The organism is Actinoplanes xinjiangensis (assembly GCF_003148685.1).
GTDB classification, from domain to species: domain Bacteria; phylum Actinomycetota; class Actinomycetes; order Mycobacteriales; family Micromonosporaceae; genus Actinoplanes; species Actinoplanes xinjiangensis.
Genome location: NZ_QGGR01000018.1, coordinates 115,344 through 172,823, shown reverse-complemented (window position 1 = coordinate 172,823; position 57,480 = coordinate 115,344). Strand labels below are relative to the sequence as shown.

Sequence of the window (57,480 nt, the reverse complement as noted above, 5' to 3'; positions counted from 1 at the left end):
CCGATATCGCCGCCGACGCCAGGAACAAGCTCGAGCCTGTCACTACCGCAAACGACTCGAACCGCCGTAAGCAACGACATCGGGTTGCAGTACTAGCAGGAGGAACGGGACGGCGGAAGAGACGGCGGCGAGAGGCCGCGGCCGAACCGGGACGGGCCAACGCCACGGTCACTGCCTGCCAAGACAGCTCGCACCCGAAAGCAGCGCCACGGCCGCGACCAGTCAAGACGGCTGGACCGGGAAAGCAGCGCCACAGCCACGGCCAGCCAAGACCAGTCGGACCGAAAGCAGTGCTGCAGCCGTGACCGGTCCGGACCGGCCGGACCAGAAAGCAACGCCACAGCCGCGACCAGCCAAGACCGGCCGGACCAGAAAGCAACGCCACAGCCGCGACCAGCCAAGACCGGCCGGACCAGAAAGCAACGCCACAGCCACGGCCAGCCAAGACCGGCCCAACGTGAGACGGCGGCACGGCCGCGGCCCGGCAGGAATGGCAGGCCGCGGCCGCGGCACAGCCGGGGACAGCGACGCGGTAGGCGGAGCGGTAAGCGGAACTCAGCCGGGGACGGCGGCCACGAAGAGGCGTCCGGTGCCGGCCACCTTGATGGCGCCGGCCGAGGCCGGGACGTAGGCCGCGGTTCCGGGGCCGAGTTCGACCGGGGTGCCGTCGTCGCTCTGGCCGGCGAATACGGTGCCCTCCGTGCACAGGACGATGCGCGGCCCGTTCGCGGGCACCTCGACGGGCGGGCGGGTGCCGTCCAGGGCGATGCGGTAGAGGACGAAGTCGCCCACCGGCACGGTCCAGGTTTCCACGCCCGGCTCGACCGTGGTGGCGGGCAGCAGCGGGTCGTCGAGGATCTCGAACCGCAGCACCCGCATCAGCTCGTCCACGTCGACACGTTTGGGGGTGAGGCCGCCGCGGAGCACGTTGTCGCTGGCGGCCATCAGTTCGACGCCCAGGCCCCGGAGGTAGGCGTGCAGGTTGCCGGCCGGCATCCAGATGGCCTCGCCGGGCGCCAGGCGCACCAGGTTGAGCAGGAGGGCGACCAGCACCCCGGGGTCGCCGGGGTAGTGGCCGGCCAGATCGCCGGCGAGCGTGAACGAGTCGGCGTGCTCGTGATCGGCCGGCATCGCACGGGCGGCGGCGACCACCTCGTCGATCAGGGCGTCCCGGTCGTCGGCCGGCCAGGTGAGCAGCAGCCGGACCGCCTCGGCCAGGTCGCCGGCGCGCAGGGCGGTCACCACCGGCTCCAGCCGGGGCAGACCGAATGCGCCGATCACCGCGGCGGCCACGGCCGGGTCACGGAAGCCGCAGAGCGCCTCGAACGGTGTGAGCGCCACCAGCATCTCAGGCTTGTGGTGGGCGTCGGTGTAGTTCTTCGGGGCGGCCGGATCGGCCTCCTGCCGGGCGAACGCCACCTTGGCGTACTCGGCGTCGGGATGGGCCTGCAGGGACAGCGGGGCGCCGGCCGCGAGGACCTTCAGCAGGTACGGCAGACGGGCGCCGAAGGTCCGCACGACGTCGTCGCCGAGCTGCCCGGCCGGATCGGCGCCGATCAGCTGGATCAGGTCGACCGGCCCGTCCGGGCCCGGCACGGTGGAAGGGTCGCCGGGGTGCGCGCCGAGCCACAGTTCCGCCTCGGGACCGTCACTGGCGGGACGGCCCTGCAGGTCGGCGATCGCGGTCCGGGACCCCCAGGCATACGGCCGGATGACTCCGGTCAAGGGATACACGGTCATACCCGGCAAAGTAGCAGCTAACCGGCGCGATGTGGGGTCTCGCCGGTTACCGCCCGTACGTCAGAGCTCTTCGGGAAGTGGGTTGGCGAGTTCTTTCATCTCGCTGATCGCCGGGACCGCCATCGGGTCCAGGCCGTGCGCCAGGGCCAGATAGAGCGAGGCGTAGTCGGGCACCGCGACCAGCGAGGCCAGGCGCTCCAGGGTCGAGCCACCCTCGGCGGTGAGCACGTCACAGCGCACCCCGCGCCGGTCGGCGATGGTCTGGATGGCGTCGGCCCGCCGCTCCTCCACGGCCACCGGCTCGTCCGCGTCGTCCTCCGGGTTGAGGCCGCCGTCACGGAAGACCACGAGCCGCAGCCGGGTCAGCGTCTCGTCACGTTCGTCCGGGTCGGCGAAGATGTCCCGCGTCGTCTCGGCGAGACCACCGAAGACGCCGTCGAGCAGGCCCACCCGGCCCCGGCCGGCCTCGCCGAGCGCACCGGCCATCACCGGGTAGCGGGCGTTGGCGGCCAGCGTGTCGGCGAACCGGCGGGCCGCGACCGTGGCCAGCGGCGAGGAGCCCCAGACGATCGGCACCGAGCCGGCCAGCCCGAGAGCGAGTTCCTTGGCCGGGTTGACGAACGAGTCGGCACCGGGACGGCACCGCTCGGCGTCGGCGTCGAGCCGGGTGGCGGTCTCGGCGATGTCGGCCTCGGCGAGCTTGGCGATGCCCAGCGCCCGGCCGGCGAAGAGCACCGGGATGGTCAGGCCCCAGAGCGTCGCCCGGGCCGGGGCCCGGCGTGGCACGCCGATGAACGGGGCGCGGGCCCGCTCGGCCAGCGCCTCCAGGTCGGAGCCGGGATTGCCGATGGCGACCAGACGGGCGCCGCGACGGGCGGCGGCCTCGGCCGCGGCGAGTGCCTCCGGGCTACGGCCGGAGGCGGAGACCGCGATCACCACGTCGGCCGCGCCGACCCAGCCGGGCACGCCGGCGCTGCGGTGGCCGATGATCGGCACCGGGCAGCGTGGCCCGGCGACGGTGGACAGGATGCTGCCGGTCAGGCCGGCGGTGCCGATGCCGGCGACCACGACGGCGCGTGGCCGGCCCTCGTCGGCGAGCATCGTCAGGTCGACCTCGGCGGCCAGCGCGGCCGCCTCACGGACCTGCGCGCCCGCTGAGGCGGTGGCCCGCAGCATGCCGCCCGGGTCGTTGGCGAGCATCGACTTCTCGTCGTTGAGCAGCGATTCGTCGGCGACCCGGTGCCCGTTGACCCCGGCGGATCCACCCCGTGGGCCGGCCATCACTCCGACTCCTTGTCTGCCGAGTCCGAAGAGCCGACCCCAGCCGAAGAGCCGACCCCAGCCGAGGAACCAGCCGCGGCCGAGGATCCGGCCGCGGCAGGCGATCCGGCCCCAGCAGGCGAACCGCCCGCGGCAGGCGAACCGGCCGCAGCAGGCTGACCGGCCGCAGCAGGCGAACCGGGCGCAGCAGGCGAACCAGCGGCACCAGCCGCGGCGGCGGAGGCCGAGGCGACGGGAGCGGCCGGGGCCGGGTCGACGACGGCGGCCGGGGCCACCGACCCCGGCTCCCGCGCCTCGTCGAGGAGCAGGATCGGGATGTCGTCACGAATCTCGAAGATCCGGCCGCACTCGGTGCACGTCAGCGTCTGCGCGCCCGCGTCGTACTCGAGGGGCGCGTGATGGGTGTCCGGGCAGGCCAGAATCTCCAGCAACTGCTGATCGAGCGCCACCGAGCTACTCCTAATCGCCGCGAAAGAACTAGGTCGTGGCGATCCTATCCACGAACGATGGCCAGAACCTCGTCACGGAGCTTTGCCATCCGGTCCGCGTCGGGAGCCTCCACGTTGAGCCGCAGCAGCGGTTCCGTGTTGGACGCCCGCAGATTGAACCAGGCACCGTCGCCGACCTGGAACGTCATGCCGTCGAGATCGTCCACCGAGGCGTCCGGGAAGGCTGCCCGCACCTCGGCGATCTTGGCAGCCGAGTCGGCCACCGTGGAGTTGATCTCACCGGAGGCGACGTACCGCTCGTACTCGGCGGCGAACTCGGAGAGCGGCAGATCCTGGCCGCCGAGGGCCGCGAGCACGTGCATGGCGGCGAGCATGCCGGTGTCGGCGAACCAGAAGTCGCGGAAGTAGTAGTGCGCCGAGTGCTCGCCACCGAAGATCGCGTTGGTGGAGGCCATCTCGGCCTTGATGAACGAGTGGCCGACCCGGCTGCGGACCGGCTTCCCGCCGTTCTCCACGATGATCTCCGGCACCGCGGCCGAGGTGATCAGGTTGTGGATGATGGTGCTGCCCGGGAACTTGGCCAGCTCCCGGGACGCGACCAGACCGGTGATCGCGGACGGGGAGACCGGGTCGCCGTTCTCGTCGATGACGAAGCAGCGGTCGGCGTCGCCGTCGAAGGCCAGGCCGATGTCGGCGCCCTGCTCCCGGACCGCCTTCTGGAGGTCGACCAGGTTCTTCGGGTCGAGCGGGTTGGCCTCGTGGTTGGGGAACGACCCGTCCAGCTCGAAGAAGAGCGGCGCGATGGTCAGCGGCAGGGCGGGCAGCACCTGGTCGCCGAGGACGGCCGGGACGGTGTAGCCGCCCATGCCGTTGCCGGCGTCCACGATGACCTTGAGCGGCCGGATGCCGGAGAGGTCGACGAGCGACCGCAGGTGGGCCGCGTAGTCCTTGAGGACGTCGCGCTGCTCGACCCGGGCCGGGCCGTCGGCCTCCGCGTTCAGGTCGGCGAGCAGCTGCTGGGCGCGCTGCCGGACGACGACGAGGCCGCTGTCCTGGCCGACCGGGCGGGCGCCGGCGCGGCACAGCTTGATCCCGTTGTACTGCGCGGGGTTGTGGCTCGCGGTGAACATCGCGCCCGGCAGGTTCAGCGAACCGGAGGCGTAGTAGAGCTGGTCGGTCGAGGCCAGGCCGATGTTGATCACGGCGGCGCCGGCCGCGTTGGCCCCGTTGGCGAAGGCGGCGGCCAGGCTGGGACCGGACTCCCGCATGTCGTGGCCGATCACGATCTGGTCCGGCTCGTCGCCGGACTCGCGCAACATCTCGACGAACGCCGTGCCGATCGCCCGGGCCACCGTCTCGTTGAACTGGTCCGGGACGGTACCCCGCACGTCGTACGCCTTGATGATCTGCGACAGATCAGACACTGCTCACCCCTCAGGAAAGTCCCCTTTGGCCCCGAGGGTAGCGGAGTGCCTGGTACCCCCATGTTTTAACCGCACTGCCGGGCGATTAACTCAGAAGATCCCTGCAGGCACGGTCCGCAACCCTCGTGGTCTCCGGAAGCCGATAGTGCGGGGTCAGGCGGAGCGTCAGCTCACAGGCCCGGTCCAGGTCGATCCGGTGCCCGACGGAGACGAAGACCGGTTTCACCCCGGTCCGGGTGCGCAGCACGGCCCCGACCGTCTCCCCCGCGTCGACGAGCGCGGATCGCGCGCCCCGTGGTTCGCCGACCGGCTCCCAGTCTCCCACCAGCCGGGTCTTCCCGACGCCGAACGACGGGAGATCGGTGAGTACGCCGAGGTGGGCGGCGAGACCGAAGCGGCGCGGGTGGGCCAGACCGTGCCCGTCGCAGATCAGCACGTCGGGGCGGACGGTGAGCCGTTCGAGCGCGTCGAGCAGCGCCGGCACCTCCCGGAAGGCGAACAGGCCCGGGACGTACGGGAAGGCCGGCACCCCACGCACCACGGCGGTGTCGGCGATCGACAGGTCGGCGGTGTTGAGCACGACCACCGCGGCGGCGAGCCGGGAGTCGTCGTCGGAGTAGGCGACGTCCAGGCCGGCGACGGTGGCCGGCGTTTGCGGCCCCTCGGCGGGCACCACGCGGGAACGCAGGGCGTCCTGCACGGCAAAGGCTTCTTCTTCGGTACGGGGCCACGGCTGCACGGCCCGCAGCATAGGGACTGTTGTCACCAGCCGTGACGCCGGTCACGATGGGGGCTGGAGGTGCTGCCGGTGAACCCGTGGCTCGCGCTGTCCCCCGGAGACGACCCCGCCGAGCGGATCCGGCTGATCGGCCGCGCCCATGAGAGGTTCCTGGCCGGCGAGATGCGCCCGGATCGGATGCGGCAGGTGGTGGCCGACTCGTGGGCCCGCTCGGCCGCGTTCATCGGGGCGGACAGCACGGCGCCGATCGACCTGGCCGATGACGACCTGGAGGCGTACCGGTCGGCGCACCCGCTGGCCCGGGTGATGCCACTCTTCCGGGACCTGCTGGGCGGCCTGGCCGAGGACGGTGACCACATGATGGCGGTCTGCGACGCGCACGGCCGCCTGCTCTGGGTGGAGGGGCATCCGGCCACGCTGCGCAGTGCCGCGGCGATGAACTTCGTGCCGGGCGCCCGCTGGGACGAGGCGCACGCCGGGACGAACGCGCCGGGCACCGCGCTCGCCGTCGACCACGCACTGCAGATCTTCGCGACCGAGCACTTCAGCCATCCGGTGCAGCAGTGGACGTGCGCCGCGGCCCCGGTCCACGATCCGGGCTCCGGCCGGCTGCTCGGGGCGATCGACGTGACCGGCGGGGACCATCTGGCCAATCCGCACAGTCTCGCCCTGATCCGGGCCACGGCGCTCGCCGCCGAGGCGTACCTCCGTGATTTCGTGAAGGTGCCCCGGAGCCCGCAGGTCGCGGCACTCGGCCGGGACGAGGCCCTGCTCGCGGCCGGCAGCGGACGGTTGCGGATCAAACGGCGGCACTCGGAACTGCTGGTGCTGCTCACCGTGCACCCGGAGGGGCGCACCGGCGAGCAGCTGGCCGTCGATCTGTACGGCGACGACGTGAACCCGGTGACGGTCCGCGCCGAGTTGTCCCGCCTGCGCCGCATCCTGGGCCCGGAGCTGCTCGACTCCCGGCCGTACCGGCTGCGCGCCGACCTGACGACGGACTTCGGGGTGGTGGCGCGGCTGCTGGACGCGGGGCGGACGGCCGAGGCCGTGGACGCGTACCCCGGCCCGTTGTTGCCCGCCTCGGACGCGCCGGGGATCGTGCGCCTGCGCCGGCTGCTGGACGACCGGCTGCGCGCCGCGATCCTGGAGGCCGGTGACCGGCGGCTGCTCCAGACCTGGCTGAACAGCTCGTGGGGCAGTGACGACCTGGACCTCTGGGAGGCCTACGTGGCCCTGGCGCCGGCCGACCCGGTCGCCGCCCGCCGGGTCGCCGCTCTGACCCGTGAATACGCGTGCAACGTTGCTGCAACGTAGCCGTAACTAAGGTCCGCCTCGAATGAGGAGGTGCGAGACCGTGACCATCTACACCCCGCCCGGTTCCGAAGGCTCGATCGTCAGCTACCAGTCCCGTTACGACCACTACATCGGTGGCGAGTACGTCCCGCCGGCCAAGGGGCAGTACTTCACCAACCCGTCCCCGGTGACCGGTCAGATCTTCACCGAGGTCGCCCGCGGCACCGCCGAGGACGTGGAGAAGGCCCTGGATGCGGCGCACGCCGCCGCTCCCGGCTGGGGCCGCACGTCGCCCACCGAGCGGGCCAACATCCTCAACCGGATCGCCGACCGGATGGAACAGAATCTCGAGAAGCTGGCCGTCGCCGAGGCCTGGGAGAACGGCAAGGCGGTACGGGAGACGCTGGCGGCCGACATCCCGCTCGCCATCGACCACTTCCGCTACTTCGCCGGCGCCATCCGCGCGCAGGAGGGCAGCGCGGGCGAGCTGGACTCCGACACCGTCGCCTACCACTTCCACGAGCCGCTCGGCGTGGTCGCGCAGATCATCCCGTGGAACTTCCCGATCCTGATGGCGGTCTGGAAGCTGGCGCCGGCCCTGGCCGCCGGCAACGCGGTCGTGCTGAAGCCGGCCGAACAGACCCCGGCCTCGATCCACTACCTGTTCTCGCTGATCGGCGACCTGATCCCGGCCGGCGTGGTGAACATCGTCAACGGCTTCGGCGTGGAGGCGGGCAAGCCGCTGGCCAGCTCCAGCCGGGTGGCCAAGGTCGCCTTCACCGGTGAGACCACCACCGGCCGCCTGATCATGCAGTACGCCTCGGAGAACCTGATCCCGGTCACCCTGGAACTCGGCGGCAAGAGCCCGAACATCTTCTTCGACGACGTCAGCCGGGCCGACGACGACTTCCTGGACAAGGCGCTCGAGGGTTTCGCGATGTTCGCGCTCAACCAGGGCGAGGTGTGCACCTGCCCGTCCCGCGCGCTGATCCAGCAGGGCCACTACTCGGACTTCCTGGCCGCCGGCGTGAAGCGGGTGGAGAACCTCAAGCAGGGCAACCCGCTGGACACCGACACCCAGGTCGGCGCGCAGGCCTCCAACGACCAGCTCGAGAAGATCCTCTCCTACCTGGACATCGGTCGGCAGGAGGGCGCCCGCACCCTGGTCGGCGGGGCGAAGGCGGAGATGCCGGGCGACCTGGCCGGCGGCTACTACGTGCAGCCGACGATCTTCGAGGGCCGCAACAACATGCGGATCTTCCAGGAGGAGATCTTCGGGCCGGTGGTCTCGGTCACGCCGTTCGGCGACTTCGACGACGCCATCAAAATCGCCAACGACACGCTGTACGGGCTGGGCGCCGGCGTCTGGACGCGGGACGGCAACCAGGCGTACCGGGCCGGACGGGCGATCAAGGCGGGCCGGGTGTGGACGAACTGCTACCACCTCTACCCGGCGCACGCGGCGTTCGGCGGCTACAAGCAGTCCGGCATCGGGCGGGAGAACCACCGGATGATGCTCGACCACTATCAGCAGACCAAGAATCTGCTGGTCAGCTACTCCCCCAAGGCCATGGGTTTCTTCTAGGTCATGAGGGTGACGAGGGTTGACGTGACTCCCGCGGCCGCCGACATGATGCGGCAGCTGCGGGAGCAGCACGGCCCGTTGATGTTCCACCAGTCCGGCGGCTGCTGCGACGGCAGTTCGCCGATGTGTTATCTGGAGGGCGAGTTCCGTACCGGCGGCTCGGACGTGCTCCTGGAATCTCTGGCGATCGAGGGGGTGCCGGAGCCCATCACGTTCTGGATGTCGGCGAGTCAGTTCGAACTCTGGAAGCACACACATCTCACGGTGGACGTGGTCCCCGGCCGTGGCTCCGGCTTCTCGCTGGAGGCGCCCGAGGGCGTCCGGTTCCTCATCCGCTCCCGTCTGCTCACCACTCAGGAGCTGGCGGAACTGGGCTAATCCGTTCGTGGGCGGGCGCCCTCGGGCCCCGCCCACCAGTCGGGTAGACAATCGAGACATTTACCACCCTGACCAACCCCATCGGTGATCCGCGATAGATCTGCGGCGAAAATCGACGCATTACCGGATTCGCGCCAAAGGACCACACGTACTTGGCGGCCGGCGGCGATTCGAGGCATCGTCGGCTGTCGCACATCGACCTGGGGAGGTCTTCTTGATTCGGCTGTCGCACACCCGAAAAGCCTTCGCGATCAGCGTTGCGCTGATCATGACCGGGCTCGTCGGCCAGGCGACCGCGGCGACCACGACCGCCCAGCCGTCGCCCAGCATCACCGCGCCCAGCCCGTCACCGTCACCCTCCGCGGAGACACCGGCAGCGGCGGACGAACCGGCGCCGAAGCCCTCGAAGAAACGCACCGAGAGCGTCCCGATCGTCAAGCCGAAGGGTAAGACCGGGCCCGCCGGCAGCCTTCTGACGACCGGGTCCAAGGGTGTCGCCCTCACCTTCGACGACGGGCCCGACCCGGACCTCACGCCGAAACTGCTGAAGCTCCTCGCCAGGGAGAAGGTGAAGGCCACCTTCTGCCTGGTCGGCACCCAGGCACGCCGCCACCCGGACCTGGTGCGCGCGATCGCCAAGGGCGGCCACAGCTTCTGCAACCACTCGTGGAACCACGATCTGAAACTCGGCAAGCGCGCACACCACGCCATCCGCGCGGACCTGGAGCGCGCCAACGCCGCGATCCGCGCCGCCGTCCCGGACGCCAAGATCCGCTACATGCGCGCGCCCGGTGGCAACTTCACTCCGGCGCTGGTCAAGATCTCCGCCGAGATGGGCATGCACTCGATCTACTGGAAGGTCGACCCGCGCGACTGGGAGCAGCAGGAGACCGAGTCGCAGAACTCCCACCGCGACAAGATCATCAGGTCGGTGAAGAGGCACACCCGGCCGGGCTCGATCGTGCTCTCCCACGACTACGCACAGCCCGCCACCATCGACGCGTACCGCACCCTGCTCCCCTGGCTCCGCAAGCGTTTCCACCTGGTCGCCCTGACCTGACACGCCACCGCCCCGGCCGCCAGGCCCGGCGCTGGGCAGGCCGCCGCGCCGGGCAGGTGCGGCTGGCCGTCACCGCTGTCTCACCGCGGCTGAGACAGCGGTGGGAACCAGCCGGGCGGCGGGCAGGTGTGGCTGGTCGTCACCGCTGTCTCACGGCTGTTGAGACAGCGGTGGGAGCCAGCCGGAGTTTCGGCGAGGGGACGCTTCGCCCGTGCGGCGCGCTGGCGGGCGGGAGGGGGCGGCTACGTCGCGGGGTAGTTCGGGACGGGCCGGATGCGGTTGAGGGCGGGGTGACCCGTACCACATCGGGGTGACGTCAGTGGGAGGGCGGGATCACCCGGAGATGCCCGCGGCGGCCGGTCTGGTGGCCCGGGGTGTGGTCGTTGTCGTCCGGGCGCGCAGTGAGCGGACGAGCGGCCTCACGGACGGCCTCGGCGAGGGCCACCAGGTCGTCGGTGGTGGGGGGCGGGGGCGCGAAATCGCCGTCGTGCCGGACGAGTTCCCAGCCTCGGGGGGCGGTGAGGCTTCGGGCGTGCGGCTCGCACAGGTCGTACGTGTGGGGTTCGGCGAAGGCCGCGAGAGGGCCCACGACGGCCGTGGAATCGCCGTAGACGTAGGTCAGGGTGGCGACCGCCTGTCGGGGACAGCCGTTCCGGGAGCAGCGCCGTGGTGACCTCACGGCGGCAACTTATCTCCCCGTTCGCGATTCTGGGTCGTGTTGCCGCGCGACACGCCGACCGGGGCGCATCACGATTCGGCGATGGTCGTTGTACACGCCGACCCGATGGGGCGAATTAACGGCGCGGACACACGATGCGAACGGGCTGACCACGTACCTCGCCCGAGTGGGGATACGCTGGCCGCGTGACCACCAGCCCCGAACGCCGCCGGACGGACGGTAAGGCGACGCGCAGCACCGGTCCGGGCCACCCCGCACGACGGGACCGGCACGGACGAGGCCTGCGTGGCCGCCTGGTGCCGGCGACCGTGCCGCTGGCCCGCACGAAGGCGGAGATCTTCGACGACCTGGTGCTGGACACCGTGGAGAGCCTGGAGCGCCGCTACGCCAAGGAGCTGGCCGGCGTGGAGTTCGCGGTCGAGGACGTGCCCCCGGAGCTGAACGTCTACGACTCCGACGTGCTCGAGGACGGCGAGGTGCCCCTGGCCCGGCTGCTGCCGGGCCGTCCGGGGCGGCATGAGCTGCCACCACGGATCGTGCTCTACCGGCGCCCGCTGGAGTTCCGGGCGATGGACCGGGAAGACCTCGCCGACCTCGTCCACGATGTGATCATCGAGCAGGTTGCCAACCTGCTCGGGGTGGATCCCGACGAGTTGGCTTAGGCCACGCGCCGTTTCAACTTGCGACGTTCACGTTCGGACAGTCCACCCCAGATCCCGAAACGCTCGTCGTGACCGAGCGCGTACTCCAAGCACTCGGCTTTCACATCACAGCGGCCGCAGATGCGCTTGGCCTCGCGCGTCGAGCCGCCCTTCTCAGGGAAGAAAGCCTCGGGATCGGTCTGTGAACACAGCGCCCGCTCCTGCCACTCGGGCGCGTCCCCGAGCAGGTCTACCCCTTCAACCTGCGTCGCTTCCATCGGCGTGCCTCCAAATTCCGCGCCGGCATGAAGCCAGCGCTGACCCCCCACGCACGCGGCGTGTTTTTGTGGGTACGACGCCTTTGTGCCACATCGTCCCCACAACCCCACCAAAATTACACGCGTGTAAGACGTGCGTCGTCAAGCCGAACCTGCTAAATAGGCCCGTTTCCGCACCGCTGGTGAGCGGATCACAGGCCTGTTCCAGCCCTATCGCTCCAAGCCGCCGGAAGGTAACGCGGAGCTAGGCCGTCGCGTCCAATTTAACCCGTTTTGTGACTTAGGTGCAGCGGGTCCCCCGACCCGGGTCCGCCGAATGGATCATGCCCCCGGAAACATCCCCCCAACCCGGCGCCGGCCCGGAGGCCCGCGCCGGGTCGAGAACATTCACCTGCGTCCGTACACCGTGGTGCGTTCCACCGCCGGACGGCCCGCGGCGGCCGCCAGCTCCTTCAGCTCGGCGACCGTCCTGGCAGAACCGTGCTCGGAACCGGCCATCCTCGAGATCGTCTCCTCCATGAGAGTGCCCCCCAGGTCATTACAACCGCCGTTGAGCATCACGCGGGTACCCTCATCGCCGAGTTTCACCCAGGAGCACTGAATATTGTTGATCCGGCCGTGCAGCAGCACCCGGGCCATCGCGTGCACGACCCGGTTCTCCCTCCAGGTCGGACCGGGACGGGCGATGCCGGCCAGATAGATCGGCGCGTTCGTGTGAATGAACGGGAGCGCCACGAACTCGGTGAAGCCGCCGGTGACATCCTGGATACCGGCGAGCACCCGGAAGTGGCCCAGCCACTGGCGCGGGTGGTCGACGTGGCCGTACATCATGGTCGAGCTGGAACGGATACCCACCTGGTGTGCGGTGGTCACCACGTCGACCCAGGCCGACGTGGGCAGCTTGCCCTTGGTCAGCACCCAGCGCACGTCGTCGTCGAGGATCTCGGCGGCCGTACCCGGGATGGTGCCGAGACCGGCCTCCTTCAGCTCGGTCAGCCACTCCCGCAGCGACACCCCGGCCTTCGCCGAGGCGGTCACGATCTCCATCGGGGAGTACGCGTGCACGTGCATCCCCGGCACCCGCTGCTTGACCGCGCGAACCAGGTCGGCGTACGCGGTGACCGGCATCTTGGGGTCGATGCCGCCCTGCATGCACACCTCGGACGCGCCGTCCCGCCACGCCTCCTCGGCCCGGTCGGCGACCTGCTCCACGGACAGCCGGTACGCGTCGGCGTCCTTCTCACGCTGGGCGAACGCACAGAACCGGCAGCCGACGTAACAGACGTTGGAGAAGTTGATGTTGCGGTTCACCACGTACGTGATGTCGTCGCCGTTGACCGATCTCCGCAGATCGTCGGCGATCCGGGCCAGCTCGTCGAGAGCTGTGCCGTCGGCGTTGAACAACGCCATCGCCTTGTCCTCGTTCTTCTCCAGGAGCAGGGCCCCCGGGTCCTCCGAGGCCAGCTTGAGAGCCGCCAGCACGTCGGTCGGCATGCTCACCGGGGCGCTCTTGAGGTGCGCGGCCACCTCGTCCCAGTCGCCGTAGACGTGGTCGAAGTCGGAGCGACGGTCCTCGGAGCGGCCGTCGGTGTCGATGCTCTTGAAGAGGTCGGTGCGGCCCCCGCCGAACGCGTCGTCGGGCTCCTGCCACGGCAGACCCGCCGGCTTCACGTCCGCCCCGAGCCCGTCCTCGGTGGCGAGCGCGGCGACGTGCGACTTCAGCCGCGGATCCAGCCAGCCCTCGTCGCCCCGGCGGACATACTCCGGGTAGATGGTGAGCCGCTCCCGCAACGTGAAGCCGGACTTCTCCGTCTTCTCGGCGAGAAGGTCGATCTGCGGCCACGGACGCTCCGGATTCACATGATCGGGCGTCACCGGGGAGACACCGCCCCAGTCGTCGATCCCCGCTTGCAGCAGCAGCCCGAACTCGTCGTCGATCAGGTTCGGCGGGGCCTGGATCCGGGCTCGCGGTCCCATGATGACCCGCGCCACCGCCACCGTGGCGGCCAGCTCGCGCAGCTCCGCGTCGGGCATCCCGCGCATCGCCGTGTCCGGCTTGGCGCGGAAATTCTGCACGATGACCTCTTGGATGTGCCCGAACTCACGCGACACCCGCCGGATCGCGAACAGCGACTCGACCCGCTCGGTCAGGTTCTCCCCGATCCCGATCAGGATGCCGGTGGTGAACGGCACACCGACCCGGCCGGCGTCGTCGAGCACCCGCAGACGGACCGCGGGCTCCTTGTCCGGCGAGCCGTAGTGCGGGCCGCCCTTCTCCGACCACAGCCGGGTGGCGGTGGTCTCCAGCATCATGCCCATGCTCGGCGCGACCGGCTTGAGCCGCTGCAACTCGGCCCAGCTCATCACCCCGGGATTGAGGTGCGGGAGCAGGCCGGTCTCCTCCAGCACGGCGATGGCACAGGCCCGCACGTAGTCGAGAGTCGAGTCGTAGCCCCGCTCGTCGAGCCACTGCCGGGCCGCCGGCCACCGCTCCTCGGGCCGGTCGCCGAGGGTGAACAGCGCCTCCTTGCAGCCCTGCGCCGCGCCCTGCCGGGCGATCTCGAGGACCTCGTCGCGCTCCAGGAACGGGGCCGGCAGCTTGTGCGGCACGGTGGCGAACGTGCAGTAGTGGCACCGGTCCCGACAGAGCCGGGTCAAAGGGATGAAGACCTTGCGGGAGTACGTGACGACGCCCGGCCGCCCGGCCTCGCGCAGACCGGCGTCCCGGATGCCACCGGCGATCGCCAGCAGCTCGTCGAACTGTTCGCCACGGGCCGTGAGCAGCGCCACCGCCTCATCGACGTCGATCGCTTTACCGTCGGCGGCGCGGCGCAATGCGCGGCGGATGCTCGCCTCGGTCGGTACGGGTTCCACGTTGACCTCTACCACGCAAAGCAGCCTAGGCCCGATTCGTTTCGGCTGCCGCTGTGCTCACCGGCCCGGAACGTGTCCTGGGACACGATCCGGGCCCGTCTGGCCGTTATCGGGCTCTTCCGCCGGCCCTGATACGGGGGTGGCCGGGTCTCACTGGCGGGGCGGGTCCTCGGCGGCCGGGCCGAAGCCGGGACGGTCATCGGGCAGCACGGCGGTGCGGTCGGACGCCGGCGGTGCGGACGGGACCGGCGGGGCGGGCGGCGGCACCGGCTGGGTGGGCTCGGCGTAGGGCGGAGGCGGCGATGCGGCACCCCACACGGGCGGCTGCACGGCCGGGTACTGCCCGTAGGTCGCCGGCGGCACGCTGAACGGCTGCGTGGCGACCGGCGGCGGGGTGGGGGTACCCGGCGGGACCGGACCGGGGGCGGCGCCGCCGTAGGGCTGCTGACCGGGCGCGGCGTACGGCGGCTGCTGACCGGGGGCGGGAGCGCCGTACGGCGGCTGCGGGCCGTAGCCGGGCGGCGGGCCGTACTGCTGCGGCTGGTGCTGGTACGGCTGGCCGTAGACGCCCGGCTGCGGCTTGACCGTCGGGTAGAAGCCGAGCCAGATCTGGAGGATCGCGTAACCGGCCATCCCGAGCACCGCGAGCCACGCGACCCGGACCAGCAGCGCGTTGAAGGCTGACGCGGCGTCCTGGGCGGCGATCCCGCTCACCCCGAAGAGCAGTCCGAAGATCACCCCGAAGAAGGACGCCACCGCGTACTCCCCGAGGGCCAGCATGGTGATCAACCGCGCTTTCGGGTGGACCGGCTTGACACCCAGCGACAGCAGCACGGCGGCGAGCGGGAAGAAGATCGTCTCGAGGTTCACGAAGGCGCCGAAGCTGTACTGGGTCCGCGCGGTGAAGTCGCCCCCGAACAGGCTGATCACGGCGACGAACAGGAACACGGCCGGCGCCGCGATCAGGGCCCAGACGGCCAGGTCGCGCAGGGGCCGCAGATACTGCCCGATGGTCTTCTCGGCGGCCGGATCCGGCTGCGGTGATGTCGTCACAGTTGCTCCCGGTGCGGTTGGTCGAGGTCGGCACAGAGTAAACCGATACCCGCCGCCCGAGGCGACGGCGCGGGTGCGCGAGGATGGGGTCATGCGGATCGTGGTCCTGACCGGGGGCATCGGCGGTGCCCGTTTCCTTCTCGGCGTGCGTGCTCACGCCCGAGCCGTCGGCGCGGAGGTGACGGCGGTCGTCAATGTCGGCGATGACGTGCGCATGCACGGCCTCCAGATCTGCCCCGACCTGGACTCCGTCATGTATACGTTGGGCGGCGCCGCCGACCCCGAGCGCGGCTGGGGCCGGGTCGGCGAGACCTGGGTGGTCAAGGACGAGCTGGCGAAGTACGGGGTGGAGCCGTCCTGGTTCGGTCTCGGCGACAAGGACACCGCCACCCACCTGGTGCGCACCACCATGCTGAACGCAGGCTATCCGCTCTCCGCGGTCACCGCGGCCCTCTGCGAGCGCTGGCAGCCCGGCATCACCCTGCTCCCGGCCACCGACGACCGCCTGGAGACCCACGTGGTCGTGGACGTCGACGGCGAGCGCAAGGCGATCCACTTCCAGGAGTGGTGGGTCCGCCACCGCGGCGACGTGCCGACGCACAACTTCGTCTTCCGTGGCGCCGACGCCGCGAAACCGGCCGCCGGCGTCCTGGACGCGATCGCGGCAGCCGATGTGATCCTGGTCGCCCCGAGCAATCCGGTGGTCAGCATCGCCCCGATCCTGGCCGTGCCCGCGCTCAAGGAGGCCGTGGCGAACGCTGCGGCACCGGTGGTGGGCGTGTCCCCGATCATCGGCGGCTCCCCGGTCCGCGGGATGGCCGACAAGTGCCTGGCCACCCTGGAGGTCGAGGTCAGCGCGGCCGGAGTCGGCCGGATGTATGGCCCACGCGCCGACGGCGGCCTGCTGGACGGCTGGCTGGTCGACACCTCCGACGAGGACGCCCGGGTGCCCGGCGTGCGGACCCGTGCGGTGCCGCTGTGGATGCGCGACGAGGACGCCACCGCCCGGATGGTCGCCGACGCGCTGGAGCTGGCCCGATGACCGACGGCACGGCCGGCGACCGCGCTTCCGCCGGCCCGGCCGGCGGCTCTTCCGGTGGCCCGGCCGGCGGCCTGGAGATCCTGCCGGTCCGCGGGATCGGTGACGTGACGGCCGGTGACGACCTGGCCCAGCTGATCGTCGGCGCGGCGCCGTGGATCACCGACGGCGACGTCCTCGTGGTGACCAGCAAGATCGTGTCCAAGGCGGAGGGCCGCCTGGTCGAGGTCCCGGCGGACGGGCCGGAGCGCGAGGAGGCCCGGCAGCGGGTGCTCGACGGCGAGACCGCCCGGGTGGTGGCCCGCCGCGGCCCCACCTCGATCGTGCAGACCCACCACGGTTTCGTGATGGCGGCCGCCGGCATCGACGCGTCGAACGTGGACAAGACCCATCTCGTACTGCTTCCCGAGGATCCGGACGCGTCGGCCCGCCGGTTGCGCGCCGATCTGCTGGCCCGTGGGCTCGACGTGGTGATCGTCGTCTCCGACACGATGGGCCGGGCGTGGCGCAACGGCCTGACCGACGTGGCGCTGGGCGCGGCCGGGATCGAGGCGCTGCTCGACCATCGGGGACAGGTCGATCCGTACGGTAACGAGCTGTCCCTGACCCAGATGGCGGTGGTCGACGAGCTGGCGGCCGCGGCCGAACTGGTCAAGGGCAAGTGTGACCGGGTGCCGGTGGCCGTGGTCCGGGGCTACCCGCGGTCCGGTGAGGGCTCCGGGGCGGCCGTCCTGATCCGTGACGCCGAGAGCGACATGTTCAGCCTCGGCACCGCCGAGGCCCGCGCCGAAGGCCTCCGGGCCGCCGCCGCCCTCCCCGGCCCGCCGCTCGCCGGGACCGTGCCCCCGGCGCCCCGGTCCGGGGTGGCCGCTGCCGCACCGGCCGTTGATCCGGCCGCCGTCGCCCGCGCTCTCCGGACGACCGACGGAGTGCTGGTGTCGAGTCTGCGGGTGGGCGACGGCATCCGGCTCACGCCCGCCGGTGACGGAGCGGCCGCGCTGATCCGCACCGGCGCCGATGCCCATCGGGTGCGGGCCGCCCTAGCCGCGGAGGGCATCGGGACCACCGTCGTCGTCGACGACGAGGGCGTGACCCTCACCTACGGAGCACCGCGATGACCGCCCTCTACGAGAACGCCGTCGACGTCCTGAGTACCTGGACGGCCACCTCCGACCACGCCGAACTGGCCCGCAAGCGCACGCTGGACCTGCTCGCCGACGGCCCGGCGGCGATGACCCGTGCCCACCGGGCCGGTCACGTGACGGCCAGCGCCCTGATCGTCGGCGAGGACAGCCGGATCCTGCTCTGCCTGCACGGCCGGCTCAACCTGTGGATGCAGCTGGGCGGGCACTGCGAGGAGGGCGACACGACGCTGGCCGCGGCCGCCTTCCGGGAGGCGACCGAGGAGTCCGGCATCTCCGGCCTGATCCTCGACACGACGCCGATCGACATCGACGTCCACGAGGTCCGGTGCGGCCCGCGGGACGGCGCTCCGGCCGAGCCGTCGGTCCACTACGACGTGCGGTTCCTGCTGCGGGCCCCGGCCGGCAGCGTGGAGCGGATCAGCGAGGAGTCCTCGGACCTGCGATGGTTCCGGCCGGACGCGCTGCCGTCACCCCTGGCCTCCGGCACGGTCCAGCAGATCGCCCCGGCGCTGACGCGCCTTCGCTGACCTGCCCCGATCCTGTGAAGTCCGGTCGTACCGTCATCGCGGACTTCACAAGATCGAGGTACCGGCCCGCAGAACCGGACGGCCTCTAGATGTAGCCGTGCTGGCCGAGTTCCTTGAGGTGGTCGACGAGCTGCTTGACCTCCTGGGCACGCTCACGCGGGCAGACCAGGACGGCGTCCGGCGTGTCGACGATGATCAGGTCACGCACACCCATCGCGGCGACCAGACGGCCGGAGGACGGGACGACGACGAGGCCCTCGGTCTCGCGCAGCAGCACGGTGGGCCGCTCGCCGCCGGTGTCCTGGCCGACGACCACGTTGCCGGCCTGGTCGGCGGTGAGCACCTCGCCGAGGGTGTGGAAGTCGCCGACGTCGTTCCACCCGAAGTCGCCGGGCACGGTGCCGACCCGGCCGACCGCGGCCGCGCCCTCCATCACCGCGTAGTCGACGGAGATCTTCGGCAGCGTCGGCCAGACGTCACCCATGACCTCCTCCTGGTCGGCGGTCCCCCAGGCCGAGGCGATCCGGCTGACTCCGGCGGCGAGCTGCGGCTGCTGCCGGTGCAGCTCGGACAGGAAGGCGTCCACCCGCCAGACGAACATGCCGGCGTTCCACAGATAGTTGCCGGACTTCACGTAGCTCTCGGCCACGTCGTACGACGGCTTCTCCTTGAACTCCTCGACCTTCAGCAGCGGGCCGGCACCGACCGAGGCGCCGCACTGGAGGTAGCCGTACCCGGTCTCGGGCCTGGTCGGGGTGATCCCGAGGGTCATCAGCAGGCCCTGGCTCGCACCGGTCATCGCCTGGCGGATGACGGCGGCGAAAGCCTCCTTGTCGGCGATCAGGTGATCGGACGCGAAGGAGCCCATGATCGCCTCCGGGTTGCGCCGGGCGATCACCGCGGCCGCCAGGGCGATCGCCGCACACGAGTCCCGCGGGGACGGCTCGATGAGCACGTTCTCCTCGGGCATCGTCGCGAGCTGCCGGGACACCGCGGCGGCATGGGCCACGCCGGTCACCACGAAAACCCGATCGGGGGACGCGAGAGTGTCCAGCCGGTCGACCGTGGCCTGGAGAAGGGATGCCTCGGTGCCGGTCAGTGGATGCAGGAACTTGGGATGACCGGCGCGGGACAGTGGCCAGAGACGGGTTCCGGTGCCCCCGGCAAGAACCACTCCGTACAACACGGCCTGTTCGTCGCTCATGCGCGGAAAGTTTAGTTGATGATCAAGATGTAACCCGATTCCACGTTGTTACATGTACCTCCGCGCTGGATTCCCAGGTGAACTCTTTCGCCCGATCGAAGCCGGCCTTGGCCAGCGTGCCCCGGCGCTCCGCGTCGTGCAGCAGGTCCGCGAGGTCCTCGGCGATCCGTTCGGGCGCCTCGGTCGTGTAGGCGACGGCGTCACCGCCGACCTCGGGCAGGGACAGGCGGGGCGTGGTGAGCACCGGAGTGCCGCAGGCCATCGCCTCCAGGATCGGCAGCCCGAACCCCTCACCGAAGGACGGGTAGCAGGCCACCAGGGCGCCGCCGAGGAAGCCGGGCAGATCCGCATACCGCAGATAGCCTGGTCGCAGCAGCCGCAGGTGGGCCGGGACCTCGGCCACCGCGCGGTCGATGTCGTCGTCGTGGCCCTGACCGCCGGCGATCACCAGAGCCGGCGGGCGCGGCCAGTCGGCCACCGCCCGGGCCCAGCCCCGGATCAGGTTCGGCACGTTCTTGCGGGGCTCCTTGGCGCCGAGGAACGCCACGTAGCCGGAGTCGCCCAGACCGAGCCGGGCCCGGACCCGCGCCTTCTCGTCCTCACCCGGCGCGTGGAAGGCCGTTTGGTCGACGCCGTGATAGGCCACGTCGATCTTCGTCGGGTCGGCGTCGAGGAGGCGGATCAGCTCGTCGCGGGTGGCCTTGCTGGGCACGATCACCCGGGCGGCCCGGCGCAGTGACGTCTTGATGGCACTGCGGAAGAAGGTCCGCTTGGTGTTGTCGTAGTGCTCGGGCTCGGTGAAGAAGGTCGCGTCGTGCACCGTGACCGTCACCGGGCAGCCGGCCCGCAGCGGGCACGTGTAGAACGGCGCGTGCAGCACATCCGCGCCGACCTGCTGGGCGAGCAGCGGCAGTCCGGTCTGCTCCCAGGCCAGACGGGCCGGGCGGTGCACGATCGCCGCCGGACCGGGGATGACCTCGGCTCCGGGCAGCATGCGGCGGTAACGCTCCGCATCCGATCGTTGGGACACGACAGCCAGCTCGACGTGGCCGGGGCTCTGCTGCCCCAGCGCGCCGAGAAGCCCGTCGACGTATCTGCCGACTCCACCTCGGTCAGCGGGGACGCTGGTGGCGTCGACGAGCACTCGCGGGGGGCGACCGGGGGTCACGAGGCATCTCCTTGGCAGCTCTGACGTACCGATGCGGTGGTTCTGCCATACCTGTACGGCAGTGGGACCACCGACGGTTCGAGGGTACGCCGGGAAGGCTTCACGAAGGTGTCCGCGACACTGCCGATCGTTGCGGACCTTCCGAGGCCATTACTGTGCGTGATCCGCCTACGCTGTGAAGCGATGAACACGACGATCCCGCAGGTTTTCGCGAAGGCGGTCGGGCGGGACCCGGCCGCCCCGCTACTGACCTGGTATGACGATGCCACCGGCGACCGCACCGAGTTGTCCGGGACGACCCTGGACAACTGGGTGGCGAAGACCGCGAACCTGCTGGTCGACGGGGTCGGCCTGGGCCACGGTGACACCGTGGCCCTGCTGCTGCCGCCGCACTGGCAGACCGCCGCGCTGCTGCTCGGTGTGTCGGCCGCCGGGCTGGCCGCCGATCTGGGCGGCGATCCGCAACCGGTCGAGGCGCTCTTCACCACGCCGGAGCTGGTGGAGAGGGCGGCCGGCTGGTCCACCCTCGACCGCTACGCGACCGGCCTGCTCCCGCTGGCCATGCCACTGCGCACCCCGCCCGAGGGGTACGCCGACTACGTCACCGAGGTCCGCAACCACGGCGACCACTTCCGCGGCGAGCCGGTCGGGTCCGCCGACCGGGCACTGGCCGGGTACGTCGAGCTGAGCCACCACGACGTCATCGAGGCGGCCGTCGAGCGCGCCGCCGAGCTGGGCATCACGGCCGGCGCCCGGGTGCTGATCGACACCGCCTTCTATCCGGACGCGAACGACTGGCTGCTGGCCCCGCTGGTGGCCGGCGCCTCGATCGTGCTCTGCGCCAACCTGGACGAGTCGAAGACCGAGGCGCGGGCCGCCACCGAGAAGGTCACGCTGACCCTGATCTGACCCGTTCCGCATACAGCTCGGCGAACGCGGTGAGGGAGTCGGGGTTGGCCAGGGCGCCCTTGGCCGCGGCCGACTCCACCGGGGTGCCGGTGAGGATCCGCTTCACCGGCACCTCCAGCTTCTTGCCGGAGAGGGTGCGTGGCAGAGCGCGTACCTGATGGGCGGCGTCGGGCACGTGCCGGGGCGAGAGCGCGCCGCGGAGCTCTTTCGCAATGCGGGCGCGCAGCCCGTCGTCGAGGTCGGTGCCCTCGGTGAGCACCACGAAGAGCAGTAGCTCGCCGTTCGGGTCGTCAGGTTTGTCGAGGTGCACCACCAGCGAGTCGGCGACCTCCGGCAGCGCCTCGACCACCGAGTAGAACTCGGCCGTGCCGAGCCGCACACCGCCCCGGTTGAGGGTGGCGTCCGAGCGGCCGGTGATCACACAGCTGCCGTCGCGGCCGATGGTGATCCAGTCGCCGTGCCGCCACACACCGGGGAAGACGTCGAAGTAGGCCTCCCGGTAGCGGGAGCCGTCCCGGTCGTTCCAGAAGCCGACCGGCATGCTCGGCATCGGCGCGGTGATCACCAGTTCACCCAGTTCACCGACGACCGGCCGGCCCGCCGGGTCGTACGCCTCCACCCGCGCGCCCAGGGCACGGCAGCTGATCACGCCGGCCCGTACCGGCAGCAGCGGCACTCCTCCGACGAAGCCGGTGCACACGTCGGTGCCGCCGGACAGCGACACCAGGTGCAGGCCGGGGTCGACCGCCTCGTACACCCAGGCCCAGCCCTCCGGCGGCAGCGGCGCACCGGTCGAGCCGAGGCCCTTGAGCGCGACCCGCGGGGTGAGCCCGGCCTTGCGGCAGGCCAGCAGGTACGGGGCCGAGGTGCCGAAGTAGGTGATGCCGGCCGTGTCCACCAATTCCCACAGCATGTCCAGCGAGGGCCAGCCCGGATTGCCGTCGAAGAGCACGATCGCCGAGCCCACGGCCGGGCCGCTGGCCAGGTAGTTCCACATCATCCAGCCGGTGGTGGTGAACCAGAAGAACCGGTCGCCGGGCCCCAGGTCGTGGTGCAGCGCCAGGATCTTGAGGTGCTCCAGGAGGATGCCGCCGTGGCCGTGCACGATGGGTTTGGGCAGGCCGGTGGTGCCGGAGCTGTAGAGCACGTAGAGCGGCTGGTCGAACGGCACCGGCTCGAACTCCAGCGGATCGTCGCCGCCGAGATCGTCCCAGTCCCCGCCCGGGTTCAGGTAGCCGATGGTGACCACGTGCTCGATCGACGGGATCGCCTCCCGGATCGCCGCGATCTCGGCGCGCCGGTCGACGTCCTTGTCGCCGTAGCGGTACCCGTCGGTCGCGACCAGCACCTTCGGCTCGATCTGGATCCACCGGTCGATCACGCTGCGGGCGCCGAACTCCGGCGCGCACGACGAGAAGACCGCACCGAGGCTCGCCGAGGCGAGCATCAGCACGTAGGTCTCCGGGATGTTCGGCGCGTAGGCGGCGACCCGGTCACCCTTCCCGACCCCTCGGGCCTTCAGCCCGGCACGGACCCTCCGGACCTCTTCCCGCAGGCTGCGGGCGGTCAGGGTGACGGGTTCACGAGATTGGGAGTACGCGTGAACGACCGTCTCGTCGTCGGCGATGCCCGGCATGCGCAGCACGTTCTCGGCGTAGTTGAGCGTGGCTCCGGGGAACCAGCGCGCCCCCGGCATGCCCCCGGCCTCCAGCACGGCCGTCGCCGGCGCGTGCGACACCACCCCGGACCAGTCCCAGATGGACTGCCAGAAGGCGGGCAGATCGGTGACCGACCACTCCCACAGGGCCGCGTAGTCGGCGAAGACGAGTCCCCGCTCGGACTCCAGCCACGCCAGATAGTGCCCGATCCGGGACGTCTGCCGGATGTCCGCCGGCGGCTCCCACAACACTGTGCCCGGCGTCACCACACCTGTCGTCATCACCACACCTTAACGGTCGGTCAGCCGGTCACCGTGTGATGTTCGGCCCGGGCCCTCTGGATCGCCGCGCGGCGGGCCAGCCGGTGGTCACGGCGGATCATCGCCTCGGTGAACCGGCGCCGGTCCTCGTCCTCCGTGGGCAGCACCGGGGGCACCCGGCGCGGGTTCCCGGCCGCGTCCACGGCCACGAACACCAGGTATGCGGTGGCCACCGGCAGCGGTTCCGGGCCGACCTCGTCCCAGCGCTCGGCGGCCAGCTTCACACCCACCTCCATCGAGGTGCTGCCGGTCCAGTTGATCTGGGCGTACGCGTGCACCAGGTCGCCCACCCGGACCGGCTCCAGGAAGACGATCTCGTCGATCGCCGCCGTGACCGCGGTACCGCCGCTGTGCCGGGCCGCGGCGGCGCCGGCCACGTCGTCCACGAACTTCATCAGCACGCCGCCGTGCACCGTCCCGTACAGATTCACGTCGACCGCGGTCATGATCCGGCTCAGGGTGACCCGGGACAGGGCGGTCGGCCGACCGGGATGCTGTTCTTCCATAGCCGGTACGGTAGTTCTTGCCGGTGCCGGGTACCGTGCCGGATCATGCGTCACCTCAGGTCGATCTTGTACGCACTCGTGCTGGCCCCGTGCATCTGGGTGCTCCTCGCCGTCGGGTTCACCGACGACCTGAGCAGTCGCGGCCGCGAGTTCTTCACCGCCGAGTCGGTCAGCGGGCTCCTGCTGCTCGTCTTCTCCGGCATCCTGTTCTCGATCCTCGCCGCCGGACCGGTCTCCCCCGCCGGGCCGGTCCTCGCCGGGGCGGTCTATCTCGGGGTGACCATCTGGGCGTTCAACGCGCCCGAGGCGTACGCGGCCCTGTGGTCCCCGGAGGTCTCCAAGGAGAGCTTCGACCTCAGCCGGCCCGGGTACGGTCTCGCGGCCGTGCTGGCGATCCCGCTGCTCGGCACCGCGCTGAGCGCCCGCCGCTGGGCCCGTTACGAGCCCCCGGTCCTGCCGATCATCGGCGAGATCGGCCGGTTCCGGGGCGCCGCGAAGGTGATCGGCACCCCGGTCGCCGCCGAGCAGACCACGGTGATCCGCACCGGCGTGCCGGCCGACCCGACCGTCGCGATCAACCTGCCGGCCGACCCGACCGTAGCGATCAACCTGCCGGGCGGCGGCTCGGACCGCACCGTCGCGTTCAACAGCGTCCCGGCCGCCGCGCCGCACACGAACCGTGCCCCGGCCGGCCGGCCCCAGGTGGCGGCCGACAACGACCGCACGATCTTCGTGACCCAGCCGCAGTCGCCGGCCGCGCCGAAGCCCGCCGCTCCGCCGTCGCCCCGGCCGGCCGAGCCGGAACCGACCACGGTCCTCGCGACCGGCTCCGGCGAGCCGACCGTCGTCAGCGGATCGGGCCTCGCCGCCGGCGACGAACCGACCGTCGTCAGCGGCATGGGCCTCGCCCAGGCCAAGCCGACCCCCGCGAGCGCCCCGGTCTCGGCCGCCCGGTCCGCGACGGCCTCCGCCTCGGTCGCCGCCACCCCGGCCAGACCCGCCACCGCCTCCGCGTCGGTCGCCGCCGCGCCCGCCAAGCCCGGCGCAGCCTCCGCACCGGTCGCTGCCAAGCCCGCCAGCGGCTCCGCGCCGGTCAGCACCCCGCCGGCCAAACCGGCGACGCCCTCCGCGCCGGTGGCCGCCACGCCTGCCAAACCCGCCGCGGCCTCCGCACCGGTGGCCGCCAAGCCCGCCAGCGGCTCCGCGTCGGTCAGCACCCCGCCGGCCAAACCCGCCACCGCCGACGCACGGGTGACTGCCAAGCCCGCCAGCGGCTCCGCGTCGGTCAGTGCCCCGCCGGCCAAACCGGCGACGCCCTCCGCGCCGGTCGCCGCCGAACCTGCGACGGTCAGCGCCACGCCCGCCAAGCCCGCGGCGACCACCGTGCCCGTCACCGCGACGCCCGCGGCCAAGCCCGCCGAACCCGCGGCGGCGAAGGACGAGGAGACCGTCACGACGGGCGAGCCGGCGGACGACCGTACCCAGGCGATGACCGACGACGACCAGGACAAGACCGCCCCGCTGTCGATTCCCGCGAAGGACGCCGCCACGAAGCCGGCCGACGAGCCGACCCAGCTGGTCACGCCCCCGAGTGACGAGACCGAGCCGCTGAAGCTGCCGGTCGAACCGGCCGCCGTGGTCCCGGCGCAGCGCCGTCCTCCGGCGATCGAATCCTGAGATTGACCGACGAAAAAGGGGGCGCCGTACGGCGCCCCCTTTTTCGTCACGGTGGAGGATCGGGCGGCGCCATCGCAGGGCACCAGACCCTGACGCCGGTGCTTTCTAGTTGAGGGCCCACTTCTGGTTGGCGCCGGCGGTGCACGTCCAGATCTGGAGGCGGGCGCCGTCCGCGGAGCTGTTGCCGGTCACGTCGAGGCACTTGCCGGAGTACGTGTTGACCAGCCGCTGCGAACTGTCGAGGGTCCACTTCTGGGAGGTGCCGGTGTGGCAGTCCCAGAGGTGCGCGGCGGTGCCGTCGGCGTTGCTCGGGCCGCTGATGTCGAGGCATTTGCCGAGTGAACGCAGCGTGCCGTCACCGGGTCGGGTCCAGCGCTGGGCGGCGCTGCCGTTGCAGCCGTAGAGCTGGATGGCCGTTCCGTTGGCGGTCGCGGCGCCGGCCACGTCCACGCATTTACCGCCGAGACCGGTGATGGTCCCGCCGGGCGCCGGGTTTCCGGTTCCCGACCAGGTGAAGGTCGCGGTGGTACGGGCGGGAAGCGTGTAGACGAAGGACTGGCCGCCCCAGTCGACGCGCACCGACTGGCTGCTCGTGCCGCCGTTGTGCGCGATCAGGGCCTTGGAGCCGTCCGGGTTGCGCCAGGCGACGTTCTGCACCGCGGTGTTGTTGGAGGCGATCCGTACCGCGCCCGGCTTGACGAACTTGGTGAGGTGGCCGGTCGTGTAGTACTCGACGGTGTAGTCGACCTGGCCGGCCCGGGGGCCGCCCTCCTGCACGGTGATCAGGCCGGTGCAGGTGCCGCAGCCGCCGTTGTGCGGGCCCATGTTCTGGTTCAACGCGAGGCTCCACTTGATGACGCTGCTGCTCCAGTTGCGGGTGTAGTTGACGATGTCGGCCATGTCCTCGTTGTGCTGGTTCGAGATCCAGGTGCCGCCGGAGTGCTCGGTGCTGAACTGCCGGACCGCCGGGTAGGCGTCGTGCACCTGGGAGCCGACGACCGGGTCACCGAAGTAGCCGTGCCACGCGATGCCGCCGAACAGCGGGTCGTTGCGCACCCCGGCGTCGGCGAGGATGGCCGCGCCGAAGTTGGCGTAGTCGCCGTAGTTCCAGTCGTGGATCAGCACCTTGGTGTTGATGCCGGCCGCGCGGAACGCCGGGTAGACGAAGTTCTTGGTGAACTCGACGAGACCAGACGGGTTCCAGCTCATGCCGGGGTAGTTCATCGCGGCCGGGTTCGACGCCTGGCAGCAGTTCGGCTCGTTCTGCACCGAGATGTAGTTGATCGGCACGCCCGCCGCCTGGTAGCTCTGGATGTACTTGACCAGGTACTGCGCGTAGGTGGGGTAGTGCTCCCACTTGAGCCAGCCCATCTGGTCCATCCGGCCGTTGTCCTTCATCCAGCCGGGCGCGCTCCACGGCACGCCCTTGACCCGCAACGCCGGGTTCAGCTGCCGGGCCTGTTGCGTGAGCAGGCGGACGTCGGTGTCGTACCCGTTGGTGTTGAAGTCGTTGAGGTCGCAGCAGGTGTCGTCGAGCGAGACGTTGCCCGGCCGGGAGAGGTCGGAGGCACCGATGGGGTTGCGGACGAACGACAGGCCGATGCCGTCGGTCGGGCTGAACAGTCTCGACATCACGGTGTCGCGGGTCGCGGCGCTGACCGGGCCGCCGCGCAGCAGATACGCGGTGGTGTCGGTGATGGACGCGCCGGCACCCTCGAAGACCTGGTAGGTGGTGCCCTCGTCGACGGTGATGGTCTGGCCGGCGCTGCCGCCGGCCGGGCCGAAGGCGATGGGCGCCTGCTGCTGGAGGCCGCGGGTCACGGTCCGCCCGCCGCTGTCCGAGGTGGTGGTGAGGTAGACGTTGACGGTCTCTCCGGCGGCGTAGGCCGGGGCGCTCAGCGAGGCGGCGCCGACGACGGCCGCCGCGAGCAACGCGGTCTTTCTCATGAGGACTCCTGCTACACGGGGGACAGGTAACAGGAAGGAAACCTTTGTTAATTTGTACGGGTCAATGCATCCGGGTTGCGGAATGACGTGTGCCGGTTCCGGAACCATGAAACACGTCAGGAACCGGCCCGGTGGACTCGCGGATCACCAGCTCGGTCGCCAGTTCCACGTGCAGCGCGTCGACCCGGTGCCCGCCCAGCATCCGGAGCAGCAGGTGCACCGCCATCCGCCCCATCTCCTCCAGCGGCTGCCGGACGGTGGTGAGCATCGGCCGGCACGCCTGACCCAGCTCGATGTCGTCGAACCCGGCCACCGACAGGTCCTCCGGCACCCGCAACCCGCGCTCGGCGGCCGCGCGCAGTGCCCCGATCGCCATCTTGTCGTTGAACGCCACCAGCGCGGTCGGCCGGTCCGGCAGGTCCAGCAGCTCGGCGGCGGCCCGGTGGCCCAGCTCGACGGTGGGCTCGGCGACGAACCTGATCAGTTCGGGCGCCGGTAGCACCCCGGCGTCGGCCAGCGGTGCGAGATAGCCGGCGAACCGGTTCTCCCCGGCCAGCCAGTCCCGCGGTCCACCGGCGATGCCGATCCGGCGGTGCCCCAGCTCGATCAGGTGGGGTGGTGAGCTGCCGGGCGCCGGAGAAGTGCGCCGCGGACACCGCGGCCAGATGGCGCGGCGGCGGGGTACGGGGATCGAGCACCACGAACGGGAAGCCGCGATCGCGCAACCGGGTCAGTTCGGCCCCGGGCTCCGGGGGCAGGATCAGGATCGCCCCGGCCACGTCACGACGCCCGGTCAGCGCGGTCAGTACATGATCTCCCTGGGCGACCACCCCGGCCTTCAGGATCACCTGGAGGCCGTGCGGCTCCAGGGCCTCGGTGACCGCGGAGACGAGCAGGCCGAAGTAGTCGGTGAGCAGGTAGGGGCAGCGCAGATAGATCCCGGTGGCCCGCTCGCCACGCCGCCGGGGTGCCTTCTGCCCCAGCTCGCCCATCGCGGCGAGCACCCGCTCACGGGTGCCCGGCGCGACGTTGGCCCGCCCGTTCAGCACCCGGGAGACCGTCGCGATGGACAGGCCGGTACGGGCGGCGACGTCCCGTACCGTCGCTCTTGTTTCATCGCCCTGTTTCATCGCCGGGACGATACGGCCTCCGGCTTCCGGCTGTCGCGCCAGCGAACCACCGACCCGTACAGGAACATCGCGGCCAGCACACCCGGCCCGCAGTGGACGGCGAGCACGCCGGCCAGGCTCGGGCCGCCCCAGTCGTTCGCGTAGGTGGACGCGTCGGTCACGTCGATGACGAACGGTTCGGCCACCGCCCGTGCGACGAAGAACAGCGCGACGGCGACGCTGAGCGTTCTGAGCAGCATGTTCATGTCTTCGACGGTAGGAAGCGGGGTTCCGGGCCGCATCGGGTGGATCCCCGATGCGGCCCGTAATCCAGGCTCCGGCTCAGTTGGCGCTGGCGTCGGCCAGGCTGGTGATCGAGACCGCGGCGCGGATGTAGGGGTTACGGCCCAGGTCGCCGATGGTCTTCACATCGAATGCCTTGGCCAGCGCCTCGGCGTCGGCCCTGCTCACGCCGGCGAGCGCGTCGACCGGCGCGTTCGGCAGCGCGTGCAGGTCCAGATCCTCGAACTTCTTGTCGAGGAGCTTGTCGAGATTCGCGGTGACGGTCATGCGGATTTCCCCTTCGTCGCGTCGTTGCGTCGGGTACGGGACCGGCCATGGCCCGGCCGGGCCTCCTGCCGTCACGTTCGGCCGCGACGCCTCCCGCCTGAGGCGGTTCCCCACTCCGGCACCGGGCGGCATCTCCGGGCCGGGACCACGAAATGGTTACGATGATCGGCGGAACGGTCTGCACCAAAAGCCATGCCCGGACGGCACGGATGGCATTTCGCCACGGCGTATCCGATAACTAAGGTAGTCGGATGCCGACCGACAGCAGCACTCTTCAGATCATCGGTTGCATCGTGATCTCGGCCTTCTCCGCCTACGCCGGGGGACGTTTCCATCAGTGGTACAAGCGGGGCCTGGACCGCGATCGATCTTTTCGAGAAGGCTACCGACACGGTTATCAGACGCTTTTCCCGCTCGTCTCCCGGAGCACCCGGCCCGGGTCCGGCGAGCTCTCCGCCGAAACGTCCCGGGACTGATCCGGTGGAAATGACGGCAGGGCGGGCACCGTGCTTCCGACGGTGTTCTCAGAGACCACCGGAGCCATGCCCGCCCTGCCGCATTCACACACGCCGCAGGATCATGAGAGAGCAGCCGTTCCGCATCTCCCCTCTCCCGTCACCCGCCGCCGGTCCGCCTGCCGTCTCATGGCGGATCGGGGACGGATCAATGCCCGGCCTTGACCGGCGCGCCGTTGCGCGGTCCCGACGGGATGGGGGTCACCGGCTTGACCGAGCCGAACCCGGCACGCTCCTGGAACTGATGAGTCGGCCCCGCGTGGCCGTGGTGCGGGCGGGCGTGGTGCGGGCGGGCGCGGTACGGGCGGGCGGGGCGCACCCAGCCGGGGCGGCCCGGGCGGAACTGCCCCACCCACACCGGCCGGTACTGGGACGGGAAGTCACAGACGGCACTCAGCGGGATCCCGAATCCGAGGCGGTTCCAGTCGTCGTAGCTGGCCGCCTGGAGCGCCCAGGCGCCCCTGCGGTAGCCCACCCGCACCCGGCCGCACTGGTAGGCGTCCCAGTGGGCGTTGCGCTCACCGAACCAGCCGGACCGCTTGCAGGAGCTCTCCGTCCGGTAGTAGCCGGCGATCTGCACATCCTCGCGCAGCTCGATGTGGCGCGGTCCCGGCGTGGTCACCGGCACGGCGCCACCGGGAGTCGCCTGAACCGGCCCGGCCCCGACCGCCAGCGCGGTGAGGAGGCCGAATCCACCCATGGTCAGCATCCGGGCGAGCTTTTTCATCGCAATTCCTTCCGACGGGCTTGCTGGTGCCTTTCGCGATGGAGAACCCGAATTCCGCCACGCCGGATGTCGAACGGGCGGATATCGCCGGACGCCGGACAGGCCGCCGGTGGATGGCCGTTCAGTGGACCCCCGGTCGAGCCGGAACACGAAAAGGACTCACCATGGACGAAACGGGGCCGGCGAATGTCGCGACACATAACCGCCGGTCACCTCAATGACGTAGTGCACCCGGCCGGTACCTGCTGGCTCATCACCGGGCCATGGATCCACCGTCCGGACACCCCGGGGCATCGAAATCACGACGGGCAGGTGGCCGCAAGTGGCCTGATCCGCGTCGGTTCTCCCTCGAAATAGTTCCCACAAGGGTATTTCGGCACCTTGTACGAGGGCGGTTCCCCTGATAGTCGCGCCCGCGGCGCCGAGAATAGACGTTCCTGATGCAGGCCGACATTTCTGGCAGGTTGTGTCCCATGCACAAAGGTCCGAGGGGCCGCCTCGACACGGCCGGCACCTGACAGGGGCGACCACCCCGCACCCGGGGTAAGGGCCGAGGGACCGGATGGGTACTAGAGCAAGGACTCGACTCGTGGAAAAGATCGACACCACCCTGCCGACCCGCTGGCGTGCGGCCTACAAGGCGGCGCTCGCGCTGCTGGAGAGCGACCAGCCGTACAGCGACCCCTCCGATCCGGTCGCTCGTGCCCGGGTGCAGCGCGCACGTACCGACACCCGCCGGTGGATCCGGATGCAGAAGCTGCTCGCGGCGGCCGGCGGCCTCTCCCCGGTCCAGCGGTTCTTCATCGATCAGATCCCGGACGACTGGCGGGAGATCGATCTTCAGCGCCAGCGGCGCCTGCGTACCCGCCGCGAGTGAGGACCGCCCGGCGATCGGCCGCCGGTGCCGACTCAACTCGGCCCGGCCAGCTCGACGGGCCCGCCGGGGGCCTGCTCCTCGGCGCCGGGAACCTCCACGACCTGCGGCTGTTCGGCCCAGAGCGCCCGCAACTGGCTCTGCAGGAACAGCGTGATCCGGTGCCGGTACTCGTGGTCGAAGGCCGCCAGGTTCTCGATCTGCCGCTGGAGCGCCTCCCGTTTGATCGACAGCCCGCCGACAGCGTCCTCGTAACGCTGCTGCGCCTGATGCCGCAGCTGCTCGGCGTAGGCGCTGCCGCCGGAGACGACGTGTTCCGCCTCGGCCCGCGCGTCGGACAGGAGCCGGTCGGCCTCGACGCGGATCCGGCCGGCGTACGAGCGTGCCTCCGCGACGATCCGCTCGGCCTCGGCCCGCGCCTCGGCGATGTGGTCGTCGGCGGTGCGCTGGGCCAGCGCGAGGATCGCGATCGCCCGGTCCGGTGGTGCCGGCTCGGGGCCGGGTGCCGGCCGCTGCACCCCCGGCGCCTGATGGAGCGTCACCCCGGTCTCCGTGATCACGACCGACACCCCTCGTCCTGAGACATCAGCGGAACCTTTCTCGGATCAGGCGGCCGAACACGGTGCCCCGTCGGCCACGACCGGGTGATTCGCTTTAAATCGTTCTGAAACGGTCAAAGGAAGCAAATCAGCTGCCTCCCGTTCGCATGAACCCGGGCCGTTTCTCACCCGTTCGGTCTCCGTCACACGGACCGCAGACAACGCCGATCTTCGGCCCGCCCCGCCGAACGGCGCGGCCGGCCCGGCCGTGCGGCGGATCGTCTTCGTCGGCCGTCGCCGATCAGGAATCGACTACGTCGTTGGGATTAATGCGGACGGGCCGACATCCGGCGAAAGTCGGCGGGGACAACGACGCTTACCGCTGAATGCGCCCGTCGCCGTCCGTCTGTTGTAGTGGTGCGGTCCCATGGCAGATCCACGAACTCACAGGGAGCCGAGCTGTGCGGAGAACCGACATCACCGACCCCCGATCCGGCGGCGATCCCGGCTCCCGTGAACGCTGGCGGCCACTGGCGCAGCAACTGTCCGAGCGGTTCACCGCGGCCGGCGGAAGTGACGAGGAGATGGTCCAGGCGGCCGTCACCACGATCCTGGACGCCGAACGCCGCCTGGGCGCCCATCGACCGGATTTCTGCCAACGGGTGGTACCCCTGGTCATCAGGGCCCTGCGCCGTCACCGCCGGGAGCGGATCCGCGGCCGGTCGGTGGGCGGCCGGCCGCTGACGGCGCTGCAACTGGCGGTCGTGGCGGCCGAGGGCGAGCTGTTCCGGTGCCTGCGGCGCTCCCCCACCGTCGCCGAGGTCGCCACCCATCTGGACATGGCACAGCATCAGGTGGTCACCGGTCTGGAAGCGGGCTGGCCACCCGGTCCGGGCGGGTTCACGCCCCGGCCGGAAGACCCCTGAGGGCGGCTACGGGAACACTGGGCCGATCGGTCATCCGCCGGCGTTCCTTTTGTCGGCAACGGTGCACACACGCCTGACGTCCGCCGTCGTCGAACGCGAGTTTTCCGTCCTGAGAGATGAATTACCGGGGCCTTCGACGGCGCATTTATCCGCCGATATTCCGCTGTCCGGAAAACGTACCGCCAAGGAGGGAAGTCATGAAAGAAGGTAATGCGGCAGAACGTTTCCCTCGTCGAGGCGCGGCAGGTGGATCATGACAGCACCCGGCAACCACCTCCTGTACCTCCTCCTCACCGTGGCCATCGTCATGTCCACCGGTTACGCGGTCGGCCGGATCCATCAATGGCACCGGCACGGCGTGGAACGGGACAGGGCATACCGCACCGGGTACGACGAGGCCTCCCGGTCGATCATGCGGCTGATGGGTGATCCGGAGCAGACCGGCCGGCCACTCGGCGTCGCGACCGCCCGGCTCGCCGCCGGGCCGTACACCCATCGGGAGACGGATCCGGCGCACGGTCCGCGGATCCCGGTCAACCAGCGCCGGGTGTACCCGGCCCACCGCAACTGAGCCGCCCGTTCACATTCCGGCCGCCGCCGGAGATCACGGCCGGACGGCGGGTTGTGGGGTCGCCGGAGATCACGGCCGGCTTCCGTACGCCGCCTACCATCGCGGCCATGTCGATCAGCTACGGGCGGTTCCGCCTCGCGATGCTCGGGGCCGCGCTCGGCTTCCTGGCGACGGCCCTCGCGATCCGGGCGGTGGCACCCCTCGGCAGCTGGGCGGAGCAGTCCTCCGGCACCGCCCTCTACGCCTCGATGACCTGGGCCGGTGTACGTTTCCTGGCGCCGCGCCGGGGACCGTACGCGGCCGGCGGGATCGCCCTGGCCTGGTGCTGGGGCGCGGAACTCTTCCAGCTCACCGGGATCCCCGCGGCGCTGTCCGCGGACAGTCTGGCGGCCCGCCTGGTGCTCGGTGTCGCCTTCGATCCGGTCGATCTGATCTGGTACCCGCTCGGCATCGTCCCGCTGGTTCTCCTGCACCGCCTGCGGGCCGCGGTGCCCGGGCGCCCCTGAGGAGCACCCGGGCACCGCACGGGGAGAGGAACGTCAGGCCACCGGGTCGAGCCGGCGGTCGGGCTGCTCGACCGGCTGCGCCGCGGCCTTCCGATCGCGCAGCAGCACGCCGATCACCGGAGCGGCCACCACCGTGACGATCGCCAGCACCCAGAGCGCGGTGTGGAAACCGTCCGAGTACGCGCCCGCCGCGAAGTCGACGAACGCCGGCCGGGCCTGCGGGGCGACCTGTTCGGCGACCGCCGCCAGGTCACCGGCCACGATCTGGCCGGCCGCCTCGGACGCCGACGGCGCACCGTCCGGCTGGAACGCAGCGATACCCTCGGCCAGCCGCGACGTGGTGAGGCCGGCGAGCACCGAACCCATCGTGGCGATCGCGACGACCTCGCCGGAGAGCCGCATGGTGTTGAACATGCCGGCCGCCATCCCGGCCCGCTCCGGCTCGACGCTGCCGACCGCGGTGGCGTCCAGGATCGCCAGCGAGATGCCCATGCCGGTGCCGATGGTGAGCAGTGGGCCGGCGATGGTGAGCACGCCGACCCCACGGTCGATCACCGTGAGCCAGGCGGCGCCGCCACCGACCAGCAGCAGCGTCACCACCAGCAGGACGCGGGCCGGAACCCAGCGGGAGAGGTATCCGGCGATCGACGGCATCACCAGGGTCGGCGCGGTCAGCAGGAGCAGGGTGATGCCGGCCCGCTGGGCGCTCACCCCGTCGACCGAGATCAGGTAGGACGGGAGCAGCACGAGCAGGGTCACGAAGCCGAAGGCCAGGGCGACCGGGACCAGGCAGGCCGCCACGTAGCGGGACTGCCGGAACAGCGACAGGTCGAACATCGGCGCCGGCTGACGCCGCTCGGCGGCCACGAACGCCACCATGAGCAGCACGCACACCCCGAAGAGGACCAGCGTGACCGGGTCGGTCCAGCCGATCCGCGGCGCCTGCACGACGGCCAGCACGAAGGCGAGCAGGCTGCCGGAGAAGGTGATCGTGCCGAGCCAGTCCACCCGGCCGGCGGTCGTCGCGCGGGACTCCGGCAGCAGCCGGCTGACCAGCAGGACCAGCACCGAGACGGCGGCGTGGGCGGCGAACACGGTCCGCCAGCCACCGACCGACACCAGCAGGCCGGACAGGAACGGGCCGAAGGCCAGGCCGAAGCCGAACGAGGTGCCGAGCGCACCGAAGGCCCTGCCCAGGGCCGGGCCCTGGAACGTCTGCGCCAGGATCGCGCTGCCACTGGTCAGCACGGCTGCGGCGCCGACACCGGCGAGAGCGCGGGCCACGTCGATCACCAGGATCTGGCCGGCAGCCGCGCTGACCGCGGAGGCAGTGGCGAACAACACCGAACCGATCACGAACATCCGGCGCCGCCCGAGCCGGTCGGCGAGCGAGCCGGCCGCCAGCATCAGGCTCGCGAACAGCAGGTTGTAGGCGTTGACCACCCACTGGAGGGCGGCGAGCGACGGCGCCAGATCGGCGTTGATGCCGGGCAGCGCCATCGACGACCCGGTGAGGGAGAGCGGTAGCAGACCACCGGCCACACAGACCGTGATCAGGGTGAGGGTGGGGCGCGATACGGACGCGCCGGATCCCTTGTCAGACATGGGACGCGAGCTCCTTGCTCTGCGGGAATGCGCTGTCCGGCCCGCCGGACCGGCGGCTCAGAACACGGACGCATATTCGAACTCTGATACTCAGTCGCATCCTGACGCTTCTCGACCGGGCTGTCAAATGTCCGCCGCGTCGCCCAGGTACCCGCCGACGGCGGCTCTGACTTAGGATGCGTATCAGAGCCCTTATGCTCATGCGAGGGCATCGGTGTAACAGAGATCAATGAGGGGTGGGAACGATGCCGGAGAGCCATCCGGTCCTGGTGGTGGGTGCCGGCCCGGTCGGCCTCACGGCCGCCGCGATCCTCCTCGGGCGCGGTGTCGACGTCCGGGTGATCGACCGCGCCTCGGCTCCCAGCGAGTTCAGCAAGGCGCTGCTGGTGTGGCCGCGCACCCTGGAGGTGCTGCGGCGGCTGGGCGGTGGGCGGCACATCGCCGAGCACGGGCAGGACGTCGCCGACTTCCGCTACTGGTCGGACGGCCGTCCGGTCTGCCGGATCCCGTTCGGCGCCGCCACCCGGCCGAAGATCATCATTCAGCCGGACGTGGAGGCGATGCTGCACTCCACTCTCGCCGAGCGCGGCGGCAAGCCGGAGTGGCAGACGTCGCTCACCGGGCTCGTCCAGGACGAGGACGGCGTGACCGCCACCCTGCGCGAGCCGGCCGGTGGCACGCGTACCGACCGGTTCAGTCATGTGATCGGGGCCGACGGCGCCGGCAGCACGGTCCGCGGCCTGCTCGGGCTGGACTTCGCGGGAGCCACCTATCCGCAGACGTTCGTGCTCGGCGACACCGCGGTCGAGGGCGCGTCCGAGCCCGCGTCGGTGCACTACTACCTGTCGCCGCGCGGCGTGCTCGTCCTGGTCCCGCTGCCGAACGGGCGGCACCGGGTGTTCACCGCGGCCCCCGGCGACCTCACCTCCGACGAGGTCACCCTGGAGCTGTTGCAGGAGCTGGTCGACGCGCGGGGCCCGGGTGGTCTGCGCCTGCACGACCTGTCCTGGAGCGCCGCCTTCCGGATCCACGCCCGGCACGTGGAGCGGCCGCGCGACGGGCGGGTCTTCCTGGCCGGCGACGCCGCGCACATCCACAGCCCGGCCGGCGGCCAGGGGCTGAACACCGGGGTCACCGACGCACACAACCTGGCGTGGAAACTGGCGGCGGTCTGGCACGGCGACCTCCCGGCGACGGTCCTCGACTCCTACGAGCCGGAGCGCGCCGCGGTGGCCCGGTCGGTGGTCCGGCAGGCCGAGGCACAGACCCGGGCCTGGCTGCTCAAGAAGCCGTGGCAGGTGGCGGCCCGCGACCTGGCGGCGAGCGCGGCGGCCCGGACCGGCGTCTTCGACCGGCACTACGTGCCCTGGCTGACCGGCGCCCGCCACGAGTACCCGGCCGGTCCCGCCGTCGCCCCGCAGTCACGCGGCGGCCGACGACCCGTCCGGCACGGCGCGCTGATCCCGAACGTCGCGGTCTCCACCGACGGCGAGGTCTGGCGGCCGATCCGCGACGTGCTGCCGGACGACCGTTACACGCTGCTGGTGACCGTTCCGGACGGGGTGGACCCGCGCCCCGGGCCGGCCTTCTTCGGGCTGCTCCGGGCGTACCCCCGATTGATCTCCGGATGGGCCCGCGCCGGGACGCTGCTGCAACCGGCCGGAGACCTGCCGGGCGGCACGCCCGCGGGCCGGGTCGCGGTGACCCTGATCCGCCCGGACCACTACGTCGCCGTGCACGACACCGACCCCACGCTGCCCGCCATCACCCGCCATCTGGCCGCACTGACCCGGCCCGGAAAGGAAGAACAGTGATCGACACCACCACGCTCGGTACGAACGGACCCACGGTGGGCCGGATCGGCCTCGGGTGCATGGGCATGTCCTGGGTCTACGACGAGCAGAACCGTGACGAGACGACCTCGATCAAGGTGATCCACGAGGCGCTCGACTCCGGGGCCACCCTGATCGACACCGCCGACATGTACGGGCCGTTCGACAACGAATACCTGGTCGGCCGGGCGCTGGCCGGACGGCGCGACGACGCGGTGCTGGCCACCAAGGGCGGTCTGATCGTCGACGGTGCCCGCAACCTGCACCGCAACGGCCGGCCGGAGCACCTGCGCGCCGCCCTGGACGCCAGCCTGCTGCGGCTGCGCACCGATCACGTCGACCTCTACCAGCTGCACCGGGTCGACCCGGCGGTGCCGCTCGCCGAGACGTGGGGCGCGATGGCCGAGCTGGTCGCGGCGGGCAAGGCACGCGCGATCGGCCTGTCCGAGGCGGACCCGGCGCAGATCCGCGAGGCGCATGCCCTCCACCCGGTCACCAGCGTCCAGTCCGAGTTGTCACTGTGGACTCCCGATGTGCTCGCCGGGGTGCTGCCTCTGACCGAGGAGCTGGGCATCGCGCTGATCCCGTTCTCCCCGCTGGGCCGCGGATTCCTGGCCGGCCGGTTCACCTCCCCCGACGATCTGCCGGCCGGTGACTGGCGGCACGGCAACCCCCGGTTCCAGGCCGACGCCATGGCGCAGAACCAGCGGATCGCGGCCGTGGTCCGGGAGCAGGCCGGTCTGCTGGGGGTGACACCGGCACAGCTCGCGCTCGCCTGGGTGCTCGCACAGGGCCGGTTCGTGGTGCCGATCCCCGGTACGAAGAACCCGGTCTACCTCCGGGACAACCTGGCCGCCGCGTCGGTGCGGATCCCGGCCGAGGTGCTCGCCGTCCTCGACGGGCTGCCCGCCGCCGCCGGCCGCCGCTACTGAGGTGCCCTCGATGGACGCGCTGGTTCTCATCGACCTCCAGAACTGGATCACCCGGATGCCGCTGTCGCCGCGGCACGGCGCCGAGATCGCCGCCCGGTGCGCCACGCTGGCCGCGGACAGTCGCGCGGCCGGCGTTCCGGTCTGGTTCGTGCGCTATCTCGACGGCCTGGGTCCCGGCGCCGACCCGGCGGCGCCGCGCAACCGGATCGTGTCCGGCCTGGAGGTGCGCCCGGACGAGCCGGTCGTCACCAAATACGGTCTCGGCGCCTTCGACGGCACCCCGCTGGCCGGCCGGCTGCGGACCGCCGGGGTGACCCACGTGGTGCTCGCCGGTATCGCCCTGTCGCACGGTGTCGGTGTCACGGCCCGGGAGGCGGCGGCCCTCGGCTTCCGGGTCACCGTCCTGGAGGACGCCACCACCAGCCTCTCGGCGGAGGGGCACCGGCAGGCCGTCCAGGTACTGAAGGGCCTGGTCACCGTCACTTCATCGGCTTCCTGGGGAGTATCGCAGGTGGAACACATATCAGAACCCTGATAGAGTGGCCGCATTCTTCTGACCGTCCTCGCCAGGGAGGCGAAGCGTGCGAACGACTACGCGACTGCCGGTCGAACAACGACTCGGCAACCTGGTCAAGCGAGCCGAGCAGGTGGTCATCGCGGGCAAGACCGCCGTCCTGCGTGATCTCGACCTGACCGTCCCGCAGTACAGCGCGCTCCTGGTGCTCGGCGAGCACCCGGGGATCTCCGGCGCCAATCTGGCCCGCCGCTGCATGGTCACCCCGCAGACGATGGCGACGATGCTGGCCAACCTGGAGACCCGCGGGCTGGTCGAGCGGCGCCGCTCGGAGGACCACGGCCAGGTTCTGGTCTCCCGGCTCACCCGGGCGGGCCAGACCCTGCTCCGCAAGGCCGACGAGCGGGCCGTCGAGCTGGAGCTGCGCATGGCGGAGGCCTTCAGCGCAGAAGAGCGCGAGCAACTCCAGGAGTACGTGGAACGACTCATCACCGCGGTCGAGTCCGCCGGGCGGTAACCCGGGCGGCGACGGCCGCCCGGACGACGGGGATCCGCACCATGACCACGCATCGTCTGCGGCTGCACGCCGCGACGCTGGAACTGCCCACCACCACCGACGTCCTGTCCGCGGCGGTCGCCGAGGGCCGGCTGCGCGGGCGGCATCCCGACGTCGACCCGGCGACGACGCTGCCGGTGACCGGCGGCAGTCCGGTCGACCTCGCCGCCGCCGCGGCCCGGACCGTCCTGGCCCGCACCGGCCACCCGGCCGCCGAGATCGAGGACCTGTACTACGCCTGGACCTACTTCCAGGGCGCGCACTTCTGGTCGCCGGCCCACGCGCTCGCCGATCGGGCCGGGCTGTCGGCGAATCCCATCGGCCTTCAGCAGATGTGCAACGGCGGTGCCGCCGCGGTGCACCTCGCCGACCGGGTCGCCCGGGCCGGCGCCCCGTTCACCGCGCTGATCTGTACCGGCGACGCGTTCCGCGGGCCGGGTTTCGACCGCTGGTCCGGTGACTACGGCGTGCTGTACGGCGATGCCGGGACCGCGGTGCTGGCCGTCTCGTCAGCGCATCCGGCCCCGGTCGGCGGCCCGGCGAGCACCCTGGTGAGCCTGCACACCGGGGCGCTGCCACATCTGGAGAGCATGCACCGGCCGGTCGATGCGCCGGCCGACGTCGCCCCGGCCGGGTCCTGGCCGGTGGACGTGCAGGCCACCAAGCGCCGCTATCTACAGGAGCACGGGAGCGAGGCACTCGCCGAGGCGATGCGCGGCATGGTCGGCAAACTGCTCGCCAAGGTGCTCTCCGACCTGGCCGGCCAGGACCTGACCGCGAATGGGAAGGTTTATCTACCAAGGCTCATGAATGCGACGCTGGATTCGCTCTACGCCCCGGCGGTCGCCGCACTGACCGACCTTCCGCAGCGGCGCCTCGGCGATGCGACGGGACATCTCGGCGCGGGCGATCTGATCGCCAATCTCGCGGATGCCCAAGCGAGTGCGAACGCACCCCGGATCGATATCTTCATCAGCGCCGGAGCCGGATTCACTATCAGCATCGCAGCGCTGGAGTCGTTCTCGTAAATTGCGCGTTACGGGGTTTCCGGATCTCGAATAAAAGGGCGATGCCGGACGATATCTCCATCGTCCGGCATCGCCCGTCATGCGCAGATCGTCAGGCGGTCACCAGTTGCCTGTCGAGAACGGTGTCGACGGCGGCCGCCGCGCGCCGGGTCTCCTTGCTCTCCACCACCGAGGACTCGAAGGCGGTGTACTCGATCGCGACCGACGCACAGCGCCGGCCCGCCTGCGAGACGTCGACCCGCACGGTCATCGCCAGGCGCTCGGGCCGCGCCACATCGGCCTGCTCGACGTGCAGGTCGAGGGTCGCCCCGATCGGGAACAGGAAGTTCTCGAAGGTGACGTTCATCGAGTTCAGCACGTAGTAGTAGTGGTTCTGCGGCCAGGCGCTGGCGTAGAACCGCTCGGTCACGGCCAGGAACATCTGGCGGGCGGCCTCGACCGACACCATGCCCTGCGTGTGCTGACCGGTCTGGTGGTCGAGCAGCAACTCGTTGTCGTTGTGCACCCGCAGCGACGCCGCGAAGTGCCCGTCGGCGACCCGGTGCAGGCCGGCCACCAGGATGTTCGTCTCCCGGTGCTTGTGCGCCTCGCCCCGGCGGACCAGCGGCTCGTTGCGTGCCTCGATGGTGATCCGGTCCTGGAGACCGCGCCGGGCGAGCGCCTCGGCCAGGTGATCCCACTCGTACGGCCCGACGCCGTCCCCGGCGACCAGGACCAGCTGCTCCTCCAGGTTGTCCAGGGCGCCGCTGCCGAGCGACCGGGTGAAGCCGCTCAGCGTGCTGACCCGGTCATGCTGTTCCAGACCACGGAAACGGTCGCCCACGATACAGATCTTGCGCACGATTACTCCTTATTTTTGCGCAGCCGGAATCGACTCGGCGCGCGGAAGGCATGACGAGAGACCGATCAACCAGAGGCCACCGGTACGGAAGGTTGCTCACTAAGACGAAGCGAACCGCAAGAATTATCCCCCGATTTTCTGCCGGGCCGTCCCCCAGATGCGGCCACAGTCGCGTTCGGACCGAACGTATCGGCTCTTCTCTTTGAGTGTCAACAGACTTGGGCCGTCACGGAGGTGACACATCCTACAATCAGATGTGCGCCCGGTCACAATCGCTTTCCGGACATCGGGATTGACCCTTGACGACGCCAGTAGATACGTTCGACCGGCCGATCAGACAATGAAGAAAACAATCCGGTTGTTTGCAGCCGAAAGCAAATTGATCAATTCGGGGGAAAGCTATGCGCACCGTAATCACCGGCCGGGCCGGCCCGGCACCGGCCGGCATCCTGGGCACCGGTTCCTACCTGCCCGAGCGGGAGGTGGGCAACGACGACGTCGGCCGGCCGGCCGGTGTCGACCATGAATGGATCCTCGGCAGGACCGGCATCCGGACCCGGCGGTGGGCGGCACCCACCGAGGCCACCTCCGACCTGGCGGCGACCGCCGGCAGTCGCGCCCTCGAGCAGGCCGGCCTGACCGCCGCCGACATCGACCTGATCGTGGTCGCCACCTCCACCCCCGACCACCCGCAGCCGCCCACCGCCACGCTGGTGCAGGCGAAGCTCGGGGCGACCGGCGCCACCGCCTTCGACCTCAACGCGGTGTGCAGCGGTTTCGTCTTCGCGCTGGGCACCGCGGAGCGGTTCCTGGCCGGCCGGGAGGGTTCCCGCGCGCTGGTGATCGGGGCGGACGTCTACTCCCGCATCCTCAACCCGACCGACCGGCGCACCACGATCCTGTTCGGCGACGGCGCCGGCGCGGTGGTCGCGGGGGCGGTGCCGCACGGCTCCGGGGTCCTCGCCCACCGCCTGATCAGCAACGGCGACCATGCGGACCTGATCGGTGTGCCGGGTGGCGGCAGCCGCGCGCCGCTCACGGTGGACGCGATCACCGCCGGCGACCAGTACTTCACCATGAAGGGCCGGGCGGTCCGCGACTACGTCGCCACCCACGTGCCCGGGCTGGTCCGGCAGTTCCTGGCGGACAGCGGGGTGGATCCGGCCCAGGTGCGGCACGTCGTGCCGCACCAGGCGAACGGTCGCATGCTCGACGACCTGGCCGCCGATCTCGGGCTTCCGCAGGCGATCGTGCACCGCACCGTCGACCGCTTCGGCAACACCGGCGCCGCCTCGGTGCCGATCACCCTGGACGCCGCGGTACGGGCCGGGCAGATCGAGCGGGGCGAGTTGGTGCTGCTCGTGGCGTTCGGCGGCGGCATGGCCGTCGGCATGAGCCTGGTCCGGTGGTGACCGGAGTGACGATCGCCTTCTTCGACGTGGACGAGACCCTCGTCGACACCAAGAGCATGTTCGACTTCCTGCGCTTCCACCTGGCCGTTTGCGGCGACGACGGCAGCCGCTACGACGAGCAGGCCGGTGCACTGCGCCGGGCCGCCGCCTCCGGGGTGCCGCGCAGCGAGATCAACCGCGCCTACTACCGGCTCTTCACCGGGGCGGGCTGGGCCGATCTGCGCGCGGCCGGCGAGCGCTGGTACGCCGACCTGCTCACCCGCCCCGAGCCGTTCCTCGCCGAGGGCCTCGCCGCGCTGCGGTTCCATCAGGCCGCCGGGCACGTCGTCGCGCTGGTCTCCGGCTCGTTCCGGGTCTGCCTCGACCCGGTCGCCGCCCACCTCGGTGCCGACGTGGTCCTCTGCACGGAGCCGCTGCTGGACGCTGCCGGCCGGCTCACCGGCGAGGTCGCCGTGCCGATGATCGGCGACCACAAACGGTCCGCGGTGCTCGACCTGATCGCGGCCCGGGGCGCCGACCCGGCCGCATGCTACGGCTACGGCGACCACTCCAGTGACCTGGCGTTCCTGGCCGAGGTCGGCAACCCGACGGTGATCGGGGGCGACCCCGAGCTGACCGCCGTCGCCGAGCGCGAGGGTTGGCCGGTGCGACCCGCGACGACCTGCGCCGCGCCGAACCACGTATCCTCGCAGATTCGGTAAAGGTTCTTTACACCACAGTGGACTCCGGAGAGCCCCGCCACTCGCCGGGAGTCGGACGGAAGAAGGGGAACGGCGTCCGTCGATACTCCACGACCGAAATGATCCTGTTCCCCGAGGAGTCCCGATGAATTCGGTCCGACGGCCCAGCCGTTCGTTCTCCCTGTTGGCCCTGCTGTCCGCGTTGATCACCGCGGCGGCACTGCTGGTCGGTTCGCCCGCCAACGCCGCCTGCGGCTCGGCCTGCAACAACAAGGACCCGCAGACCTATCCGTCGTCCAAGCCGTGTGGTGGTGACGCCACCACGGCGAAGACCTTCAGCAGCATGGGCCGTACCCTCCAGCTGCGCTACAGCCCGTCCTGCCGGACGGTCTGGGCCCGCATCTACGGCGCTGAGAACCAGGACAAGGTCATCCTCGAGCGCTGGGAGGGCATGGGCAGCATCTACACGCCGGTCCTCCAGTGGGAGTACTTCGGCGGCAACGAGTGGTCGCCGATGTACAACGACTCGGGTGTCCAGATCCGCGCCTGTCTCCAGTTGCAGTGGGCCACCACCCCGGCCAGCCGGCTGGGCTGCACCGGCCACTACTAGGCCACGGAGGGGCCGCGGGAACCGTCCGGTTCCCGCGGCCGTCCGGTCAGTCGCCGGAGATCGTGAACTGGGAGCCCGGCTGGATGACGATGTCGCCGTCGGCCGAGCCGGTGATCTGGACGTCGGACAGGACCGCGTTGCCACGGGCCCCGCTCATCGCCAGGATTCCGGCGCCGTTGTTGGACCTGTCGATGCGGACGTCGGCGATGGCGACGTTCGGCATGTTGCCTCCGCCGTTCTTGAACTGGATGCCGTCATAGGTCGAGTCGATGATGTCGGTGTCCCGGATGGTGACGCCGGTGATGTCCTTCGTGGACGGGAAGAGGGTGATCGCGCCGAACTCCTGGTCCTCGTTCCAGAAAGCCCCACCGGTCCGGTACAACCCGTTGTTGGCCAGCAGCGTCGTGCCGGAGAACGGCAGTGGGCTGTGGTCGGTGGCCAGCATGATGCCCGGGTAGTTCGCGGTGTCGTACACCAGGTTGTTCTGGGCGGAGTTGTTGTGACCGCCGTAGATGGCGATGCCGTTCGCCCGCCACGGGAGCTGGACGGTGTTGTTCAGGAAGTGGTCGTCGTGGTTGATGTCCACGTTCTGATCCTTGACGTACGGGTTGGCCCAGATCGCCAGCGCGTCGTCACCGGTGGTACGGAACGAGGAGTTGAACACCCGCGAGTTGCGTGTGCCGTTGGAGAAGTTGATGCCGTCGGCGTACGTGTTGCGGATCCGCATCCCGGTGAACTCGACGCCGTCGCCCGGGTTCCAGTAGGCGGGCGTGTCCGAGTAGTCGCGCCCGACCCAGGCACCCACGTTGACGTGCTCGATCCAGACGTTGCTGATCTTCGTGTTCTTCCCGAACCGGCCGTTGAGCCCGTGCCCACGGTTGGCCCGGTTCTGGGTGTTGCCGAAGATCGCGATGTCCGAGATCTGGGTGTTGTCGTCGATGTCGAAGCCGACGTTGCCCTCGTGCGGATGGTTGATGTTGCCGCTCACCTGATGCGGCTGGGTGTTGGTGTAGAGCTGGGTGTGCCACATGCCGGCGCCGCGGATCACGACGTTGCGGAGGCCCTTCTGATTCCACTGGCCGCGGGTGGGGTCCGGCGAGAGGATCTTCTGCTCCTGCCGCCACTGGCCGGCCGGGATCCAGACGCAGCCGATCACACCGTTCTCGTCGTCGGTCACGGCCCGTTGGAGGGCGGCCGTGTCGTCGAGCCCGTCGTTCGGCACCGCGCCGTAGGTGGTGATCGAGACACAGCCGGACGGCTGGCTCAGCGCCGGCGCGACCTGCTCCAGGTCGATCGTGTCGATGATGTAGAAGCTCGCCGCGTCACCGGAGTCGCGCTGGAGCTTGAACCGGGTGCCCGCCGGATACGACTGGCCCAGCAGGGCGTTCGACTCGTCGAAGAGGCGACGGGCGTCGGCCTGCGGGGTGTTCGACAGCGACTCGGTGTCGTCGGTGGTGCCGTACACCCAGCTGTTGCGTGAGCTGAGGGTCAGCTTGCGGTTGAACACGTCGTTGACGTAGAGGCTGATCGTCCAGTCCTGGCCGCCGCCGTTCGCCGCGTCCGGTACCGAGTTGCGCACCACGATCGAGTTGGCCTGGTTCGCCGAGGTGAACTCGACGAACTGGCCGGTGCTGTTCAGCCGTACCGACTGGCGCCCACTGGACTCGGTGGCGAAGTTGGTGTGCCCGAACGTGCGCAGCGGGTCGGCCTGGAGCAGCGTGCCCTGGTAACGGGCGGCCTCGGCCTCGTAGGAGACGTACGGCACGGCGGCGCCCCGTCCGACCACGATGGAGCGGGACAGCGTGTTGTTGTTCTCGTTGGTCTCCGCGACCACACCGGCCGAGTCGGCCGTCGCGACGGCGGTGGCGCCGCCGCTGGTCGCGGTCCACGTGCCGCCGATGGTGACGGTGGTGGTGGCGCCGGCCGCGATCGCCGGGGTGGCACCGGTGAGGGTGGTGCCGCCGACCGCGACCCGGGTGGTGCTGGCGCCCGCGCCGCTGATGCCACGGTTCTGCACGGCGACGGTGAAGCCGACCGCCGCGCCGGCCGCCGGGTTCGCCGGGCTCATGGTGATCGCGGTGACCTGGAGGTCCGGGCCCGGTGCCTGACCGACCACCAGCGGCGAGGTCGCGGTGAACGTGTTGTTGCCGTTGTCGGTCTCGGCCACGGTGTTCGCCGGGTCGACCGTCGCCGACACGGCGTAGCTGCCCTGCGCCCGGGTGCCGGCGTTGCCGGTGACGGTGGCCGAGGCACCGGCCGCGAGCGCGGGCACGGCGGCGCCGGCCACGACGGTGCCGCCGAGCCGGAAGTCCACCCTGGTCGCCGCCGCGGCGACGGTCCCCTGGTTCCGGACGGTGGCGGTCAGGGCGATCGCGGAGGTCTCGTTCGGGGTCGCCGGGCTCCACGTGGTCGAGGTGACGACCAGATCCGGCGCCGGCGCCCAGGCGCCGATCACATGCAGCTCGGCGACCTGCCCGCCGGGCGCGCCGGTGTTGCCGAAGAACTGGAGACGTACGTCCGAAGCGCGCCCGCCCACCGGAATGGTGACCGTGTTCTGGTTGCCCGCGGGGCTGAACCCGTAGTCGGCACGGCCCTTCAGTTCGGTGAAGGCGGCGGCGCCACCGGCCCGCCCCTGCACCTGGATGCTCTGCGTCCGCGGGCCCCAGGCCGCGTCCGGGTTGAGCTTGACGACGACGCCGGTGACGTTCGCGTCGGAGCCGAGCTTCACCGTCAGCGTGGACGGGAAGCCGGCCGACTCCCAGTAGGTGCCGGTATCACCGTCGTTGGCGTTGGCCGCGACGAAGTTGAAGGTGGTGGAGGACGCCTCGATCGCCCGGCCCACGGCCAGGTCGCCACCGGCCGGCGGATCGGGGTCCGGGTCGACCGGGCCGGCCACGCCGTAGATCTCCAGTTCGGCGAGCTGCCCGGCCGGCCAGCCGGTGTTGGCGGTGATGTGCACCCGTACGTACCGGACGGTCGCCGCGGTGAATCCGATCGTGACGGTGTTGCCGGTGGCCGGGTTGAACACGCGCCCCGCGGACGCCGAGAGCGTGCTGAACGACGAGCCGTCGGTGCTGCCCTGCACGCTCAGCGTCTGCGTGCGGGTGGCCCACGCGGACGGCGGCGGCAGCTTCAGCACCACCTGGTCGATCGCGACGCCGCCGCCGCCGAGGTCGACCTGGATCCACTGTGGGAAGACGTTGTTCGGGCTCTCCCAGTAGGAGTTCGGGTTGCCGTCGTTGACGGCGGATGCCGGCTGCGCTCCGAGGGCGCCACTGGCGGAGACCGCCTTACCCGTCGCGAGGTTGGGGCCACCGGCCGCGTGGGCGGCCACCGGCGAGATACCGAAGACGGCCAGACCGGCCGCGAGGGCCACGCTGACCAGTCTTCGGCTGAGGGATATCGGCTTCATGGGGTCCGTCCTGTCGAACCGGCGCAGAGACGTACGCCAAGCGGGCGCCACCACGCCGAGGGGAATGGGAGGGGGAAGCAGTGACCCGAGGTGCGATTTCCAGCCCGATCGTGAAAAATTTCGGTTGTCTGCCGACTTTTTGCGGACCAGGACATTCAATGTTTCAGATATGTCACCGGTTCGTCAACGCTCTGCGTCCAGAACATGCAGCGGACGGGCCGGTGGTGAGCTGCCGGCGCCTGCTCCGGTGACCGCGGCGTGGCCGGTGGCCGACCGGACCGGCCGCCGTGTCGATTCGAGTAGGGTGTGACCCATCGGCGGCGCATGCCGCCCTCGCCCTCGGCGGCCACGCCGGGAAGGGGTCAGCTGTGCCGGTGCGGGCGCGTGACTCGGCGATCCTCCTGACTGAGTTCCCGCGGTCATGACTCCGGTTCGGGGCGACGACGATCGCCGCGCGCTGGTCCGCCGTCTCATCGACCGGCAGCCGGCCGGCCTGGATCTGCTGCGGCGGATCTGCCTCGCTCTCGTCGAGGCGTTACCGGCCAGCGGGTCCGGTATCAGCGTGATGACCGCCGACGGGACCCTCGGGGTGTGCGCCGCGTCCGACCCGGCGAGTGAGCGCGTCGAGGAGTTGCAGTTCGTTCTCGGTGAGGGGCCCTGCTTCGACGCCTTCACCGCCCGGCGGCCGGTGCTCATCGCGGATCTGGTCGACGTCCCGGACAGTCGGTGGCCGCTCTACGCGCCCGCGGTCCGGGAGGAGGCGGTCTGTGCGGTTTTCGCGTTCCCGCTCCAGGTCGGCGCCGTACGGCTCGGTGTCATGGACATCTTCCGTGATCGGGTGGGACCGTTGAGCGGTACCGAACTCCAGATGGCCTTCACCTTCGCGGAGACCGTCGTGGAGGCGCTGCTCGACATGCAGCAGAGCGGCGTGGCGCGGGACGGCGACGGCGCCGCGGTCCTGGACGTCGGGCGCCGCGCCGAGCTCTTCCAAGCTCAGGGAATGGTCATGATGCAGCTGGGGGTGTCCATCGGTGAGGCTCTGGTACGGCTGCGTGCCTACGCCTACGCCGAGAACCGTCGTCTCGAGGATGTCGCCCGCGATGTCGTTGAACGGCGCCTGCGATGGGACGGGAACAACCAATGAGCGCCGACAATCGGGAGGCAGGACATGAGCACCGTTTCAGCTGAACGATTGGCCACCATCTTCGTGGAGGCCGCCGACACCCTGGTCGACGAGTTCGACCTGCTCGACTTCATGCACATGCTCGTCGACCGGGCCCGGAGCCTGGTCGACGCGGCCGCGGCCGGCCTGATGCTGGCCGACGAGTACGGGCGGCTGGAATTCATGGCCGGCTCCGACGACAACGTCCGCCTGGTCGGGCTGTTCCAGATTCAGAACGACCAGGGGCCGTGCCTGGAGGCGTTCCGCACCGGCCGATCGGTGATCAATGTCGACCTGGCCTCCGCGACGCAGCGCTGGCCGCGCTTCGCGCCCCGGGCCGAGGAGGCCGGCTTCCACTCGGTGCACGCGTTCCCACTGCGGCTTCGCACCCAGGTGATCGGCGCCCTGAACATCTTCGGCGACTCCGCCGGTGGAGATTTCGACCCCACCGATGTCCCGGTCATGCAGGCCCTCGCCGACGTGGCGACGATCGGCCTGATGCAGGAACGCGCGCTCCGCCGCAGTGAGGCACTGACCGAGCAGCTTCAGGGCGCCCTGAACAGCCGGATCATCATCGAACAGGCCAAGGGCGCGCTCGCCCAGGTCCTGGGCGTCAGCGTCGATGAGGCGTTCCGCCGGATCCGTACCTATGCCCGCAACAACAACCGGCGGCTCACCGAGGTCTCCGAACTGATCGTCACCGACCTCAACGCCCTCCCCGGCCTGGCGCAGCGCTGACCCGTCCGAAGCACCCGGCCGGCGCCGGCCGTGTCAGCGCCGGGCCGGGTCTTATACCCGGAAAACTGCGCCTATGTCGAAGAACGCCGGGACTTGGTGCGCGATGGCGCGCCGGGTGCCGTAACGTTGTGTCGCCGGCGGTATCACCGCCGATCGTTGCTCCAGACCCCGGCAACGCGCCGTGCCGTCGGGTGCCCTGGAGCCGCTGTGACAACTCGGATTCACTCTGCGCATGTACGACCGGTCGACGCCGCGGGCCACCGGGCGGGTCGCCGGTGACCGGCAGCGGGCCGGCTCGTGATCGTTCCCTCCGGCCGCCATACCTGGTCACCGCCCGAACCGACCGCCGGGCACTGACCGTGACCGTCACGGCTGACGCGAGCACCAACGTGGTCGAGCTGACGGCGCACGGCCAATGGTCGGCGGAGTTCGGTAGCCGGATGGCCGCCATGCTGCGGCTCTGCCTGGCCGGGCCGGCGTCGACGGTCATCGTCGACCTGCACGACGTGGGCGATCTGCACGGAGTGAGCCGTCCCTTCTGGATGGCCGCGGTGCGGACGGCCCGTCTCCGGCCGACGCCGGCCCAGCTCGTGCTGTGCCTGCCCATGCAGACGATGCTGGCCTACCGCCTGCGTCACGGTGACGGCTGCCGGCCGGCACTGTTCGCCACCATCGCGGAGGCCCGGCAGGCGATCGGCATGCGGCCGTTCGGTGATCAGCAGCTACAGGCCCGGCTCGGCCCGCGACTCGAGTCGGTCCCGGCGGCCAGGAATCTCGTCACCCGGGCATGTCACACCTGGCGGCTGCCGCAGTTCCAGGCCGACGCGCGCCTGGTCGTGTCCGAGCTGACCGCCAACGCCGTGCAGCACGCCGGCACCGATCTGGTGGTCACCGTGCGACGCAGCGGCCACCTGTTGCACATGGCCGTACGGGACAGCGACACCCGATATCCGCGTCTGAACGCGCCGGCCGGAAACGGCGTGCCGGTGGCGATGGAGGAACGGGGCTGGGGTCTACAGATGGTTCACGCCGTCGCGGCCGCCTGGGGTGCCATGCCGGCCCGCGGTGGCAAGGTCGTCTGGGCCACCCTGGCATCGGACACGTCCAGGGAGACCGGGCACTGAACGCCTTCAGTCCCGTACCAGGTCGTCGACCGGGCGATGCAGCAGAGCGGCGAGTTCCAGCCGCGCATAACCGTGCGGCGAGCCTCCGGCGGTTCGCGGCTCGCTGAGCGGTCTCCCACCGATGCGGAGTTCCGCGACACGCCGGCGCACGATACCGGTGATCCACTCGACGACGTCCAGGTCCGGATCGATGTGGCAGCCGGCCAGCCACCACACCTCGAGATAACTGGCCGCGAGGATCTCGTCCCGCTGCACGGCGCTCAGCGGCAACGTCTCCACCACGGTCCGGATCACGGCCGACGTCCGGTCGAACAGCTGGATGAACGCAGCCGTGTTCCCTCGTGAGACGGCGTCGACCAGGAAGACATCGCTGTGGTGGGGCGGAGTCTCGAATTCTGTGGAGAACGGGTTACCCGACCGCACCTGCCGGGTGAACTCTTCCATGAGAAGGCTCCAGGCGACGACGATGTGTTGCCGCCGAGGTCTGGAGCGACATTCAGGGGTGTTGCGGCACCCACGCTACGGCATCGCCATCGACCGAGACAGCGATTGCCCCGAACGGGGCCTTCTCTCCGTCGAGGAACGCGCTCATCTACCGGCTCGCCCGGTCCGCCCGTGCCTCGCGCAGCGGCGCTCCGACGGCATGCAGATGCCGCAGTGCCTGCCGGTACGACTCGATCAGACCGGTCTCCTGATAGGAGATACCGAGCTGTGCGCAGTACGCCTTGACCAAGGGTTGCGCCCGGCGCAGGTTGGGCGCGGGCATGGCCGGGAAGAGGTGATGCTCGATCTGATGGTTGAGACCGCCGAGGGCCGCGTCGATCAGCCTGCCCCCGGTCACGTTGCGCGAGGTCAGCACCTGCTTCCGCAGGAAGTCCTCGTTGCCGGTGGGATGCGGCATGCCCTTGTGGTTCGGTGCGAACGTCATGCCGAGGTACACCCCGAACACCGCCTGATGTACGACGAAGAACGCCAGCGCCTGCAGCGGGGACAGCACCAGGAGCAGGGCGGCGGTGTAGCCGATCAGGTGCACCGCCAGGAGGGCCGCCTCCAGGCCGCGGTGCCTCATACCGGGTCGCCGCAGCGCCTTGATGCTGGAGATGCGCAGATCGAGACTGAGCAGCGTGAGCAGCGGGAAGAAGAGACCGGCCTGATGACGGGAGATGAACCCCTTCAGCCCACGACGGCCCCACGCCGACTCGGTGGCCCAGATCAGGACCTCCGGCTGCACATCGGGATCGAGTTCGTCGTGGTTCGGGTTGTTGTGGTGGCGGGTGTGCTTCTCCGTCCACCAGCCGTAGCTCATCCCGATGACGACGTTGCCGGCGATCCGGCCGACCACGTCACTGACTCTCCGGGTACGGAACACCTGCCGGTGCGCCACGTCGTGCGCCAGTAGCCCGGCCTGGGAGAACACGACCCCGAGCAGCACGGCGACCAGCAGGTTCCACCACGACGAGCCGATCACGACGAAAGCGACGGCGACACCGCAGAGCATGGCGGCCACCACACTCATGCGTACGGCGTAGTAGCCGAGTCGCCGTTCGAGAAGCCCGGCATCGGTGATCTGCCGGTTCAGGACGGCGAAGTCGCTGCCGGCCGTTCTGGGTCGAGGGGTGACGGATGCGCTCATGAACCACGACTCCTTAATGGTGCCGCCTCCATACCGGAGAAACCCTGACGGCGTGGACCGGAGATGAGGCCGCGGAGTCTGGACGGCCGCCGGTCACCGAAGAAGGCGGTGACAGCACCGAGTCTTTACCCTCTGACGCGAGACGGCAAACCGGCCATGAATCCGGCGCCCCTCCGCCGTCATCGATCCATCGGCGGATGCAGTTCGCGGCGCAACCGGTGGAACGACCTCCTGATCAGCCGCGATACGTGCATCTGGGAGATACCGACGTGCTCGGCGATCTCGGCCTGGGTGAGGTTGCCGTAGAAGCGGAGGGTGAGAATCCGCCGCTCCCGCTCGTCGAGCAGCGCCATGGCCGGTGCGAGGGTGGCCCGGGTGTCCACCAGCTCGAACCCGTGGTCCTCGCTGCTCAGGGTCTCGCCGAGCTCTTGCGGGGCTTCGCGGCTGACCGGCGCGGACAGCGACTTCGCCGTGTAGGCGCGGGCCGCGTCGAGTCCTTCCAGCACCGCCTCCTCGGTGACCTGGAGGTAGGAGGCGACGTCGGCGACCGTGGGCGACCTTTTCAGGATCTGGGAGAGCTCGGTGTTCGCCGCCGTGATCGCGAGCCGCAACTCCTGGAGCCGGCGGGGCACCCGGACCGCCCAGGCCCGATCCCGGAAGTGACGCTTGATCTCGCCGACGACGGTCGGGATGACATAACCGAGAAAGGCGGTTCCCAGGTCCGGATCGAACCTGTCCACGGCTTTGATCAGGCCCTCGGCCGCGGCCTGGGTGAGGTCGTCCACGGGTTCGCCGCGCCCCGAGTAGCGGGTGGCGAGCCGATGGGCCAGCGGCAGCCAGGCCTCGATGACCCGTTGCCGCAGCGCCGACCGCTCGGGGTGGCCCGGTGGAAGCGCGGCCAGAGCCCTGAGGAGTTCCTCCGCGCTGCCGGTAGCTTCGAACATGATGCCCCCTGGCAGCGTGCTTTCCACGATGCCGGGGTCCGGGGCAGCAAGCCCGTCAAGGGCTCGCCAGGCCGACTCTAGACCGCACGGGGACCGGCCGCCCGGCAGATCCCCGTGGGTCAGTCCCGCCCGCAGCGGGAGAACGCGTCTTCGTCAGCCCTTCAGCAGCTGCCGGGCCATGACGATGCGCTGCACCTGGTTCGTACCCTCGTAGATCTGGGTGATCTTGGCGTCGCGCATCATGCGCTCGACCGGGTAGTCGCGGGTGTAGCCGTAACCGCCGAGGATCTGGACCGCGTCGGTGGTGATCTCCATGGCGACGTCGGAGGCGAAGCACTTCGCGGCCGCACCGAAGTAGGTCAGGTCGGCGTCGCCCCGCTCGCTCTTGCCGGCCGCCGCGTACGTGAGCTGACGGGCCGCCTCCAGCTTCATGCCCATGTCGGCGAGCATGAACTGCAGACCCTGGAAGTCGGCGATCGCCTTGCCGAACTGCTTGCGCTCCTTCGCGTACCCCAGGGCGAAGTCGAGCGCGCCCTGCGCGATGCCGATGGCCTGCGCGGCGATGGTGACGCGGGTGTGGTCGAGGGTCTTCATGGCGGTGGCGAAGCCGGTGCCCTCCTCGCCGATGATCCGGTCGGCGGGGATGCGCACGTTGTCGAAGTAGACCTCGCGGGTCGGGGAGCCCTTGATGCCGAGCTTCTTCTCCGGAGCGCCGAAGCTGACGCCGGCGTCCGACTTCTCCACCACGAACGCGGAGATGCCGCGGGAGCGGGCGGACGGGTCGGTGACCGCGAAGACCGTGTAGTACTCCGAGACGCCGGCGTTGGTGATCCAGCGCTTGACGCCGTTGAGCACCCAGTGGTCACCGTCCCGGACGGCGCGGGTCGTCATCGAGGCGGCGTCGGAGCCGGCCTCGGGCTCGGATAGGCAGTAGGAGAACATGCCCTCACCGGCGGCGACCTTGGACAGGTACTTCTGCTTCAGCTCCTCCGACGCCGCGATGATCAGAGGCATCGTGCCGAGCTTGTTGACCGCCGGGATCAGCGACGACGAGGCGCACGCCCGGGCCACCTCCTCGATCACGATCGCGGTGGCGAGGGCGTCCGCACCGGCGCCGCCGTACTCCACCGGGATGTGCGGGGCGTGGAAGTCCGAGGAGCGCAGGGCGTCATACGACGCCTTGGGGAACTCACCGGTCTCGTCGGCCTCGGCGGCGTGCGGGGCGACCCGCGCGTCACAGACCTCGCGCACGGCGGCGCGGATCGTCTCGTGGTCCTCCGGAAGCCGGTAGACGTCGAAATCAGCCATGCCCTTAACCTTCCCTAAGGTGGTCCCGGGGCAATGTTACCGGTGCGTAGCGTGGGCTGGGCAACAGTCCGGAGTGTGCCGAATATCGCGGCCCGACGAGGGCACCCGGAGAAACCGCCGGGTTCGGGTCCGTTTCCATAGATCTCCACCCGCTTGAGACTGTTCTAATGAGGTGCCGGAAAGGCATGCTCTAACTACAGACAGCGGCCGGACGGTCGAGGAGGTCCTGTGGCGCAGGCTGACGAGCCCGATCACGTTGATGAACAACTGGCTCGCATCGACGCCTCAATATCCGACCTGAAGATTCGCGACATGCAGGCCGCCGCCGAGCGGACCAAGATCGCGAGCAAGCTCCAGGCCGCGTTGTTCCAGCGCGACATCCTCGCGCACGCCCAGAAACAGCAACGGTCCAAGGGCACGAAGGCCCGGCGCACCACCCGGCGCAAGCCGGTGGACTATCCGCCACCGCCGCAGCCCGGCGAGCCGACGCCCGTCGAGGAACCGGCCCCGGTCCAGGACGACGGGCCGCGACCACCGCGCCGCCCGCCCGCGCCGCCGGACTGGGCCGAGCCGGGCACCGCGTACACCGGCCCGCCCGGAGTCGCCTCCGACGGCGTGGCCGTCCTGGTCGACGATCCGCCCCCGACCGAGCGGGTCGAGCCGCGGCCCAGACCGCCGCGCCGCCCGCCGCTGGCCACCATGGAGCACCCGCCCGAGGCATCCACCCAGTCGGTGCAGAACATCCTGCTCGTCCTGGGCGCGCTGCTGCTCGGCGTGGCGGCCGTCGTCTTCGCCACGGTGGCGGTCACCAACCCGTTCGGACGGGCGCTGGTCCTGGCGCTGTCCACCGGGATCGCCCTGTCGGTGGCGCCCGGCGTGGCCAAGCGCGGGCTCACCTCGACCGGCGAGGCGATCGCCGCGATCGGCCTGATCCTGCTCCCGATGACGCTGTACGCGTTGCACGACAGCCCGTTGACCGGCGGGGACGTGCCGACCGCGCTCTACCTCGGCCTCACCTTCGCGATCACCGCGGTGGCCGCGTTCCTCTACGCCGGTGTCACGCGGCTCGCCGCACCCCGGTACACCACGGTGATCGCGACACAGCCGGTCGCGCCGCTTCTGGCGTACCCGCTGATCGAGAGCCCGGCCGGCTGGGGCCTCGCGCTGACCACCGTGGCCCTCCTCGACCTGCTGCTCCTCACCCGGGTGATCCGCGCCGGACGCCTCGTGCCGCGCTGGCCGCTGGGCCGGCCGGTGGCCGCCGACCGCGTCTCGCTCGCCGAGGCGGACGCCGACGGGAAGATGTTCGCGCGCCGCGACGGCGCCCCCGATCCGGCGGACCCGGCGGCGTACGCCGCGGACGCCCCACCACGCCCGGAGTCCCGCCCCGAGGAACCGGATCTGATCATCGCCCGCCTCCACCGGCCACGTCGCCGCTGGCTGCCGACCCGGATCTTCCCCGGTCCGCGGCCGGAGGGCGCACCGCCCGCCGGTTCGATGCCGCTGGCGCCGCCGGCCACCCCGCCGTCCGCCGACTGGCTCCGGGAACTGACGTTCGCGCTGCTGTGCGTCGCGTCCGCGGGCGCGCTGCTCTACTCGTCGGTGGCGCTGCTACAGGCGCAGGTGCTGGGTGACGCGCTGCGCTCCGGCCTGGTCCTGATCGCCGCCGCACTCACCGCGGTGGCCGCCGCCCGTCTGCTCAAGCAGCCGATGGCGATCAACGTGGCCGGCGCCGTGCTCACCCTTGCGGTGATCGGCGCGATGGCCCGGATCGCCGGCGTGGTGGCGCCGAACTGGAGCGTGGTGGCCGCCGCCGCGACCGTCGCGATCGCCGGCGCGGTGATCGGCACGCTGCCGGAGATCATGCGGCGTGGCCCGCAGTACGCGGCGACCGGCACGCTCGTCCTGCTCGGGCTGGTCGTCGGGGTGGACGTGCTGCGCGCGGCGATCGCCCCGGTCGCCGCGGCCCGGCCGATCTGGGACGCGGACACCGCGGCGTACGCCCAGAGGCTCGCCGAGGCGGTCGGTCCGTCCGGCTGGCTGCTGGCGTTCAGCGCGCTGCTCATGACGATCGCCGCCGCCCTGGCGCTGCCCACCACGATCCGGCACGAGGGCGCGGTGATCGGCATCGCCCTGACCGCGCTGTCCGTGCCCGCCTCCCTGAGCCTGCCCTGGTCGGAGGCACCGTGGCCGCTGGTGCTGGCGTCGATCGGTCTGGGCGCCGCCGGTCTGTGGGCGAACACTCTGCGGACCGCGGCGACCCACGTGGCCGCGGCCGGCGTGGTCGGCCTGTTCGGCGCGTGTGCCGCCCTCAGCGCGTCCTGGCTGACCGCGGCCGTACTGACCGCGCTGGCCGGGGCCGGGGTGATGGTCGCGATCGCGGCCCGGCAGATCCCGGTGCGCCTGTTCGCCTGGGTGATCGGCGACTGGGCGTCCGGCGCCGCCGCGCTGGCGATCCCGGGTGCCGCGGTGACCGCCGCGCTGGCCGTCTCGGACCCGGGTGGCGGTCCGCCGCCGACCGCGGGCTCGACCGTTCCGGCACTGGCCGCCGGTTTCCTCGCGGTCGCCGGCACGCTCAGTTATGCCGCCGTGTTCCAGGTGGCCCGGCGCGAGATCAGCCTGCCGATGACGGTCGGTACCGGACTGGGCGCGACGGCGATGGCACTGGCCGCGCTCTTCGCCCCCGGCGCCGCCGCACCGGACATCTGGGTGGGCGCGTTGCTGCTCGGCGCGGCCGCCCTGCTCTTCTTCGCCAAGTCGATCGACAACCGGGGGCGTACGGACCGGGTGCTCGACGGCCCGGACATCGCCGCCGCGGCCGCCACCGTGGCGATCTGCGGCGCCCTGGCCCGGGTCGCCGCCCTCGCCTTCCCGGACGCGCCGCTCGCCGTCGCCGGTGTGATGGTGCTGCTGGTCGGCATGGGCGTCACCATCCTGCCGGACGACTGGCGGCCCGGCCCGGCCCGTGGCCTCGGGATCGCCGCCCTGGTGGTGGGCGCGATCGCCGGCTGGCAGGCGGTGGTCGGTGCGCTGAAGGTGCTGTCCCTGCCCGGCCCGCTGTGGGCCGCCGACCTGGCCGCCTATCCGGCAACGCCGGAGCCCGGTGCGTGGCAGGCCCCGTTCGCGCTGGTCGCGATCGCGATCACGGCCGCCATCGCGATGCCGAAACCGTGGTCGCCGTATGCCTCCGGGCTGGCCGCGGCACTGGCCACGATCAGCACGCCGTACGCGTTCG

The 57,480-nt window shown here is 70.9% G+C and carries 51 protein-coding genes and 2 pseudogenes (1 of these 53 cut by a window edge); 26 read left to right on the top strand and 27 right to left on the bottom strand.

Annotated features, from left to right (window positions below; all coding sequences use genetic code 11):
* Positions 1–555: 555 nt before the first annotated feature.
* From manA to nfi, 5 genes and pseudogenes are all read right to left on the bottom strand, one after another.
* Positions 556–1,740: a mannose-6-phosphate isomerase, class I gene (gene manA / locus BC793_RS32930; protein WP_373871299.1), complete on the bottom strand. Its 1,185-nt coding sequence runs from the start codon at positions 1,738–1,740 to the stop codon at positions 556–558.
* A 60-nt stretch (positions 1,741–1,800) separates the two neighbouring features.
* Positions 1,801–3,021: an SIS domain-containing protein gene (locus tag BC793_RS32925; RefSeq protein ID WP_109599670.1), complete on the bottom strand. Its 1,221-nt coding sequence runs from the start codon at positions 3,019–3,021 to the stop codon at positions 1,801–1,803.
* Between the two features lie 287 nt (positions 3,022–3,308).
* A pseudogene (locus BC793_RS32920) lies at positions 3,309–3,470 on the bottom strand (Trm112 family protein); the annotation flags it as partial.
* A gap of 44 nt (positions 3,471–3,514) precedes the next feature.
* Positions 3,515–4,894, bottom strand: coding sequence for a phosphomannomutase/phosphoglucomutase (locus tag BC793_RS32915; RefSeq protein WP_109599668.1), 1,380 nt, complete (start codon positions 4,892–4,894; stop codon positions 3,515–3,517).
* Between the two features lie 85 nt (positions 4,895–4,979).
* Positions 4,980–5,633 (bottom strand): deoxyribonuclease V, encoded by a 654-nt coding sequence (gene nfi, locus BC793_RS32910; protein WP_239170539.1) that lies wholly within the window; start codon positions 5,631–5,633, stop codon positions 4,980–4,982.
* Between the two features lie 69 nt (positions 5,634–5,702).
* Between nfi and BC793_RS32905 the strand changes: the two genes are divergently transcribed.
* The 4 genes from BC793_RS32905 (at position 5,703) to BC793_RS32890 (ending at position 9,952) form a co-directional block, all read left to right on the top strand.
* The gene (locus BC793_RS32905; protein ID WP_109599701.1) at positions 5,703–6,950 is read left to right on the top strand and encodes a GAF domain-containing protein; all 1,248 of its coding nucleotides are present in this window, start codon (positions 5,703–5,705) and stop codon (positions 6,948–6,950) included.
* Between the two features lie 40 nt (positions 6,951–6,990).
* Complete coding sequence (gene exaC, locus BC793_RS32900) at positions 6,991–8,514, top strand: acetaldehyde dehydrogenase ExaC (protein ID WP_109599664.1); 1,524 nt, start codon at positions 6,991–6,993, stop codon at positions 8,512–8,514.
* Between the two features lie 45 nt (positions 8,515–8,559).
* Complete coding sequence (locus tag BC793_RS32895) at positions 8,560–8,892, top strand: DUF779 domain-containing protein (RefSeq protein ID WP_239170543.1); 333 nt, start codon at positions 8,560–8,562, stop codon at positions 8,890–8,892.
* Between the two features lie 214 nt (positions 8,893–9,106).
* Positions 9,107–9,952 (top strand): polysaccharide deacetylase family protein, encoded by an 846-nt coding sequence (locus tag BC793_RS32890; protein WP_239170538.1) that lies wholly within the window; start codon positions 9,107–9,109, stop codon positions 9,950–9,952.
* A gap of 316 nt (positions 9,953–10,268) precedes the next feature.
* On the opposite strand, the gene BC793_RS32885 is transcribed toward BC793_RS32890, so the two are convergent.
* Positions 10,269–10,631 carry a DUF3499 domain-containing protein gene (locus tag BC793_RS32885; protein WP_109599660.1) on the bottom strand — a complete coding sequence of 121 codons (363 nt, stop codon included), beginning with the start codon at positions 10,629–10,631 and terminating at the stop codon, positions 10,269–10,271.
* A 185-nt stretch (positions 10,632–10,816) separates the two neighbouring features.
* Here BC793_RS32885 and BC793_RS32880 point away from each other — a divergent pair, with 185 nt between their 5' ends.
* Positions 10,817–11,293, top strand: coding sequence for a metallopeptidase family protein (locus tag BC793_RS32880; RefSeq protein ID WP_109599658.1), 477 nt, complete (start codon positions 10,817–10,819; stop codon positions 11,291–11,293).
* Here BC793_RS32880 and BC793_RS32875 read toward each other — a convergent pair.
* The 3 genes from BC793_RS32875 to BC793_RS32865 form a co-directional block, all read right to left on the bottom strand.
* A complete protein-coding gene (locus tag BC793_RS32875) occupies positions 11,290–11,550 on the bottom strand; it encodes a WhiB family transcriptional regulator (RefSeq protein WP_093618567.1) in 261 nt (86 codons plus the stop codon). The genes BC793_RS32880 and BC793_RS32875 overlap by 4 nt on opposite strands.
* A 387-nt stretch (positions 11,551–11,937) precedes the next feature.
* The gene (locus tag BC793_RS32870) at positions 11,938–14,439 is read right to left on the bottom strand and encodes a bifunctional FO biosynthesis protein CofGH (RefSeq protein ID WP_239170537.1); all 2,502 of its coding nucleotides are present in this window, start codon (positions 14,437–14,439) and stop codon (positions 11,938–11,940) included.
* 135 nt (positions 14,440–14,574) lie between these two features.
* Positions 14,575–15,477 carry a hypothetical protein gene (locus BC793_RS32865; protein ID WP_109599656.1) on the bottom strand — a complete coding sequence of 301 codons (903 nt, stop codon included), beginning with the start codon at positions 15,475–15,477 and terminating at the stop codon, positions 14,575–14,577.
* A gap of 91 nt (positions 15,478–15,568) precedes the next feature.
* Here BC793_RS32865 and cofD point away from each other — a divergent pair, with 91 nt between their 5' ends.
* The 3 genes from cofD to BC793_RS32850 are packed head-to-tail and all read left to right on the top strand — an operon-like array spanning position 15,569 to position 18,188.
* Positions 15,569–16,519 (top strand): 2-phospho-L-lactate transferase, encoded by a 951-nt coding sequence (gene cofD, locus BC793_RS32860; RefSeq protein WP_109599695.1) that lies wholly within the window; start codon positions 15,569–15,571, stop codon positions 16,517–16,519.
* On the top strand, positions 16,516–17,634 hold the full coding sequence (locus BC793_RS32855; RefSeq protein ID WP_109599654.1) for a coenzyme F420-0:L-glutamate ligase: 1,119 nt from the start codon (positions 16,516–16,518) through the stop codon (positions 17,632–17,634). Before cofD ends, BC793_RS32855 begins: the two co-directional genes overlap by 4 nt.
* Positions 17,631–18,188 (top strand): NUDIX hydrolase, encoded by a 558-nt coding sequence (locus BC793_RS32850; protein ID WP_109599652.1) that lies wholly within the window; start codon positions 17,631–17,633, stop codon positions 18,186–18,188. The genes BC793_RS32855 and BC793_RS32850 overlap by 4 nt, the downstream gene beginning before the upstream one ends.
* An 85-nt stretch (positions 18,189–18,273) precedes the next feature.
* On the opposite strand, the gene BC793_RS32845 is transcribed toward BC793_RS32850, so the two are convergent.
* Together BC793_RS32845 and BC793_RS32840 are read right to left on the bottom strand one after the other, a co-directional pair.
* Complete coding sequence (locus BC793_RS32845; RefSeq protein ID WP_373871297.1) at positions 18,274–19,392, bottom strand: mannose-1-phosphate guanylyltransferase; 1,119 nt, start codon at positions 19,390–19,392, stop codon at positions 18,274–18,276.
* Positions 19,393–19,414: 22 nt separating this feature from the next.
* A complete protein-coding gene (locus BC793_RS32840; RefSeq protein WP_109599651.1) occupies positions 19,415–20,560 on the bottom strand; it encodes a glycosyltransferase family 4 protein in 1,146 nt (381 codons plus the stop codon).
* A 183-nt stretch (positions 20,561–20,743) separates the two neighbouring features.
* Here BC793_RS32840 and BC793_RS32835 point away from each other — a divergent pair, with 183 nt between their 5' ends.
* Positions 20,744–21,469, top strand: coding sequence for a TIGR03089 family protein (locus BC793_RS32835; RefSeq protein ID WP_109599691.1), 726 nt, complete (start codon positions 20,744–20,746; stop codon positions 21,467–21,469).
* On the opposite strand, the gene BC793_RS32830 is transcribed toward BC793_RS32835, so the two are convergent.
* Together BC793_RS32830 and BC793_RS32825 are read right to left on the bottom strand one after the other, a co-directional pair.
* Entirely contained in the window at positions 21,450–23,408 is a 1,959-nt protein-coding gene (locus tag BC793_RS32830; RefSeq protein WP_109599689.1) for an acetoacetate--CoA ligase, read from the bottom strand. The genes BC793_RS32835 and BC793_RS32830 overlap by 20 nt on opposite strands.
* A 20-nt stretch (positions 23,409–23,428) precedes the next feature.
* Positions 23,429–23,953, bottom strand: coding sequence for an acyl-CoA thioesterase (locus BC793_RS32825; protein WP_109599649.1), 525 nt, complete (start codon positions 23,951–23,953; stop codon positions 23,429–23,431).
* 45 nt (positions 23,954–23,998) lie between these two features.
* On the opposite strand from BC793_RS32825, the gene BC793_RS32820 reads away from it, so the two are divergent.
* Entirely contained in the window at positions 23,999–25,630 is a 1,632-nt protein-coding gene (locus BC793_RS32820; protein WP_146246534.1) for a hypothetical protein, read from the top strand.
* Between the two features lie 105 nt (positions 25,631–25,735).
* Here the strand turns inward: BC793_RS32820 and BC793_RS32815 are convergent, their stop codons facing one another.
* The 6 genes and pseudogenes from BC793_RS32815 to BC793_RS49825 form a co-directional block, all read right to left on the bottom strand.
* Entirely contained in the window at positions 25,736–27,577 is a 1,842-nt protein-coding gene (locus BC793_RS32815; protein ID WP_109599645.1) for an RICIN domain-containing protein, read from the bottom strand.
* A 61-nt stretch (positions 27,578–27,638) separates the two neighbouring features.
* Entirely contained in the window at positions 27,639–28,133 is a 495-nt protein-coding gene (locus tag BC793_RS51740) for a substrate-binding domain-containing protein (RefSeq protein WP_239170542.1), read from the bottom strand.
* A gap of 481 nt (positions 28,134–28,614) precedes the next feature.
* A pseudogene (locus tag BC793_RS51735) lies at positions 28,615–28,707 on the bottom strand (LacI family DNA-binding transcriptional regulator); the annotation flags it as partial.
* Positions 28,704–28,952, bottom strand: coding sequence for a hypothetical protein (locus BC793_RS32805; RefSeq protein WP_109599643.1), 249 nt, complete (start codon positions 28,950–28,952; stop codon positions 28,704–28,706). The pseudogene BC793_RS51735 and the gene BC793_RS32805, both read right to left, overlap by 4 nt.
* A 76-nt stretch (positions 28,953–29,028) precedes the next feature.
* Positions 29,029–29,256: a hypothetical protein gene (locus BC793_RS32800; RefSeq protein ID WP_109599641.1), complete on the bottom strand. Its 228-nt coding sequence runs from the start codon at positions 29,254–29,256 to the stop codon at positions 29,029–29,031.
* Between the two features lie 663 nt (positions 29,257–29,919).
* On the bottom strand, positions 29,920–30,498 hold the full coding sequence (locus tag BC793_RS49825; protein ID WP_158319427.1) for a hypothetical protein: 579 nt from the start codon (positions 30,496–30,498) through the stop codon (positions 29,920–29,922).
* 589 nt (positions 30,499–31,087) lie between these two features.
* Between BC793_RS49825 and BC793_RS32785 the strand changes: the two genes are divergently transcribed.
* Entirely contained in the window at positions 31,088–31,375 is a 288-nt protein-coding gene (locus BC793_RS32785; protein ID WP_109599638.1) for a hypothetical protein, read from the top strand.
* A 32-nt stretch (positions 31,376–31,407) separates the two neighbouring features.
* Here BC793_RS32785 and BC793_RS32780 read toward each other — a convergent pair whose 3' ends face one another.
* The gene (locus BC793_RS32780; protein WP_146246533.1) at positions 31,408–31,932 is read right to left on the bottom strand and encodes a DivIVA domain-containing protein; all 525 of its coding nucleotides are present in this window, start codon (positions 31,930–31,932) and stop codon (positions 31,408–31,410) included.
* A gap of 440 nt (positions 31,933–32,372) precedes the next feature.
* Here BC793_RS32780 and BC793_RS32775 point away from each other — a divergent pair, with 440 nt between their 5' ends.
* From BC793_RS32775 to BC793_RS32765, 3 genes are all read left to right on the top strand, one after another.
* Positions 32,373–32,837: a hypothetical protein gene (locus BC793_RS32775; protein WP_109599634.1), complete on the top strand. Its 465-nt coding sequence runs from the start codon at positions 32,373–32,375 to the stop codon at positions 32,835–32,837.
* 253 nt (positions 32,838–33,090) lie between these two features.
* On the top strand, positions 33,091–33,408 hold the full coding sequence (locus BC793_RS32770) for a hypothetical protein (RefSeq protein ID WP_109599632.1): 318 nt from the start codon (positions 33,091–33,093) through the stop codon (positions 33,406–33,408).
* Between the two features lie 107 nt (positions 33,409–33,515).
* A complete protein-coding gene (locus BC793_RS32765; RefSeq protein WP_146246532.1) occupies positions 33,516–33,914 on the top strand; it encodes a ribosomal maturation YjgA family protein in 399 nt (132 codons plus the stop codon).
* A gap of 33 nt (positions 33,915–33,947) precedes the next feature.
* Here BC793_RS32765 and BC793_RS32760 read toward each other — a convergent pair whose 3' ends face one another.
* On the bottom strand, positions 33,948–35,519 hold the full coding sequence (locus BC793_RS32760) for an MFS transporter (protein ID WP_109599629.1): 1,572 nt from the start codon (positions 35,517–35,519) through the stop codon (positions 33,948–33,950).
* 245 nt (positions 35,520–35,764) lie between these two features.
* Here BC793_RS32760 and BC793_RS51730 point away from each other — a divergent pair, with 245 nt between their 5' ends.
* Genes BC793_RS51730 through BC793_RS32735 form a run of 5 tightly spaced genes read left to right on the top strand, consistent with a single transcriptional unit; the run spans position 35,765 to position 40,381 of the window.
* On the top strand, positions 35,765–37,333 hold the full coding sequence (locus BC793_RS51730; RefSeq protein ID WP_109599627.1) for an FAD-dependent monooxygenase: 1,569 nt from the start codon (positions 35,765–35,767) through the stop codon (positions 37,331–37,333).
* Positions 37,330–38,283: an aldo/keto reductase gene (locus tag BC793_RS32750; protein WP_307784595.1), complete on the top strand. Its 954-nt coding sequence runs from the start codon at positions 37,330–37,332 to the stop codon at positions 38,281–38,283. Before BC793_RS51730 ends, BC793_RS32750 begins: the two co-directional genes overlap by 4 nt.
* A gap of 10 nt (positions 38,284–38,293) precedes the next feature.
* Positions 38,294–38,818: a cysteine hydrolase family protein gene (locus BC793_RS32745; RefSeq protein ID WP_146246531.1), complete on the top strand. Its 525-nt coding sequence runs from the start codon at positions 38,294–38,296 to the stop codon at positions 38,816–38,818.
* A gap of 46 nt (positions 38,819–38,864) precedes the next feature.
* Entirely contained in the window at positions 38,865–39,314 is a 450-nt protein-coding gene (locus BC793_RS32740) for a MarR family winged helix-turn-helix transcriptional regulator (protein WP_239170536.1), read from the top strand.
* A gap of 41 nt (positions 39,315–39,355) precedes the next feature.
* Positions 39,356–40,381, top strand: a complete 1,026-nt coding sequence (locus BC793_RS32735; protein WP_109599621.1) for a beta-ketoacyl-[acyl-carrier-protein] synthase family protein — start codon at positions 39,356–39,358, stop codon at positions 40,379–40,381.
* Between the two features lie 91 nt (positions 40,382–40,472).
* On the opposite strand, the gene BC793_RS32730 is transcribed toward BC793_RS32735, so the two are convergent.
* On the bottom strand, positions 40,473–41,222 hold the full coding sequence (locus BC793_RS32730; RefSeq protein ID WP_158319426.1) for an AfsA-related hotdog domain-containing protein: 750 nt from the start codon (positions 41,220–41,222) through the stop codon (positions 40,473–40,475).
* A 401-nt stretch (positions 41,223–41,623) separates the two neighbouring features.
* On the opposite strand from BC793_RS32730, the gene BC793_RS32725 reads away from it, so the two are divergent.
* From BC793_RS32725 to BC793_RS32715, 3 genes are all read left to right on the top strand, one after another.
* Positions 41,624–42,634 (top strand): 3-oxoacyl-ACP synthase III family protein, encoded by a 1,011-nt coding sequence (locus tag BC793_RS32725; RefSeq protein WP_109599617.1) that lies wholly within the window; start codon positions 41,624–41,626, stop codon positions 42,632–42,634.
* Positions 42,628–43,335 (top strand): HAD family hydrolase, encoded by a 708-nt coding sequence (locus BC793_RS32720; protein WP_203896532.1) that lies wholly within the window; start codon positions 42,628–42,630, stop codon positions 43,333–43,335. Before BC793_RS32725 ends, BC793_RS32720 begins: the two co-directional genes overlap by 7 nt.
* Before the next feature lie 124 nt (positions 43,336–43,459).
* Entirely contained in the window at positions 43,460–43,924 is a 465-nt protein-coding gene (locus BC793_RS32715) for a DUF2690 domain-containing protein (RefSeq protein ID WP_109599615.1), read from the top strand.
* Positions 43,925–43,970: 46 nt separating this feature from the next.
* Here BC793_RS32715 and BC793_RS32710 read toward each other — a convergent pair whose 3' ends face one another.
* On the bottom strand, positions 43,971–47,336 hold the full coding sequence (locus BC793_RS32710; protein WP_109599613.1) for a CARDB domain-containing protein: 3,366 nt from the start codon (positions 47,334–47,336) through the stop codon (positions 43,971–43,973).
* 421 nt (positions 47,337–47,757) lie between these two features.
* Here BC793_RS32710 and BC793_RS32705 point away from each other — a divergent pair, with 421 nt between their 5' ends.
* The 3 genes from BC793_RS32705 (at position 47,758) to BC793_RS32695 (ending at position 50,360) form a co-directional block, all read left to right on the top strand.
* On the top strand, positions 47,758–48,480 hold the full coding sequence (locus BC793_RS32705) for a GAF and ANTAR domain-containing protein (protein ID WP_109599611.1): 723 nt from the start codon (positions 47,758–47,760) through the stop codon (positions 48,478–48,480).
* Positions 48,481–48,504: 24 nt separating this feature from the next.
* Positions 48,505–49,236 carry a GAF and ANTAR domain-containing protein gene (locus BC793_RS32700; RefSeq protein WP_109599609.1) on the top strand — a complete coding sequence of 244 codons (732 nt, stop codon included), beginning with the start codon at positions 48,505–48,507 and terminating at the stop codon, positions 49,234–49,236.
* A 359-nt stretch (positions 49,237–49,595) separates the two neighbouring features.
* A complete protein-coding gene (locus BC793_RS32695; RefSeq protein WP_146246530.1) occupies positions 49,596–50,360 on the top strand; it encodes an ATP-binding protein in 765 nt (254 codons plus the stop codon).
* A 6-nt stretch (positions 50,361–50,366) separates the two neighbouring features.
* On the opposite strand, the gene BC793_RS32690 is transcribed toward BC793_RS32695, so the two are convergent.
* The 4 genes from BC793_RS32690 to BC793_RS32675 form a co-directional block, all read right to left on the bottom strand.
* Positions 50,367–50,804, bottom strand: coding sequence for an RNA polymerase sigma factor (locus tag BC793_RS32690; protein WP_109599605.1), 438 nt, complete (start codon positions 50,802–50,804; stop codon positions 50,367–50,369).
* A 148-nt stretch (positions 50,805–50,952) separates the two neighbouring features.
* Positions 50,953–51,993, bottom strand: coding sequence for a fatty acid desaturase family protein (locus BC793_RS32685; protein WP_109599603.1), 1,041 nt, complete (start codon positions 51,991–51,993; stop codon positions 50,953–50,955).
* Between the two features lie 179 nt (positions 51,994–52,172).
* Positions 52,173–52,937, bottom strand: coding sequence for a SigB/SigF/SigG family RNA polymerase sigma factor (locus tag BC793_RS32680; RefSeq protein WP_109599601.1), 765 nt, complete (start codon positions 52,935–52,937; stop codon positions 52,173–52,175).
* Positions 52,938–53,090: 153 nt separating this feature from the next.
* The gene (locus tag BC793_RS32675; protein WP_109599599.1) at positions 53,091–54,245 is read right to left on the bottom strand and encodes an acyl-CoA dehydrogenase family protein; all 1,155 of its coding nucleotides are present in this window, start codon (positions 54,243–54,245) and stop codon (positions 53,091–53,093) included.
* A 228-nt stretch (positions 54,246–54,473) separates the two neighbouring features.
* On the opposite strand from BC793_RS32675, the gene BC793_RS32670 reads away from it, so the two are divergent.
* Positions 54,474–57,480 carry the 5' portion of an SCO7613 C-terminal domain-containing membrane protein gene (locus BC793_RS32670; RefSeq protein ID WP_109599597.1) on the top strand. It continues 2,135 nt past the right edge of the window, so 3,007 of the gene's 5,142 nt are visible here — the first part of the coding sequence; it begins with the start codon at positions 54,474–54,476; its stop codon lies off the right edge, out of view.

Excerpts from the sequence above, each read along its gene's own strand:
- manA (WP_373871299.1), bottom strand. The coding sequence starts at position 1,740 with ATGACCGTGTATCCCTTGACCGGAGTCATCCGGCCGTATGCCTGGGGG.
- BC793_RS32925 (WP_109599670.1), bottom strand. The coding sequence starts at position 3,021 with ATGGCCGGCCCACGGGGTGGATCCGCCGGGGTCAACGGGCACCGGGTC.
- BC793_RS32895 (WP_239170543.1), top strand. The coding sequence starts at position 8,560 with ATGATGCGGCAGCTGCGGGAGCAGCACGGCCCGTTGATGTTCCACCAG.
- BC793_RS32875 (WP_093618567.1), bottom strand. The coding sequence starts at position 11,550 with ATGGAAGCGACGCAGGTTGAAGGGGTAGACCTGCTCGGGGACGCGCCC.
- cofD (WP_109599695.1), top strand. The coding sequence starts at position 15,569 with ATGCGGATCGTGGTCCTGACCGGGGGCATCGGCGGTGCCCGTTTCCTT.
- BC793_RS32855 (WP_109599654.1), top strand. The coding sequence starts at position 16,516 with ATGACCGACGGCACGGCCGGCGACCGCGCTTCCGCCGGCCCGGCCGGC.
- BC793_RS32850 (WP_109599652.1), top strand. The coding sequence starts at position 17,631 with ATGACCGCCCTCTACGAGAACGCCGTCGACGTCCTGAGTACCTGGACG.
- BC793_RS32845 (WP_373871297.1), bottom strand. The coding sequence starts at position 19,392 with ATGAGCGACGAACAGGCCGTGTTGTACGGAGTGGTTCTTGCCGGGGGC.
- BC793_RS32835 (WP_109599691.1), top strand. The coding sequence starts at position 20,744 with ATGAACACGACGATCCCGCAGGTTTTCGCGAAGGCGGTCGGGCGGGAC.
- BC793_RS32830 (WP_109599689.1), bottom strand. The coding sequence starts at position 23,408 with ATGACGACAGGTGTGGTGACGCCGGGCACAGTGTTGTGGGAGCCGCCG.
- BC793_RS32825 (WP_109599649.1), bottom strand. The coding sequence starts at position 23,953 with ATGGAAGAACAGCATCCCGGTCGGCCGACCGCCCTGTCCCGGGTCACC.
- BC793_RS32820 (WP_146246534.1), top strand. The coding sequence starts at position 23,999 with ATGCGTCACCTCAGGTCGATCTTGTACGCACTCGTGCTGGCCCCGTGC.
- BC793_RS32815 (WP_109599645.1), bottom strand. The coding sequence starts at position 27,577 with ATGAGAAAGACCGCGTTGCTCGCGGCGGCCGTCGTCGGCGCCGCCTCG.
- BC793_RS32805 (WP_109599643.1), bottom strand. The coding sequence starts at position 28,952 with ATGAACATGCTGCTCAGAACGCTCAGCGTCGCCGTCGCGCTGTTCTTC.
- BC793_RS32800 (WP_109599641.1), bottom strand. The coding sequence starts at position 29,256 with ATGACCGTCACCGCGAATCTCGACAAGCTCCTCGACAAGAAGTTCGAG.
- BC793_RS49825 (WP_158319427.1), bottom strand. The coding sequence starts at position 30,498 with ATGAAAAAGCTCGCCCGGATGCTGACCATGGGTGGATTCGGCCTCCTC.
- BC793_RS32770 (WP_109599632.1), top strand. The coding sequence starts at position 33,091 with ATGACAGCACCCGGCAACCACCTCCTGTACCTCCTCCTCACCGTGGCC.
- BC793_RS32765 (WP_146246532.1), top strand. The coding sequence starts at position 33,516 with ATGTCGATCAGCTACGGGCGGTTCCGCCTCGCGATGCTCGGGGCCGCG.
- BC793_RS32760 (WP_109599629.1), bottom strand. The coding sequence starts at position 35,519 with ATGTCTGACAAGGGATCCGGCGCGTCCGTATCGCGCCCCACCCTCACC.
- BC793_RS51730 (WP_109599627.1), top strand. The coding sequence starts at position 35,765 with ATGCCGGAGAGCCATCCGGTCCTGGTGGTGGGTGCCGGCCCGGTCGGC.
- BC793_RS32745 (WP_146246531.1), top strand. The coding sequence starts at position 38,294 with ATGGACGCGCTGGTTCTCATCGACCTCCAGAACTGGATCACCCGGATG.
- BC793_RS32735 (WP_109599621.1), top strand. The coding sequence starts at position 39,356 with ATGACCACGCATCGTCTGCGGCTGCACGCCGCGACGCTGGAACTGCCC.
- BC793_RS32725 (WP_109599617.1), top strand. The coding sequence starts at position 41,624 with ATGCGCACCGTAATCACCGGCCGGGCCGGCCCGGCACCGGCCGGCATC.
- BC793_RS32715 (WP_109599615.1), top strand. The coding sequence starts at position 43,460 with ATGAATTCGGTCCGACGGCCCAGCCGTTCGTTCTCCCTGTTGGCCCTG.
- BC793_RS32710 (WP_109599613.1), bottom strand. The coding sequence starts at position 47,336 with ATGAAGCCGATATCCCTCAGCCGAAGACTGGTCAGCGTGGCCCTCGCG.
- BC793_RS32705 (WP_109599611.1), top strand. The coding sequence starts at position 47,758 with ATGACTCCGGTTCGGGGCGACGACGATCGCCGCGCGCTGGTCCGCCGT.
- BC793_RS32700 (WP_109599609.1), top strand. The coding sequence starts at position 48,505 with ATGAGCACCGTTTCAGCTGAACGATTGGCCACCATCTTCGTGGAGGCC.
- BC793_RS32690 (WP_109599605.1), bottom strand. The coding sequence starts at position 50,804 with ATGGAAGAGTTCACCCGGCAGGTGCGGTCGGGTAACCCGTTCTCCACA.
- BC793_RS32685 (WP_109599603.1), bottom strand. The coding sequence starts at position 51,993 with ATGAGCGCATCCGTCACCCCTCGACCCAGAACGGCCGGCAGCGACTTC.
- BC793_RS32680 (WP_109599601.1), bottom strand. The coding sequence starts at position 52,937 with ATGTTCGAAGCTACCGGCAGCGCGGAGGAACTCCTCAGGGCTCTGGCC.
- BC793_RS32675 (WP_109599599.1), bottom strand. The coding sequence starts at position 54,245 with ATGGCTGATTTCGACGTCTACCGGCTTCCGGAGGACCACGAGACGATC.